A 55,456-nucleotide genomic window follows, 5' to 3' on the forward strand; every position below is an offset into this window, starting at 1 on the left:
CGGTCCCCACCATCCGACCCGAACCTTCGCCGGAGTCGGGCGCATGAGCTTGTTCGATCTTGGCGGAAAGGTTGCCGTCATCACCGGATCGTCGCGGGGCATCGGCCGGGCGATGGCCGAGGCCATGGCCGACCAAGGCGCGCGCGTCGTCATTTCCAGTCGCAAGCAGGATGCCTGCGACGCCGTTGCCGCCGCAATCAATGCGAAGCACGGGGCATGCACCGCGACCGCGATCGCCGCCAGCATTTCGTCGAAGTCGGCGCTTCAGGACCTGGTCGATCGCACCGAGGCCGAGGTCGGCCCGATCGACGTGCTGGTCTGCAACGCGGCGTCAAACCCCTATTACGGGCCGATGAGCGGGATAAGCGACGACCAGTTCCGCAAGATCCTCGACAACAACGTGCTGTCGAACCACTGGCTGATCCAGATGTGTCTGCCCGGCATGATCGCGCGGCGCGACGGTTCGATCATCGTCGTCTCCTCGATCGGCGGGCTGCGCGGATCGACGACGATCGGTGCCTACTGCATTTCGAAAGCTGCGGATCTCCAGCTTGTCCGCAACCTGGCGGTCGAGGTCGGGCAGCACAACATCAACGTCAACGCGATCGCGCCAGGGCTGATCCGCACCGATTTCGCCCGCGCGCTGTGGGACAATCCCGAGGCCGAGAAACGCTTCAACGAGAGCCACCCGATGCGCCGGATGGGCGAGCCGGAAGAACTGGCCGGCGCTGGCGTGTTCCTGGCGTCGAGGGCCGGGCGCTACGTCAATGGACAGATGATCGTCGTCGACGGGGGCAGCACGATATGAACCGCGGGGCCGACCGTTCGGGGAAGGTGGCGATCGTCACCGGTATCGACCGAGCCGCCTGAGGAGGACCGAACCATGTCGCAACCGCTGCCCGGAGCCAAGGAACACATCGAAGCAGCACGGGCCGCAGCAGGGGTGGTCGATGACATCGCACCCGGCACGGCGCTACTCCCCATCGAGCGCGTCGGTGTGCTGGGTGCCGGCACCATGGGCGGGGGGATTACGATGAACTTCCTGACCGCCGGGATCCCGGTGACCATCGTCGAGCGCGAGCAGGAAGCGCTCGACAAGGGCGTGGCGACCATGCGCCGCAATTACGCCAACGCGGTCAAGCGCGGGCGGATGAGCGAAGCCGAGGTCGACTCGGCGATGGGCCTCCTGACGCCAAGCGTCGCCTTCGGCGACCTCGCCGCCTGCGACCTCGTGATCGAAGCGGTCTATGAGAACATGGACCTCAAGAAGGACATCTTCGCCCGGCTGGACGCGATCGCCAAACCGGGGGCGATCCTGGCGTCAAACACCAGCTACCTGAATATCGACGAGATGGCCGCCGTCACCGCGCGGCCCGAGGCTGTCCTTGGCATGCACTTCTTCTCGCCTGCCAACATCATGAAGCTGCTGGAAGTTGTGCGCGGTGCCGGGACCGGCCAGGCGCAACTGGCAACGGTGATGGCGCTGGCGCCGCGGATCGGCAAGATCCCGGTGGTCTCGGGCGTCTGTCCCGGCTTCATCGGCAACCGCATGCTCAGCCTGCGTCAGGCCCAGGCCCAGGCCATGCTGATGGAAGGCGCGGCTTATGACGACATCGACGACGTGCTGCTGGATTTCGGCTTCCCGATGGGGCCGTTCCAGATGAGCGATCTCGCCGGGCTCGACATCGGCTGGCACCGCGATCCTGCCCGGATCGAAACCGTCCGCGAGGCGCTTTGCGCGGCGGGACGCTGGGGCCAGAAGACCGGGAAGGGGTATTACGACTACGACGAGAACCGCAACCGCACCCCGTCGGCCGAGGTCAAGGCGATCATCGCCGACTTTGCGGCGAAGCAGGGCACGGCCCAGCGGACGATCGGCAAGGACGAGATCCGCGAGCGGCTGCTCTACCCGATGATCAACGAGGGCGCGAAGATCCTCGACGAGAAGATGGCGCAACGCGCGGGCGACATCGATACGGTCTGGCTCAACGGCTATGGCTGGCCGGCCTGGACCGGCGGCCCGATGTTCTGGGCCGATCATGTCGGACTGAACGAGATCGTGTCGGGGCTTGAACGCCGCGGCCTCGACGTATCGCCCTATCTGAGGGCCAAGGCCCGTTCCGGAGGGACATTCAATGACTGACACCGTAGTGGATAGCGCCGAGGGCGGGCTCGGCTTCGATCCCGGAGCGCTCAAGGCCAAGTACCTCGCCGAACGCGACAAGCGCCTGCGGGCCGAGGGCAACGACCAGTACCTCGAGATGGCGGGCAAGTTCGCCCACTTCCTCGACGATCCCTATATCGAGACGCCGGTGGACCGCGCGCCGCTCAGCGACGAAGTCGACGTGGTGGTGATCGGCGGCGGGTTCGGCGGCCTTCTCGCGGGTGCGCGGCTGCGCGAGGCCGGCATCGACGATTTCCGCATCATCGAGAAGGGCGGCGAATTCGGCGGGACCTGGTACTGGAACCGCTATCCCGGCGCTGCCTGCGACATCGAGAGCTATGTCTACCTCCCGCTGCTCGAGGAAACGGGCTTCATTCCCGAGCGCAAGTATTCGCAGGGCCCCGAGATCCGCGCCTATTCGCAGCGGATTGCCGATCATTTCAGGCTTCACGATGGCGCTCTTTTGCAGACCGAGGTCACCGACATGGCCTGGGACGAGGCAGACCGCCGCTGGACCGTGTCGACCAACCGCGGCGATGCGCTGCGCGCGCGCTTCGTGATCATGGCCAACGGCCCGCTCCATCGGCCCAAGCTGCCTGGCATCCCCGGGATCGAAAGCTTCGAGGGCCACACCTTCCACACCAGCCGCTGGGACTACGCCTATACGGGCGGCGATCAGAACGGTGGGCTGGACCGGCTGGGCGACAAGGTGGTGGGCATCATCGGCACGGGCGCCACGGCGGTTCAGTGCGTCCCGCACCTTGGCGCGGCAGCCAAGCAGCTCTACGTCTTCCAGCGCACGCCGTCCTCGATCGACGTGCGCGGCGACCGGCCGACCGATCCCGACTGGGCCGCCTCGCTCAACCCCGGCTGGCACCGGCATCGGATGAGCAATTTCAACACGCTGGTTTCCGGCGGCTGGGCCGAGGAAGACCTGGTCAACGACGGGTGGACCGACATTATCCGGAACCTCGGGCTGGTGGCGCAGATGCGCGCCAGGAAGGACGGCGCTGCCGATCCGGCCGAACTGGTCCAGCTCGCCGATTTCAGGAAGATGGAATCGATCCGCGCCCGCGTCGACAGTGTGATCGCGGACAAGGACACCGCGGACCGTCTCAAGCCGTGGTACAACCAGTTCTGCAAGCGCCCCTGCTTCCACGACGACTATCTGGCCACTTTCAACCGGCCTAACGTCACCCTGGTCGACACCGACGGCAAGGGCGTCGAGCAGATTACCGCGGACGGCGTCGTCGCCAACGGCCGGGAATACAAGCTCGATTGCCTGATCTTCGCCACCGGATTCGAAGTCGGGACCAGCTATGCCCGGCGGGCGGGCTATGACATCCGCGGCGTCGGCGGGCGGACGCTGGAGGAAAAGTGGGCCGGGGGCGCCAAAACTCTCCACGGCATGACAGCCAACGGCTTTCCCAACTGCTTCATCTTCTCGGTGATCCAGTCGGGCTTCACCGCGAACTATCCCCACGCCCTTGCCGAACAGAGCAACCACGCCGTCCACATCATCGCCAAGGCGATGGGACGGCAGGCGACGCGGATCGAGCCGACCGAAGAGGCGGAAGAGGCCTGGACGCAGGAGATTCTCGGCGCCGTGCTGGACCGGCGGAAGTTTCTCGAGGAATGCACCCCGGGCTATTACAACGGCGAAGGGCAGCTCAGCCCTCTGGCGGCAAGCTTTGCGTCCTATGGCAAAGGCTCCGATGCCTTCTTCCGGGTGATCGCCGACTGGCGCGACGAGGGAAGTCTGCCGGGCATGGTGATCGAGTAGCGCGGCCCACGAAGCTAGGCTTCCGCGCGCGGCTGGTATAGGAACCGGCGATGGGGATCGAACAGGCCATCGTCGACAAGGCCGACTTGCGCAAGCCGCGTAGCCGTGCGCGGTTCGAGCAGAAGCGAGAAGCGATCCTCGATGCCGCGACCACGCTGATCAACCAGCACGGCGTGCGCGGCGCGACGCTGCAGGATGTGGCCGCCGCGGTCGGCCTCAACACGACAAGCGTGACCTACTACTTCCGCCGCAAGGAATTGCTTGCCGCCGCGGTGTTCGAACAGTCGCTCGACCGGTTGAAGGCCATGGTTACCGAAGCTGCGCGCGAACCCGACGCCCGCGCCCGCGTCGCGCGCTTCATTCGGCTTCACATCGAACTGCGTGCCAAGGTGCTGCGCGGTGCGGAAAAGCCGCTGGTCGTCCTGTCCGACATCCGCACCCTCGACGAAGACGTGCGGCAGCCACTGCTGGACCGCTATCGCGAGGTGTTCGATGCCGTCCGGTCGTTCTGGAAACCGTTCGAGGACGAAGGGCTGCGAGAACTGTGCACGGCGCGCGCCCACATGCTGCTCGAGATCGTGTTCTGGCTCCCGGTCTGGCTGGCCGACTATGCGATCAACGATTTCGGGCGCGTCGGACGACGCCTCGTTTCGATCCTGGAAGAGGGACTGGCGCCGCCGGGGGCAACGTGGAGGCCCCGCCTGATCACCGAGGACGAGGTGCGCGACGCCATGCCGCCGCGCGACCAGGCGTCAGAGAACTTCCTGCGGGTGGCGACCCGGCTGATCAACGAAAGCGGTTATCGCGGCGCCTCGGTGCTGCGCATCGTCGAACAGCTCAATGTCACCAAGGGCAGCTTTTACCACCACCTCGACGCCAAGGACGATCTCGTCCTCGAATGCTTCCGGCAGAGCTACAAGCGGGTAGCCGTGGTGCAGTGGCTCGCCCAACAGGCTGGCGGCACCGAATGGGATCGCCTGTCTCAGGGGATTGCGTCACTGCTCGACATCCAGTTCCGCGCCGACTGGCCTCTGACCCGGACTACCGCGCTGCAGGCGCTACCCGAAGATCTGCGGATTGAGGTCGTGCGCCGTTCCAACCGGATCGCACTGCGATTCAACGGAGCCTTGGTGGACGGGGCTCGCGACGGAACGATCAACGTGACCGATCCGCTGATCGCCAGCCAGTTGATCCTTTCCACGCTCAACGCGGCCTACGACCTCACGAGTTGGGCCGCGCGGCAACCGCGGGACCGGGCGATCGCGATCTATGCGTCGACTCTGGCCAACGGCCTGTTCGACGACCGGGTGCTCGACAGCTGACTGGCTGCGGCCGGGTCAATGCAACTGATGCAGTCCCTTGGGACGCGCCGCTGCCTTCCCTGATGCCAGCGCCACGGCTTCGACGATGTCCACCGGGTTGAACGGCTTGCGGATATAGCCGAGTGCCGTGGCCGGCGGGTGATTTATCTGGTCGGGATTGGCAGTCACGAAGATGATGCGCGTGCCGAACTGCTCGGCAAGCCGGCGGGCGATTTCAGGACCGGTCGGGCCGTCGCGCAGGTTCAGATCGACCAAGGCGACCGAGGGTCCCTCCTGGATGCCCTCGATCCCGCGGCGATCGGCCACCACGCCGACCAGTTGATGGCCGGCCTGCACGATGATGTCTTCAAGGTCGAGCGCGACGAGAAACTCGTCCTCGACGATAAGTACCCCTGGCATGATCGACTACCTAGCCCCTGCAATCTTTCACGCCGCCACGCGTTGGGCGCTGTTGTTGTTCGAAACACGGCGCAATTCCTCGAACATCAGATCGATGGCGTCGCCTTCCATGACGAAATCGTGTCGGGCGTCGGGTAGCTGGCCGCTTTCCAGCACCGATGCCAGCATGGCGCGCGCGCGGCAGATCCGGCTCTTCACGGTGCCGAGCGCAATGCCGCAGACTTCGGCAATCGCATCGTACGACAGGTCGCCGATCGCGACCAGGATCAGCGCGTCGCGGTGAGTGGCCGGCAAGGTCTGCAGGGCGCGTGCAACGTCCGCCAGTTCGAGCGAATCCTCCTGGTTGCCGAAGGTGCGAAGCGTGCGCTCCGCCATGTCCTGATCGTATTCACCGGTGAATCGCGCGCGGCGGGCCTCGCTGTAGAAGTGGTTGCGCAGGATGGTGAAAGTCCAGGCCTTGAAGTTCGTGCCGGCGCGGTAGCTGGCGCGCGCCGACCACGCCTTGAGCAAGGTTTCCTGCGCAAGGTCGTCAGCCCGTTCGCGGCATCCCGACAGCGTGCGAGCAAAGGCGCGTAGATGCGGCGTTACGGCGGCAAGCGACGCCTTGAAGGTCGCATCGTCAAGCGCTTCATGGTTGTCGGCGGTCGCGGTCATGTCAGATTTGTTGTCGAGCACGAATGAACACCTAGATTGCGATAAGGTTGGTGCTGGAACACCGGCCAAACGTGGTGGGTTCCCGAGAAAGTGTGCTCCGCTTCGCACATTTCTGCATTTGAACTTGGTTTACAGCGACTTCGGTCGCCAATTTTTCTGGTCTTCAAGCGGCTGTTTTTGCGTGGCAGGCCGGAACAACCCCGGCCAATGCATGTTTACGAGGACACAGTGGACAGAGGGACACGGCCTTTACCGATGAACTGCGCCTTCGATCAGCGGCCTGCCCCTGCCTGCGCGCGTCGTTCCGTCTTTCTGCGTCCCCTGCCTCCCACAAATCAGCTTGCCCGTCCGGTGGCCGCGACGGCTTACGCCGTCAGCGGTTGCTCTTTGCCTGGCGAAGCCTTACCCTTTCCCATGCCGACGGCACAGCGCCGTCCCATCTAGCGAGACATACCAATGGACTTCAGACAAGCGCTTGCTGAAAGGCTGCCCCTGCTCCGCCGCTACGCGCGCGCACTTACCGGCAGTCAGCATTCCGGTGACGCCTATGTGCGCGAACTGCTGGAGGCCGCCATTGCCGACAACGAGCTGCGCCAGGAAATCGGCGAAGGCCGCGTAGCCTTGTATCGTGCCTTCACCCGCATCTGGTCGCTCGGCCATGTCGAGCTGGCCCACCAGGGCGAGCCGAGCGACATCGGCGGCGCCGAGGCGACCGCCCAGGCGCGGCTCGACCGCATTCCGCCCGAACACCGCCAGGCCCTTCTGTTGACGACCGTGGAAGAGTTCACCGAGCGCGAAGCCGGCGAGATTCTCGGCCTCGAGGCCAGCGAAGTCGCCGCCCTCGTGGCACGGGCCGTTGCGGAAATCGACGACGAAACCGCAACAGAAGTGCTGATCATCGAGGACGAGCCACTCATCGCGATGCAGCTCGAAGCACTGGTCAGCGATCTCGGTCACGCCGTGGTGGCAACCGCCTCTACCCGCACCCAGGCGGTCGAGGCCTTCACCCGCACAGCGCCCGGCCTGGTGCTGGCCGACATCCAGCTCGCCGATCAGAGCAGCGGGATCGACGCGGTCGAGGACATTCTCAAGATGGCTTCTGTGCCGGTGGTCTTCGTAACCGCCTATCCCGAACGGCTGCTGACGGGGGAGCGCCCCGAGCCCACATACCTGGTCACCAAGCCGTTCCGCGAAGACACGCTGCGCGCAGCGATCAGTCAGGCGCTATTCTTCAACTCGACAGTTCGGATCGGCTGATCCGGCCGGCGCAGCCGGGCCCCGCCCGGCTGCACCACAGCCCACATCAGGCCTGGCCGCCACCGCGCAGCGAGAACTCGCTCAGCGTGCGGACGGGCACCTTCAGCACACAGGTCACGCCCTTTTCACCGAAGCTCAGGTCAACCGGCGAACGCAGTTCGTGGCTGACGATCTTCTCGATAAGATCGAGACCGAACCCGCGGCGGCTCGGTGTCGTCACGGGGGGGCCGCCCTCTTCGCGCCACGACAGCTCGCACAATTCGGGGCTGAGCAGCCGCCAGGTGATCGAGACGCGGCCCTGCGGCGTGCTCAACGCGCCGTACTTGGCGGCATTGGTGGCCAGTTCGTGCAAGGCAAGGCCGAGCGACATCGCATCGTTCGGACCAAGCGCCGTATCGGGTCCGGCGACTTCGACGTGGGAATCGGCGATATCGAGATAGGGTGCAAGTTCGGCGATCACCACCTCGCGCACTGGCGCGTCCTTCCAGTCTCTCTGCGAAAGCAGGTCGTGCGTAGCCGATAGGGCGCGTAATCGGCCGTTCAGGCTTTCCGCGAAATCGTCGAGGCTCTGCGAGCGCCGCCGCGTCAAAGCAACGATCGATAGGACGTTGGCCAGGGTGTTCTTGACCCGGTGATTGAGTTCGCGGGTCAGCGAATTGCGGATCGCTTCCTGCCGGGCGAGCGATTCAAGCACCTCGCGATCTTCCGAGGCGCGGCCAATGATCAGGTTGGCAATGGCCATCAGAAGCAGGCTGACCAGCGTCCCGGCAACCAGCACGCTGAACGATACCAGCGTCAGGCCCGGACGCGCGTTCGACGTAGCAACGAGGGTCCAGGTGCGATCGCCGAACATGACATTGCGTTCGATCCGCGCGCGTTCGTCGAACGGTCGATCGGTCTTCGCCATCAGGTTCTCGGGCGTCGGGGGACCGTCATAGAGCGCGATCGTCGCGGTGCCGTCATAGAGCCGCATCTCGACCGATTCGAGGAACTCCTGCACCCGGATCGGAGCATAGACGAACCCGCGCAACCGGTCGCGCAGCAGGCGACCGCGCGCGTCGCGACCGAACACCGGGACGTAGATCAGCACGCCCGAACTGTTCGGATTGTCGGCGTCCTGGATCAAATGCACCCGGCTGGTCACGGTCGGTCGTCCCGTGCCCGATGCCTTGAGCAGCGCGGCCCGGCGAACGGACTCGGACGCCATGTCGAAGCCCAGCGCGCGCTTGTTGCCGAGTGTCTGCGGTTCGATCAGCACGATGACCGCCATCATCTGCTTGATGTCGGCAGGGCGGGGGCGGACGGCGGGCTCGTCGCGCGGGTAGCTTGCCCTTAGCCGCGCGTCGAGCCGGGGCAACTGATCGGCCCTGGCCCATTCCGCCCAGCCCATGCCCAGAGTGCCCTTGGTTTCGTTCTCGGCGCTCATCGCGCTGACGAACTGCGTGAACTCGCGGTCGTCGATCTCGCCGCTGACTGACAGCACGGATGCCGCGGCGTTGAGATAGGCAATGTTCTCGTTTGCCTTGCGGCGCAATTCGCTGGCCAGCGCCGTCGTATCGCGGTCGAGTTCAAGTCGGCGCGATTCAGCATCGTTCATCTCGATGTTGAAAATCGACAGGAGGGTGATGATCATGCCCAGCGCGAACAGGGCGAAGGGCAATCCGCGAGGATAGCGGATAAACCATGCCGTTCGCTCAATCCGCTTTTCGAGCCGCTGCTCCATTCACCTGACCTAACAGAAATCGGATCGATTTCGCTGTTGCAATAAAATGTTCAGGGATGCGGGTGCGTCCCCCCTCGTTTCGGAACCATAGGTGTCGGAGATTGTTCCCCCTTAGATCATTGCGTACGCGCAATTTCCCCGCAACGGTGCTAAGGAGGCGCGACGCCTCGTGGAGTTAATGTTGACAGACCGCAAGCCTGATCCCGTTCGCAAACGCAGCGTGGGCGGAGGTTCGCAGCAGCCTGGGGCGCGTCCGCCCGGCTGGGCGCAGGGGTTGCGCAATCTTTACGACAGCGTTGTTAGCGAACCCCTGCCTGACAGCTTCGACGATCTGCTCAAGAAGCTCGATCAGGCCGGCGATGACTGATCGCACGCAGCAGCGCCGCTCCAGCGATCACGATGACCAGGACGAGTTCCGCAACGACCTGCTGGCCCTGCTTCCACACATGCGCGCCTTTGCGCGCGGCCTGTGCGGACGGCCCGAGCAGGCCGACGATCTGGTGCAGGAAACGGTCATGCGCGCATGGACGGCGCGGGACAGCTTTTCGCCCGGCACCTCGATGAAGGCCTGGACCTTCACGATCATGCGCAACCACTTTCTCAACGACCTGCGCAAGAACCGCAGGCAAACCCAGCTGGATCCCGAAGTGGCCGAAACCACTCTGGTAGCGCGGGCAACGCAGGAAGAGGGCGTGCACATGAGCGATCTGCAGCGCGCGCTCGACAAGTTGCCGGATGAGCGGCGCGAGGCGTTGTTGCTGGTCGGAGCAGGCGGCTTTTCGTATGAGGAAGCCGCATCGATCTGCGGCGTGCCGATCGGGACAATGAAGAGCCGGGTCGCTCGCGGTCGGGCACAACTCCACACGATCCTCGAACCGGCGGGGGAAAGCGTCGCCTACAGCCCGGCCTGACTGTTGCCTTCCCGGGGTGCAGCCCCGGCCGGTGGATCCAGCCGGGGGCTGCGTTGCTTAGCCGGGATAGGTCCAGGGATGCTTGCTTGCGAAATTCGCGTCGGCGAAAGCCCAGTTGAGAATGCCCAGCGCCGCGGTGAGGTATGCCTTCCGGTCGTTCTTGCGATCGAGATAGTAGGCGTGTTCCCACACGTCGATAACCAGCAGCGGACGGCCCTTCGCATCGGTCAGGGGGCAGCCAGCATCGTGGGTGGTGGCCACGCTCAGGCTCTCGCCGTCTGCCAATAGCCACGCCCAGCCCGATGCGAAATGGCCTTCTGCCTCGGCTGAAAGCTTTTCGAGCATGTCATCGTGCGACCCGAACGACTTCTCGATGGCAGCCGCCAAGTCGGCACCCGGCTTGCCGCTTTCGGGGCTCAGACTGTGCCAGTAGAATCCATGATTCCACGCCTGAGCGGCCTGGTTGAACAGCTTGGCATCGTCTTTTTCGGCGGCCGCCTTGACGATGTCGTTAAGGCCGGCATCGGTAAGGTCGGTGCCCTCGATCGCGGCATTGGTCTTGTCGACGTAACCCTTGTGGTGCTTGCCGTGGTGTAGCTCCAGCGTGGCGGCCGAAATGGCCGGAGCAAGCGCGTCCTTGGCGTAGGGCAGGGGGGTCAGTGCAATCGGCATGAATGAACTCCGGAGGGATTGAGAGAAACGACATGCGGACATGACTTGGGGGCGGCAGCCTAATGCTGACCGCCCCCAGGCCTGTTCCGGTTCCGGGCGCTGCGGGGAGCGCCCGGAAGGCTTTGAAGACTTAGCGGACCGAACCGCGACGGAAGAGATTAACGACCGCCAGCAGGATGACCGCGCCGATGAACGACGAGACCAGCGACATGACGTCGAACGAACCGCTGGTGATCGGAGCTCCGCCGATGAGCGGGGTGACGAGGAAGCCGGCAATCAGCGCGCCAACGATGCCGACGACGACGTTGAGGATGATGCCCTGCTGGCCGTCCGTGCGCATCACCATGCTGGCGAGCCAACCGATGATGCCGCCGACGATGAGGAGAATGATAAGTCCCATTTTGCGAAGTCCTTTGCCTGCTTGTTCCTGTCCATCAAAACTGGCCAGGACAACAAAGGTTCCAAACTGACGCCTTTGCCGAACAAATTGAATCGTTGAGCACCCGTTCCGGGCCTGCGCTGCTGAGCGCGTCATGCAAGGAGAAGGGAACCTGCACGTAACGCGCGCGTGCGTGCGAGGAGCCTTGCGCTGCGCGCCGCGCATGCGGGAACGCTTTCGAGGTCGCAGTGTTGTTAAGGGCAGGACCTCGCGCTGCGATGCCCATTTCCGAAACCGTCGATACCCAGGAGGTTTTCATGGCCGGACCGCTTTTTGCCCTGATCCTGCTCGGCTGCACCGATGCCGGCGACGGCTGCACGCGGCTCGAAGCGCCTGTGCAGACCTATGAGACCCGGGCCGAATGCGAAAAGCGGCAGGAAGCCGCGCTCCAGTCCGACGCATCGCTGCGCGCCGACTATCCGGTCGTAACCGCGCAGTGCCGTATCCATACGGCCGCCCGCGCCAAGACCCCAAAGCGCCTCCTCGCGCTATCCGAAACCCGCTGATCCGGAGACCCCCATGAAGTCGCTCTCGTCACTCCTGCTGTCCGGCCATATCGCCGAGACGATCGCCCGCATTACGCCCAACCCGCTGCTGCGCTCGGGCGCTTCGGCGCTGGCCGTACGCTGGGCCATGCGCTCGGTCCCCGCGGCCCTTGCCGTCGTCGCAGCCGGCGCCGCCTATCGTTATTTAACCAAGGATGGCGCCGCCACGAAGCGCAAGCCAGCATCGCGGACAACCTCGCATCGCAAGGCCCCTGCGGCCAAGCGCACGGCATCGAAATCGCGCACCGGCCGCGCCAAGGCGGCTCCGGCAGCGGCCGCAGCCTGATCCACGAGAGGAACGAGACATGGCCCAGGCCCAATTCAGTCCAGCCGACAGCATCAAGTCCGACGCCTCGGTTGATCGTGCGCCCGATCCGCGGCGCCATTATACCAGCCCAGAGGATCTGGCTGACGATGTCGAGCTTGACCGCGCGACCCGTGAATCCTTGCTGCGACAATGGAAGGACGAAGTCGACGCCCAGCTAGCGGCCGAGGCCGAGGGCATGAGCGCATCGGATCCGATCCGGGCAGAGGCTGAAGCGAGGCTGGCCAGCGAGGCTCGTCGGGTCTCCGATACGCTCATGGCATTGCAGGCTGAAAGCTCCGCCTCGCCCAACTGAGTTGCGCATAGAGTTAGGAAAACGCCCGGCCAACGGTCGGGCGTTTTTTTGTACCTTCCAGGCCGACTTCGAGGGCTGTAAAAAATTGAGGCCTCCGGCACGTTGGTGCAGGAGGCCTCGAAAAGGCACCGCCGGCTGGGTTCGGGGGGAGGGGGATCGCCAGCTGGTGTTACTAGTAGAAACCACAAGTCGGCTGCCAGTTCCCGAAAAGCGGAAAAAGTTTGCAGCATCGTGCTGATTTTTCTCTGGACCGCGCAAGGTCGCGAAATTGCACGATCTTTTGCTGCCTGGCGTTCATCGAACGGAAAGCGGAGCGACCGTAATGACCAGCGCCCATGGCCTGTGAACGCCTTTCGACGACGGTCGCGACCGCCTTGGGGCTCTGCCTCGCTCCGGTCTCGCTTGCCGATGCTCGCGCTGGGTCGGCGGCAGATCCCGGGCCCATCGTCATCGATTGCCGGATTGGACTTGGCGGAAAGCACGATCGGGCCTCTGCACGCCTTTGCGATGCTTTCGATCCCGCATTCAAGGCCGCGCTGAAGGGGCGAAACGGGATTGACCGGCTGCTAGTCACGCTCACCCGTCCGCGCGCATCCGCGATCGAGGTGGCCGTTCGCGGACTACGGGACGATCGGCAGATTGTGGTTGAGCCGTTCCTGATCGAGGTCATGGACCGGCCCCTGGCGATCGCAGACGCGGAAAAGCTTGCCCGACTTGCGGCTGAGGCTGTCCTGAAGAGCTAAAATTAACCTTTGCAAGCCAGCACAGAAGCGGCGGCACAACGATAGGGTCGTGGGTATGGGGTTGGAAATCGAGAATGCGTTGTCCGCTTCGCCTGGCGAATCGGAAGATCCGTCATACGGCGGCACCCTCTTTCAGAGCGGTTATGACCTTGCGACCTATGCGGCGACGCTCGATACCGTGACGGCAGATGTGGGCACAACCGCAACCTTGTCACCCGGCGGCAGCGTTACGGGGGTGATCGACAATGGCACTGACCACGACTGGTATCGTGTCACCCTGACGGCGGGTCAGACCTATGTCTTTTCGACCGTGCTGCTTTCCACCATGATTGACAGCTTCATGACCCTGCGCGACGCGAACGGCACCGTGCTGGTCGAAAACGACGATGCTATCTCGGGCCGGTACCACCAGACCTTCTCCGAAATCCTCTATACGCCGAGCGCCTCGGGCACGTACTTCGTCGACGTAAGCGGCTTCGATGCCGATGTCGGCGAATTCTTCGTGACCATGGTCGGCCCGACCGGCGATGCGATCGCGTCGAGCCGGGCCACCACCGCATCGATAGCGGTTGGCGGTGCGGTCAACGGCCAGATCGACAGCCAGGGGGATCACGACTGGTACGCGGTGCAGCTTGTCGCCGGGCAGTCCTATGTCTTTGCGACCGCGGCAGGAGCCGGCGCAGGGATCGACAGCACCATCATGGTGCGCGGGAGCGACGGGACGGCCATGGCGTTCAACGACAACGCTGAAGGCACCTTTTCAAGCATCCGGTTCACGCCGACCACCAGCGGAACCTATTACGTCGACGTCGGCGAAACCGCCAACAACGCAACCGGCACCTACCAGCTCAGCGCGGCCATCGCGCCGGCCCTTCCGGTCTACACCAACGACGAGATCGCGACCCAACTGACGACAACCTACTGGAACGGCTCGCCGCGGCACTTCAACGTCGCGCCGGGAGGCACGCTGACCGTCAACCTGACGGCGTTGACGGCCGATGGCCAGTTCCTCGCCCGCGAGGCCCTCGCGCTGTGGAGCGACGCAACCGGGATACGCTTCTCGGAAGTGGCGACCGGCGGCCAGATCGTGTTCGATGACAACGAGGCAGGGGCATCGTCGTCGTTCATCCTCAGCAGCACCGGGATCATTCGCAGCGCGTCGGTCAACGTGTCGACCGCTTGGCTGACGGACTACGGGACCACGCTGCGCAGCTATTCGCTGCAGACCTACGTCCACGAGATCGGCCATGCCCTCGGTCTTGGCCATGGCGGCAATTACAATGGCGATGCCAATTACGCCGTGGACGCCACTTACCAGAACGACGCCTGGGCGACCACGGTCATGAGCTACTTCAGCGAGAGCGAGAACACCTATTTCGCCAGTCTGGGTTTCACCACGCAGTATTCGGTCACGCCGATGCTGGCCGATCTGATTGCGGTTGCGCGTCTTTACGGCAGTCATGCGCTGACCCGCACCGGCGATACGGTCTATGGCGTCGGCAACAACACCGGGCGCGCGGTGTTCGACGCCGTTGCCGGGCAGACCGCGGTGTCCTTCACCATCATCGACAACGGCGGAACCGACACGGTCAATTTCTCGGGATATGCATCCAACGCCCGCATCAACCTCAATCCCGAGACGTTTTCCGACGTCGGCGGGCGGGTCGGCAACATGGCGATCGCGCGCGGCACGATCATCGAGAACGCAGTAGGCGGGGCAGGGGCCGACGTCCTGATCGGTAACGCAGCCGCCAACCGGCTCGAGGGTGGTGGCGGTATCGACCGGTTCTACGGCGGCCTGGGCAACGATACCTTCGTGGTCGACGCCCAGGCCGAACTGGTGTTCGAGAACGCGGGCGAGGGTACCGACACGGTCGAGACAAGCGCCAGTTACTACTTGTTCGCGAATATCGAGCGGCTGGTCCTGCTGGGCTCGTCCGTGATCTTCGGCGTGGGCAACGAGCTCGACAACCTGATGACCGGCAACGGCGCTGAAAACCTGATGCTCGGCGGGATCGGCAACGACGATCTGCGTGGTGGCGGGGCGCGCGATTCGCTGTTCGGCGAAGCTGGCAACGACAACCTGTTCGGCGAAACCGGGATCGATTACCTGGCCGGTGGGACCGGCAACGACACGCTCGATGGCGGCGACCAGGCCGACGAGCTCTATGGCGAGGACGGCAGCGACACGCTGATCGGCGGCGCGAGCTTCGATACCGACATTCTGGTCGGCGGCAGCGGCGACGATACGATCCGCGGCGACAGCGGACTGGGCGACTACGACCGGATGTATGGCAACCTTGGCAACGATACCTTCTACGTCGATACGCCGGCCGACCTGATCTTCGAGCAGATCGGCGAAGGCAGCGACAACGTGATCGCCGATATCACCGGCGCAGGTTTCTATCTCTATGACAACGTGGAGAATCTGGTCCTGGCTGGCGCCACACCGTTCGGGGTTGGCAATGCACTGGCCAACGGCCTGACCGGCAATTCATCGGCCAATTACCTGCTGGGCGGGGCCGGCAACGACACGATCAACGGCAAGGGCGGAAACGATGTGCTGTTCGGCGAAGCCGGTGCCGACACCTTCGTCTTCGATGGCGCGAGCGGCCAGGACGTGATCGGCGATTTCCGCCGGGGCGAGGACCGGATCCAGCTGATCGGGTCGCTGTCATCTTTCGCCCAGGCCCAGAACTCGTTCCACCAGAACGGGACGGACGGCGCGATCGATCTGGGCGGCGGCAACTTCGTGGTGCTGCAGGACGTGCAGCTCAGCACCCTTACCGCAGCCGACTTCATCTTCGGCTGAGCGCGAGAAGGGCAGGCATTGCGCCTGGCCCATGCCTTACCGCTCAGCCGCCGGGCCGGTTCTCGAGCAGATGATCGACCACGCCCGGATCGGCCAGCGTCGAGGTGTCGCCAAGATTGCCGACGTCGTTCTCGCCGATCTTCCTGAGGATGCGGCGCATGATCTTGCCCGACCGGGTCTTGGGCAGGCCGGGGGCGAACTGGATCACGTCGGGCGTGGCAATCGGGCCGATCTCCTGGCGAACCCACTGCACCAGTTCCTTGCGCAGCGCATCGTCCGGGTGGACGTCCGCGTTGGTGGTGACGAAGGCGTATATGCCCTGACCCTTGATCGCGTGCGGCATCCCGACCACGGCGGCTTCGGCCACCTTGGCGTGGGCGACCAGCGCGCTCTCGATTTCGGCGGTGCCCATGCGGTGCCCCGAGACGTTGATCACGTCGTCGATCCGGCCGGTTATCCAGTAATAGCCGTCCTCGTCGCGGCGGCAACCGTCGCCGGTGAAATAGAGCCCCTTGAATGTGCTGAAATAGGTCTGGAAGAAGCGCTCGTGATCGCCCCAGACGGTGCGCATCTGCCCGGGCCAGGAATCGGTGATGACCAGGCAGCCTTCGCCCGCGCCCTCGATCGGCACGCCTTCGCTGGTGACAAGCATCGGCTTGACCCCGAACATCGGCTTGCTCGCCGAACCGGGCTTGAGCGGGGTTGCCCCCGGCAGCGGGCTGATCAGCGTCGCGCCGGTTTCGGTCTGCCACCAGGTGTCCACGATCGGGCAGCGCCGTTCGCCGACGACGCGGTGATACCATTCCCAGGCTTCGGGGTTGATCGGTTCGCCGACCGAGCCGAGCAGGCGCAGGCTCTTGCGGCTGGTGCGGGTGACATAGTCGTCACCCTCGCGCATCAGCGCGCGCAGCGCCGTGGGCGCGGTGTAGAAGATTTCCACCTGGTGCTTGTCGATGACCTGCCAGAAGCGGCTAGGATCGGGGTAGTTGGGCACCCCTTCGAACATCAGCGTGGTCGCGCCGTTCATCAGCGGGCCGTAGACGATGTAGCTGTGCCCGGTCACCCAACCGACATCGGCGGTGCACCAGTAGATCTGGCCCGGGCGGTAATCGAAGACGTAGCGATGGGTCATCGAGGCCCACAGCCCATAGCCGCCGGTGGTGTGCAGCACCCCCTTGGGCTTCCCGGTCGAGCCCGAGGTGTAGAGGATGAACAACGGGTCTTCCGCGCCCATCTCCTCGGCCGTGCAATCGTCGCTCTGCGCGGAGACGTCCTGGTGCCAGTCGATGTCGCGGCCGTCCTGCATCGTGACCGCGCCACCGGTCCGCTTCAGTACGACGACGGTGTGCACCGAAGGCAGCTTGGCGAGCGCGACATCGACATTGGCCTTCAGCGGCACGGCCTTGCCGCCGCGCAGCCCTTCGTCAGCAGTCAGGACAACGGTGCTGTCGCAGTCCTCGATGCGGCTGGCCAGCGAATCCGGGCTGAACCCGCCGAAGACGACCGAATGGATCGCGCCGATCCGCGCGCAGGCGAGCATCGCCACCGCCGCTTCGGGCACCATCGGCAGGTAGATCGTGACCCGGTCGCCCTTCCTGACCCCGCGCGCTTTCAGAAGGTTGGCAAAGCGGCAGACATCGGCGTGCAACTCGCGATAGGTGATGCGGCGGGCGGGTTCGTCCGGGCTGTCCGGTTCCCAGATGATCGCAACGGTATCACCGCGTTCTGCCAGGTGCCGGTCGAGCGCATTGGCCGCGAGGTTGAGCGTCCCGTCGCCGAACCAGCGGATTCCGAAATCGGCCTCGTCGAAGCTCGTTTCCTGGACCGTGGTGAAGGGCTTGATCCAGTCGAGCCGCGCCGCTTCCTCGCGCCAGAAGGCGTCGCTGTCTTCGACCGATCGGCGGTACATTTCGGCATAACGAGCCTCGTCGACCAGGGCGGTCCGGGCCCATTCCTCGGGCACGGGATAGACGGCCTCGCTCATGCCGGAAACTCCTCTCGCAGCGTCGCGGCGCCGCCTATCTGACCATGCCGCGCGAATGGGCGGCGATGCGGCTCTTGCCACCACAGGTCGTCACCATGCAAGACGCATCGAGCGTTTCGCATGCCGGCCCACGATGATCCCTTCGGCCCCCTTGGCAGGGCCGGCCGCATCGGGCTAACCCTCAGCCACGACACAGGGGCAAGGGGACGGGATTTGGCCAACCAGGACGCCGCATCAACAAGCGCGAACGGTACGGGGCAGAACGAGAAGCTGGTCATCGCCGCGTCGTCGCTCGGCACCGTGTTCGAATGGTACGATTTCTACCTCTACGGCCTTCTCGCGACGTTCATTTCCAAGGTGTTCTTCGCCGGCGTGAACGAGACGACCGGCTTCATTCTCGCCCTCGGCGCCTTTGCCGCGGGGTTTGCCGTGCGGCCCTTCGGCGCAATCATCTTCGGGCGGATCGGCGACCTGGTCGGACGCAAGAACACCTTCCTCGTGACCATGGGCCTGATGGGCGTATCGACCTTCGTCGTCGGTCTCTTGCCGGGCTACGAAAGCTGGGGTGTCGCCTCGCCTATCATCCTGGTGCTGCTGCGCATTGTCCAGGGGCTGGCGCTGGGCGGCGAATATGGCGGCGCGGCCACCTATGTGGCCGAACACGCGCCCGACAACCGGCGCGGCCTCTACACCAGCTTCATCCAGATCACCGCGACCTTCGGCCTGTTCGCGGCGCTGCTGGTCGTGCTCGGCTTCCGCACCGCGATGGGCGAGGAAGCCTTTGCCGCCTGGGGCTGGCGGGTGCCGTTCCTCATCTCGATCGTGCTGCTCGCCGTATCGCTGTGGATCCGGATGCAGCTCAACGAAAGCCCGGTCTACCAACGGATGAGGGACGAAGGGACGACCAGCAAGGCCCCGCTGACCGAAGCCTTCGGGCGGTGGAGCAACCTGCGCTTCGTGCTGATCTGCCTGTTCGGCGCCGGCATGGGCCAGGCGGTGGTATGGTACGGCGGACAGTTCTACGCGCAGTTCTTCCTCGAAAAGACCATGAAGGTCGATGGCGCGACCACCAACGTGCTGATCGCCACGGCGCTGCTGCTCGGCACCCCGTTCTTCGTCTTCTGGGGCTGGCTGTCGGACCGGATCGGGCGCAAGTTCATCATCCTTGGCGGCTGCGCGCTGGCCGCGCTGACCTATTTCCCCGCCTTCCACCTGCTGTCCGAGGCGACCAACCCGGCGCTCAACGCCGCCACCCAACGCAACCCGGTGACAGTCACCGCCGCGCCGCTGGACTGCTCGTTCCAGTTCGATCCGGTCGGCCGCAACAAGTTCGACAGCACGAGCTGCGACATCGCCAAGGCCTATTTCGCGCGCAACGGCCTCAACTACGTCAACCGCGAAGCGCCGGCTGGAACCGTCGCCTCGGTCAGCGTTGGCGGCAGGGTGATTGCCGTGCCCGATCCGGCGCAGGTCAGCGGCGCCGAGCGCGACCAGGCGATCAAGGCCTTCGGCGGCGCGATGACAACGGCGCTCAAGGACGCGGGATACCCCGTCAGGCCAAACCCCGCCGCGGCCAGGGATCCCAAGGCCCCCGCACTGGTGTTCTTCGCCGACACCGCGCGGATCGACAAGCTGCGGGCGATCGCGATCCTGTTCTACCTCGTCCTGCTGGTGACCATGGTCTACGGCCCGATTGCGGCCATGCTGGTCGAGCTGTTCCCCAGCCGGATCCGCTACACCTCGATGTCGCTGCCCTACCACATCGCCAACGGCTGGTTCGGCGGGTTCCTGCCGACCACCGCCTTCGCCATGGTCGCGGCCAAGGGCGATATCTATTACGGGCTGTGGTATCCGGTGGTGATCGCGGCGGCGACGGTGGTGATCGGATTGCTGTTCCTGCCCGAAACCTTCCGCCGCCGGATCGACGACTAGAAGGTCATCGCCCGCAGCACAGGCAGCGCCTCGTCCAGCGATCTGGCGATCATCGCCACCATGTCGTCGATCTGGCTGCGCTCGATGATCAGCGGCGGGCACATGACGATGGTGTCGCGGATCCCGCGGACCATCAGGCCGTTCTCGATGCACAGGTCGCGCACCACCGGCCCGGCGTTGCCCTCGGCGCCGCCCCACCTCTTGTTGGTGCCGGGTTCAGCCACGATCTCCACTGCACCGAGGAGGCCGATCGAGCGCGTCTCGCCGACCAAAGGATGCCCGTCGAGCCGCTTGAGCGCTTCGGCCAGATAGGGGCCGACATCGTTCTTCACGCGGTCGCAGAGGCCCTCGCGCTCCATGATCTCGATATTGCGCAGGGCGACCGCGGCACAGACCGGGTGGCCCGAATAGGTGAAGCCGTGGACGAAATCGCCGCCGGTCTTGAGCACCTCGACGATGTCACCCGACACCGCGTTGGCGCTGATCGGCAGGTAGCCCGACGACAGCCCCTTGGCCATCGGCACGATATCGGGAGTGAAGCCCAGCGTCTGGTGGCCGAACCATTCGCCGGTGCGGCCAAAGCCGCAGATCACCTCGTCCGCCACCAGCAGGATGCCGTACTTGCGGCAGATCGCCTCGACCGCCTGCCAGTACCCCGGCGGCGGGATGATCACGCCGCCCGCGCCCTGGACCGGCTCGCCGATGAAGGCGGCAACGTTTTCCGGGCCGACCTCCAGGATGCGCTCTTCGATCGCGGCGGCGCAATCCTTGCCAAACTGGACCGGGTCCGTGCCGAAGCCCTCGCCGAACCAGTAGGGCTGGCGCACGTGCTCGACGCCGGGGATGGGAAGGTCGCCCTGCGCGTGCATTCCCTTCATGCCCCCCAGGCTGACCCCCGCGACGGTGCTGCCGTGATAGGCGTTCCAGCGGCTGATGAAGACCGTGCGCTTTGGCTCGCCCTTCAGCTTCCAGTAGTGCCGCACCATGCGAAACACGGTGTCGTTGGCTTCGGAGCCCGAGGCGTTGAAGAACACGTGCTGCAGCTTGCCGCCGGTCAGGCTCGCGATCTTGGCGGCGAGCATGACCGTGGGCGGCGTAACCGTCTTGAAGAAGGTGTTGTAGAACGGCAGTTCCATCATCTGCTCGTAAGCGACGTCGGCCAGTTCCTTGCGGCCATAGCCGACGTTGACGCACCACAGCCCGGCCATGCCATCCAGGATGCGGTTGCCGTCGCCATCGTGGATGTAGCAGCCTTCGGCATGGGTCACGATGCGGCTGCCGCCCATGTCCTCGATCAGCTTGTAATCCTGCTGGGCAGGCAGGTGGTGCGCCACGTCGAGGCGCTTGAGTTCGGCGATATCGTAATTGCGGGGCATGGGGTTTCTCCCTTGGTCTGACAGGTGCGGTGACGGGCGCAAGGCGCCGCGCCGCGCGTCAGGGAGAAAAGCCGATCCGGGCCAGAAAACGGTTGGTGCGGGTAACGCGCAGCGTCACCTTGTGTGACCTTGCGCGCTGGAAGTTCACAAACCTGACAGGGTGCAGGCGAAGAAAAAACGCCTGCGCCGGTGCCGGGATGGGATGCACGGAGGGGCGTCCCGGATTTGCGCATCTCAGGGCAAGGCGAAGGGGCGCGGTCACGGGCAGTACTGTGCCAACGTCTGCAGGGTTAGGAAAGGGGAAGGTTGGTGCGCGGGGTTAGTTTTGCGTGTGGCGGGATGGCTTCACCTGCGATCAGGGATGATGCCGCGTCGCGATCGAGCGCCGCCTGAAGTCCCGCGGGATTGATGGTGACTGTGCTCGTCGAACCCGACGAGCGAACGCGGAGCAGAGTGGCAATACGCACAAAGACGGTGCGTTCGTTTCCTTCGAACGCCTCTTCATCGGTTTCGACGTCGTAAGTTCCGCCAGGTTGAACGCCGTCAAGCTCGGGCAGCGCGAACGGTGCATTGAATGTTACCTGTGTGCGGGTCGTCCTGATAGCCATCACATTCACCTGATCCACGGTCCGGCCGCATGACCTAGGAATTGCGGATGGTCTCCAGCCCCTTTACGCTGCCCGGTTTCTGGCTGGGCTGCGACGCATTCGTCTTGGGCTTCTCAGCCTTGGGTTTGCGAACTTCCCTATTCGATTTTCGTTGACCCTTGGCCATGTCTTATCTCCTTGATGTCAGCCGCCGTCGGGGCGGCCGTTCAGCGTGGTGTGGTCAGATTGAGCTGGTGCAAGCCGCGCCAGCTCCACTCTCACGATCGCCTCACCAGCTTTGCTTTGAGTCGCTAGTGCGATCGGGCGTCCGCCCAGCCCGGAGTGTTCGGTGTTCAGGAAGACAATTGCCGCGTCCTTGCCAAGGATCTGAAACGCCAGGGTTGCAATGTTACCTTGCCGCGCCGCTTCGTCGGGAGGCATTCGCACGGCGTTTCTTCGCCTGCGCCAGTGGGCTGCAGGAGGCGTTTGCCTGTCTTCGCGGTCAGATGCTTCCAGAAGCAGGTTTGCGGGGGCGCTCAACTGACTAGGTACCATATCATGGTCGCCATCGCACCGAGCGGCAGAAAAAAGCCCAGGTAGTCGGGCCTCGATTTGTAGCGTGCGGTCATGACAGCTCGCGTTCCAGCTTGGTCATCCGGCGCGCCTGCGCGATCGCGTCGGTTAGGCTCGTGTAACGGAAGCCGCCAACAGAGTAGGTTTCCGTCACATGACGGATGACCCCGAGCCTTTCGGCTAACTCAGCATCCGGAATGCTGCCGCCTTCGTTCTCCCAAGACTCAGTCCTGATAATAGCGGCGGTGTCGGTAGAGGGGTGAGACATTGATTTGCTCCTGCTGCAAGCGGGAGCCCAGAGTCTCTCAGTCGCGGGCGCTCAAGAAAAGATGCCACTGCGATTAGGTCTATATAGGGATGACCGCGCCCCGTACAAGGACAGCGAAAGGACTGGCGCTAACCCGACTTGCTGTCGGCGGCCTCTTGAATGCGCTTCACCCGGGTATATTCCTCGCGATGAGTGTGCCCGCCGCTACGACCTTTGGCAGCGGTTGATGAGGTAACCGCTGATGATGCAGGTTTCAATGCGCTCCTAAGTCGAGCGCAATCCCTTACATCCGCGTTGCGTTCTATATCGCCAGTCCGATGGCCGCCCAGCAAACTAGTTGCGATAGACGCGCGAAAGTCAGCTTCCCCCGCCAAAGCAGTCATTCAGCTGTTTTGACTTCGCCGGCCTAAGCGGACGACCATTAGGATCGAAATGATCCCAGCCACCAAACGTCAACTCACTCGGCTTCCCCGCGCAATGCGCGGCCCAGCAGGTGGAAATAGGCGGCGCTGTCGGGGTTGGTGTCGGCGTCCCACTCGGGGTGCCATTGCACCGCGACAAGCGGCGCGCCGTTCGGGCGGGAGGAGTAGGCTTCGACCAGCCCGTCGGGCGCGGTGGCTTCGACCGTGAGGCCCGGAGCGAGGGTGCCGATGCCCTGGTAGTGCACCGAATTGACCACCGCGTCGCTCTTGCCCAGCGCGCGGGCAATCACGCCGCCTTGGCTCATGTGCACGGGATGGAGGTGATCGAACATGGCATCGAAGGCCGCGCCATCGGGCGCATGGTGGCGGATCAGTTCTTCGCTGGCCGAAGTGTCGCGGCGCAGTGTGCCGCCCAGCGCGACGTTGATTTCCTGAAAGCCGCGGCAGATGCCGAACACGGGCCGCGCGCGCTCGATCATCTGGCTGACAAGGCTGAGTGCGATTTCGTCTCGGCCCAAATCGAACGGGCCGTCGCCGTCGGTGTCGTCATAGCGGCCGGGCGCGACGTTGGACGGGCTGCCGGTGAGCAGGATACCGTCGAGCCGGTCGGCCACTTCGGCGGCGCTCATCAGGTCGGGCAGCGATGGCACGATCAGCGCGGCAACATCGGCGTGGCGCATCGCCGCGCGGATATAGCGTTCCATCACCGCCTGCGCAGGCTCGGTGCCGACCTGCCGCGTGCAGGCGATGACGCCAAGGACAGGGCGGGCAGCCATGCGCGTCAGTTGAGCAGCACGACCGGGCTGTCGGCGCGCCAGTGCATCGACACGCGGTCATCCCAGGTGAAATGCTCCTGATCGCGGCGCGACAGATTGGGGCGCGACACGCGGATCATCGCCCCGCCGTCCAGCTTGATTTCGTAAAGGGTGATGTCGCCCAGATAGCTCATCCCCTTGATCTGCCCGCGGGCCAGGTTGTAGCCCTCGGGCGCGTCCTGCCCGGCGGCGCGGATCGCCTTGCCCTCACCCGGAACGTGCAGGTAGATTTTCTCGGGCCGCAGCGCGACCCAGACGTCGGCGCCGTGCGGACCGGTCACCCCGTGGTTGAGGAAGATCTTGCCCATGCCCGGACAATCGACTGCGGCCCGGCCCGGTTCGTCAAGGATCAGCTTGCCTTCGAAGATATTCACCGAGCCGACGAAATCGGCGACGAAGCGGTTGGACGGAAACTCGTAGAGGTCGGACGGCGGGGCCAGCTGCGCGACTTCGCCCTTGTTCATCACCGCGACGCGGCTGGCCATCGACAGCGCCTCATCCTGGTCGTGGGTCACGGTGACGAAGGTGATCCCGACCTTGTCCTGAAGCTCGCTCAGTTCGAACTGCATCTGCGCGCGCAGCTTGGCGTCGAGCGCCGAAAGCGGCTCGTCGAGCAGCAGCACCTTGGGCCGCATGACCAGGCTGCGGGCAAGTGCCACGCGCTGGCGCTGGCCGCCCGACATCTGGTCGGGCTTGCGGTCCTCGAACCCCCCAAGGCTGACGAGGCTGAGCGCCTCGCGCACCCGCTCGTCGCGCTCGGCCCTGCCGACGCCTGCGATCTTGAGGCCGTAGCCGACGTTGTCCGCAACGCTCATGTGCGGGAACACGGCATAGGACTGGAACACCATGTTGACCGGGCGGCGGTTGGGCGGAATGCCGGCCATGTCCTGTCCGTCGATCAGGATCTGCCCTTCGGTCGGCAGTTCGAACCCGGCGATCATGCGCAGCAGCGTGGTCTTGCCGCAGCCCGAGGGGCCGAGCAGGCAGAAGAACTCGCCCGCCAGGATATCCAGACTGACGTTGTCGACCGCGGCGACCTTGCCGAAGCGCTTGGTGACGTTGCGGATCTGGATGATCGGCTGGGCAGTATCGGGCATCAATGGGCGTCCGCGATGGCCTTCACGCCCTGCAGTTTCAAGGCAAGGGCGGTTAGGGCGATGGTCAGGATGATGAGAATGGTCGAGGCGGCGTTGACCTCGGGCGTGACCGAGAAGCGCACCATCGAATAGACCTTGACCGGGAAGGTCACGGTATCGGGTCCGCTGGTGAAGAAGGTGATCACGAAATCGTCGAGGCTCAGGGTGAAGGCCAGCAGCGCGCCTGCCACCAGACCCGGCTTCATGTGCGGCAGGAGGACGTCGCGGAAGGTCTGCCATTCACCGGCGCCAAGGTCCTTGGCGGCTTCTTCCTGCTCGCGGTTGAAGCTGGCCATGCGGCTGCGCACCACAAGCGCGACGAAGGGGAAGCAGAAGGTGATGTGGGCGATGGTGATCGCCGACAGGTTGAGCGGCCAGGGCAGGCCGACCGGCCAGTCGATCTTGGCAAAGAAGATCAGCATGGCGACGCCCATGCAGATTTCGGGCACGATGATCGGCAGCGACAGCGCCCCCTCGACCGAGCCCTTGAAGGGAAAGCGGAAGCGCCACAGCATCAGCCCGGCCATCGCGCCAAGGATCACGCTGAACACTGTCGCCAAAGCGGCGATGGTCAGCGAATTGACCAGCGCCTCGATCAGGCCTTCGTTGTTGAGCGCCTTCTCGTAGTACTTGAGCGTGAAGCCCTTCCACACGACGTTGCGCTTGGAATCGTTGAAGCTGAACACCATCAGCACGATCAGCGGGGCGTAGAGAAACAGCATCACGCCCGCGATCCACAGCCGCATCCAGGTCTTGCGCGTATACTCAAGCGGGGCGACAGGGCGCCGCCTTCCGAGCAGGGCCATCGTCACGCCTCCGCCGGCTTGCGGCCGCGCAGCGATTGCAGCGCGATCAGGATGAACATGGCGTAGATCAGCAGGAACGACAGCGCCGCGCCGAAGGGCCAGTCGTTGGCGCGCTTGAACTGGCGTTCGATGACGTTGGCGATCATCTGGCTTTCGGTGCCGCCCATCAGGTCGGGGGTCAGATAGGCGCCCAAGGCGGGGATCAGGGTGATCATGATCCCGGCGAAGATCCCCGGCGCGGCCAGCGGCATGACGATCGTCCACAGCGTCCGCAGATGCCCCGCGCCAAGGTCAAGGCTGGCTTCGATCAGCGAGCGGTCGAGCCGGTCGAGCGCGGAATAGAGCGGCAGGACCATGAAGGGCAGGTGGACATAGACCAGCCCCAGCACCACCGCGAAGTTGTTGTAGAGCAGCTGCACCGGGCTCCACGCATCGAGCAGCTGGAGCCCGACCAGGGTCCGGAGCCAGCTTGCCCCGCCCCACAATGCGCCGAGCGCCTTGTTGGCATAGCCGTTGCCGCCCAGCACCATCATCAGCGCATAGGTGCGGATCAAGAGGTTGGTCCAGAACGGCAGCATGACGCCGAGCAGCAGCCACGGTCGCCACTTGTCGCTCGCAAAGGTGATCGCCATCGCGACCGGAAATCCGACGATCAGGCAGATCAGGGTGACCAGCGCAGCGACGGCCAGGCTCTTGAAGAAGATCGACAGGTACAGCCACTCGGTCGCGCGCTTGTAGTTGTCGAGCGTGCCGGTGATCGCGATATCGGCCGGCCCGGCGTTCTGGCCGAAGCTGTAGAGCCAGACGATTGCCATCGGCACGAGAAAGAAGACCAGCAGCCAGGTGAGCGGCGCCCCCGCGATGGCCGCGAAGGGGCGCTTGTGCTCCTGCCAGTTCTCCAGCGACACGAAGTTGCGATCAGCTCGCGCGGACGCGGGTGAAGGCTTCTTCGTACAGCGGCTGCATGTCGGGCCGGTAGGTGGCGTATTCGCACTTGGCGAGTTGGTCTGCCGGCGGGAAGATCACCGGGTTGTTCTTGTAATCGTCCGGCATCAGCGCCTTCGCTGCCGCATTGGGGGTGGGATAGAGGATCGTTTCGGTGATCTTCTTGTCCACTTCGGCGTCGAGCAAGTAGTTGATGAAGGCGTGCGCGTTCTTGGGGTGCGGCGCGCCTTTCGGGATGCACAGCGTGTCGGAGTTCAGCTGGCTGCCTTCCTTGGGCAGGACGAAGTCGATGTCGTCGTCCTCGGCCATGATCTGGGCGATGTCGCCGTTGTATTCGAGCACCAGGTCGACTTCGCCCTTCAATAGCAGGTCCTGGCCGTTGTCTTCGTGGAAGGCTTTGATGAAGGGCTTCTGCTTCACCATCATCGCCTCGATCGACTTGACGTCGGCCGGGGTCAGCGAGTTGACCGACTTGCCCAGGTACTTGCCGTAGAGGCGGAACATGTCGCCCGCTTCGGACAGCACGGCGATGCGGCCCTTGTATTCGTCGCTGTCGAACAGGACCTTCCAGCTGTCGGGCTTGGCCTTCACCTTGGACTTGCGATAACCGATGCCCAGCGTCAGCCAGGTGTAGGGCATCGAATACTTGCGGCCTGGATCGTAGGCGACGTCCATGAAGCTGGCGTCGATGTTCTTCACGTTGGGGATCGCTGCCTGGTCGAGCGCGACCAGCATGTCGGCGGCGACCATGCGTTCGACGAAGTCGTTCGACGGGACGATCACGTCATAGCCGGGATTGCCTGCGCGCAGTTTGGCGAACAGTTCGTCGTTGGATGCAAACAGCGTCATGTTGACGTCGATCCCGCTGGCGCCCTTGAAGTCGCCTAGCGTGGTTTCGCCGATATAGGTGTCCCAGTTGTAGAAGTTCAGCTTGGGCTCTTCACCCGTAGGTGCGATCTTGCCGCCGCCCGCGCTTTCCTCCTTTTTCCCGCAACCGGCGAGGCCCGCGAAACTGATCCCGACCGCAGCGGCGCCGAGCGACTGGAGCAGCGAACGCCGCCCCATGCGAAGGTTGCTGCTGTTGCTTCTGATCACGGTCATGACTCACCCCTTCGCCATGTTGCACTGCGACATGATGCTACGCGCGTTTGATCGCGCCGCAAGTGTGTATTTTGGCGCAGAAGGCGGTCAAGCGTTGCGCAGGTACCAGGTGAAGTCGAGTTCGGTCACCTCGGCCATGAAGCGAGCCATCTCGACGCCCTTGACCACGGCATAATTGCTGACGAACCGTTCTCCGAGATAGCGCTTCATCAGGTCCGACTTTTCGAAGGCCTCGATCGCCGATCCCCAGTGGTTGGGCAGGCGGGTCTTGGCTTCTTCCGCCTCGTAGCCGTTGCCGACCACCGCCGGGCCGGGGCTGGTCTCCTCGCGCATGCCGTCGCACATCGCGGCCAGCACGGCGGCAACCGCGAGATAGGGGTTGGCGTCCGCCCCGCAGACCCGGTGCTCGACATGGCGCGATGCGGGCGATCCCGCCGGCACACGCAGCGATACCGTGCGATTGTTGACTCCCCAGGTCGGCGCAACCGGGGCATAGGAATTGGCCTTGAAGCGGCGGTATGAATTGGCGTTGGGGGCAAAGATCGCCATCGAATCCGCAAGGGCCGCCTTCATCCCCCCGATCGCGTGGCGCAGCAGCGGGGTGCCTTCGGGGTCTTCGCTGGCAAAGGCGTTCTTGCCCTCTGCGTCGTTCATCGAGACGTGCAGGTGCATGCCCGAACCGGCGGTCTCGGCAAAGGGCTTGGCCATGAAGGTCGCTTCGAGGCCGTGCTTCACCGCCACGCCCTTGACCACGCGCTTGTACATCACCGCATCATCGCAGGCGCGCAGGGCGTCGGCCTTGTGGCGCAGGGTGAACTCGAATTGTCCCGGCGCATATTCGGATATCCCGCTTTCCAGCGGCAATCCTTGCGCGTCGCAAGCGGCGTAGAGATCGTCGAAGAAGGGCTTGAAGTCCTCCATCTCGCGCAGGCCATAGACCTGGATGTCGCTCGAACGGTGGCCGGTTACCGGACCCCGCGCGGGGATCGGGCGGCCGTGGGAAATATCGACAAGGTAGAACTCCAGCTCGACCGCGACGACCGGTGTCAGCCCGTCCTTGGCCAGTTCGTCGATTACGCTGCCCAGCACGTGGCGCGGGTCGAGGTCGTTGGGCGTGCCGTCCAGTTCGTAGAAGCTGGTCAGGAACTGCGCGGCGTGTTCACCCAGCCACGGCGCGCGGACCAGCGTGCCGGGGACCGGATAAACGTAGCGGTCGGCATCACCGTCTTCCCAGACCAGGCCGGTTTCCTCGGTATCCCGGCCGACGATGTCGACCACCAGCACCGATCCCGGCAGGAAGCGCCCGGCTTCGTAGACCGCGATAACCTCGTGCTGGCGTAGCCGCTTGCCGCGCGGGACGCCGCACATGTTGGTGAAGATGATGTCGATCGCGTCGATATCGGGATTGGCGGCGAAAAAGGCCTTGGCCTCGTCCACCGTGGCGCGGTGGTTCGAACTGAAGGGCGGCTTGGTCATCGCGTGGCTCCGGTCAGGGTCTTGAGACAGAGGTCGAGCACCTCGGCCAGCCGGTCAACCTGCGTCCGTGTGGTCGCCGGGCTGACAAGCGTCATGTTGTGGAACGGCGCGATCAGCACGCCGCGGTTGATCAGGAACAGGTGCAGCGCGTGTTCGAGCGGCCCCTGCATCACGGCGCGCGCCTGGGTGCCGTTGCGCGGCGGGGTGTCGGTGCACAGGAATTCGCCCCGCGCGCCGATGTGGATCACGTGCCAAGAAAGACCGTTTCCCGCGATCACCGCGCGCAGCTGGTCCGCGAGCACTTCGGCCAGCGGCAGCATGTGGGCATAGGCCTCTACCGTCATGACCTCGGTCAGGCAGGCGCGCATCGCGGCCAGCGCCAGCGCGTTGGCCGACAGCGTGGTGCCGATGCCCGAATGACCGGTCTCGCCCTCGGTCCGCACGCGTTCCATCCGTTCGGCGACCTCGGCGGAAAAGCCGTAGACGGCACAGGGGACCCCGCCCGCCACCGGCTTGCCCAGCACGAACATGTCGGGCAGCGGGCCGTGGGTGGCGCTGTGTCCGCCGTAGCCCGTGGAAATGGTGTGCGTCTCGTCGAACACCAGCAGCGTATCGTGCCGCGCGGTCAACTGGCGCAGCGCGGTAAGATAGCCCGCATCAGGCAGGACCATCCCGACATTGGTCATCGCCGGTTCGGCAAGAACGCAGGCCACGTCGCCCTTGTTGAGCGCGGCTTCGAGCGCTGCCAGATCGTTGAATTCGATCACCACCGTGTGGTCGCGCAGGTCATAGACCTGGCCGACCAGGCTGCGGCGAAGTTCTGGTACGCCATCGCGCAGGTCGACGAACGCATCGTCGACCGCGCCGTGGTAGCAGCCGTTGAACACCAGCACCTTGTCGCGCCGGGTGATTGCCCGCGCCCACCGGATCACCGCGCGGTTCGCCTCGCTGGCGCTGCTGGTGACTTGCCAGAACGGCAGCTTGAACCGGGCGGCCAGCTCGTCAGCCACCACCACCGCATCTTCGGTCGGCAGCATGTAGGTCAGGCCGTGGGCGACCTGCTTCGCCAGTGCGCGGGCCACGGGCTCGGGCGAGTGGCCGAACATCGACCCCGTGTCGCCAAGGCAGAAATCGTCGTAGCGGTGCCCGTCGACATCCCACAGCTCGGCGCCCTTGGCCCGGGCAGCGAACAGGGGAAACGGCGTTCCCCAGTCGAGCATCCAGTGGAACGGCACGCCGCGGTGCCAGTGGCGCGCAGCCTCGCTGGCCAGCGCGGCCGATCGCGGATTGGCCGCGGCAAAGCGGGCACGCTCGGCCTCCAGCATGGCGTCGATGGCATCCCGGGCGATCATAGCCGGTCCCTTAGCGCATACCACAGCATCCCCGCCACATAGAGCGGATGGCGCAGCAGCGGCCCGCCGGGGAAGGGCCGTCCGGGGAGTTTGGCAAACAGGTCGAAGCGTTCGGCTGTGCCCTGCATGGCCTCGGCGATCAGGCTGCCGGCCAGCGTGGTCAGCAGCGCGCCGTGGCCCGAATAGCCGTGGGCATAGAACGTATCGCCGATGCGCCCGAAATGCGGCAGGCGGTTCAATGTCACGCCGACCAGCCCGCCCCAGGCATGGTCGATATGCACCCCGGCCAGCTGCGGGAAGACCCGCTCCAGATGGGGCCGCACGAAGCCCGCGACGTCGGCCGGCGGGCGCGGCGAGTATTTTTCGCCGCCGCCGAAGATCAAGCGATTGTCCGCGCTCAGCCGGTAGTAGTTGAGCACGAACTTGCTGTCGGACACTGCCGCGCCCGACGGGATCAGGGCGCGGGCCGTAGCTTCGCCCAGCGGTGCCGTCGCGATGTTGTAATTGGCGACCGGCATGGTCCAGCGGCCAAGGTTCGGCTCGATCTCGCCGATGAAGGCATCGCACGCGAGCACGCCGTATCGCGCGGTGACCGCTCCGTTCGCGGTCCTCGCCACAACGGGCGCGGCCTGGTGCAGATCCATGACCGGGCTGTCCTCGAAAATCCGCACCCCCGCCGCCACAGCGGCCCGCGCCAGCCCCAGCGCGTAGTTGAGCGGATGGAAATGCCCGCCCGCGGCATCGAACATCCCGCCATGGTAGAGCGGGCTGGCCACCTGATCGCCTAGGTCCGCCTTTTCGATCATCCGCAGGCTGTCATAACCCAGCAGGCGGTGCAGCAGTTCGGCCTCGCGGCGCATGGCGTCCATGTGGCCGGGCCTTGCCGCCGCCTGAAAGTGGCCCGCGCGCAGATCGCAGGCGAGGGCGTGACGCGCGATACGCCCCTTCACCATGCCCGTCGCTTCGAGCGACAGTGCGATCAGCCGCGCCGCCTGCGCCTCGCCGAAGGTGTCGACCAAATCGGTAGCGCCCCAGCGCATTCCCGGGATCAGCTGCCCGCCATTGCGCCCCGAAGCACCCCATCCGATGCGCTTTCCTTCCAGCAGCACGACCGTAAATCCGGCCTCCGCCGCATGCAGCGCCGCCGACAGCCCTGTGAAACCGCCCCCGATGACGACCACGTCCGCGCGTTCGTCCCCGGCCAGTGTCGACTGCGAGGGGAAGGGGTTGGCCGTGGCCGCATAGTAGGACGGCGCGTGCGGCGTCACGCCTACACCTTCAGCAGCAGGTGTTCGCGTTCCCACGAGCTGATCACCGACTGGTAGGCGTACAGCTCGGCATCCTTGATCGCCCAGAAGATCTCGAAGAATGCCTCGCCCAGTTCGCGCTTCACCGGCTTGCAGTTGTAGAACCGGTCAAGCGCGGCCTCGAGCGTGCGGGGCAGGGTGCGCGCACGATTGTAGGCGTTGCCTTCCATGATCTTGGGCGGGATCATCCGTTCGACCATGCCGATGTAACCGCAGATCAGCGAGGCGGCGATTGCCAGATAGGGGTTGGCGTCGGCGCCGGGCAGGCGGTTCTCGACGCGGCGATCCTTGGCTTCGGACACGGGCACGCGGAACCCGCAGCTGCGGTTGTCGCTGCCCCAGTGGACGTTGATCGGCGCGGCGGTATCGGGCCGCATCCGCCGGAACGAGTTCACGTTGGGCGCCACGAGCGGCAGGATCTGCGGCATCAGCCGGACCAGCCCCGCGATGTGGCTGCGGAACAGCGCGGAATCGCGCCCGTTCCCGGTCGAGAACACGTTCTTGCCGGTTTCGGCGTTGAGCACCGACTGGTGGATGTGCATCGCACTGCCCGGCTGGTCGGACATCGGCTTGGCCATGAAGGTCGCATAGACGCCGTGATCCAGCGCAACCTGACGGACGATGCGCTTGAACAGCAGGACCTGGTCGGCCAGGGCCAGGGCATCGCCATGGATGAAGTTCACTTCCAGCTGCGCGGCGCCGGCCTCGTGGATCATCGTGTCGATGTTTAGATCGGCCTTCTCGCACCAGTCGTAGATCTGCTCGATGATGTCCTCGAACTCGCTCAACGCCTCAAGCCCGAAGGCCTCGCTGGCGGTCTCGGCGCGGCCCGAACGGCCAGGCGGGGGGACCAGCGGGAAGTCGGAATCGAGATTCTTGGAAACGAGGTAGAACTCTGCCTCCGGCGCGATCACCGGCTGCCACCCCTTTGCCTCGTACAGGCTCAGCACCTTCTTCAGGATCTGGCGCGGGGCGATCTCCACCGGCTTGCCGTTGCCGTAGAAGCTGTCGCAGATGACATAGGCGGTCGGCGTCTTGTATCCCGGCGCCTCGCGGATGGTCGCAAGGTCAGGCGCAAGAACCAGGTCGGGATCGAAGTCGGGCACGATGTGCTCGACGTCCTCGGGATAACCGCCGGTCGCGGTGACGATATAGACGCTGCCGGGGATGCGCAGCGTACCGTCCTTGATCGATTTCAGGAACTTGGCCGCGGGCAGCACCTTGCCGCGCTGGATGCCGTTCATGTCGGGCACGATGCATTCGACCTCGCTGATCCTCTTCTCGCGGATCCAGGCGGCTATGTCGGCTGTCATGATGCGTGCTCTGCTGCCTGTTGCCCCGGGGACCGCACCGGCGGCGCGTTTACCCCTTGGCGCAGCCTAGAGAGCCAAATCAAGGCCGCCAACCCCCCAAATCGGCGCTTGGCCGCGGCGCGATCGGGGCGCTATCGTCGCACCGCGATGAACATGGGGACCATGATGAACAGAGGCGAGCCCAACGATCTTGCGGCGTTCTGGATGCCGTTCACCGACAACCGCGGGTTCAAGGCCAACCCGCGGATGTTCGTGGCGGCCGACGGGATGCACTATACCGCCGCGGCAGGGCACAAGGTGCTCGATGCGACGGGCGGGCTGTGGTGCGTCAACGCGGGGCACAACCGTGCGCCGATCGTCGAGGCGGTGCGCAAGGCGGCGGGCGAGCTGGATTTCGCGCCGACCTTCCAGCTGGCCCATCCGCGCGCGTTCGAGACCGCCTCGCGCCTCGCCATGCTGATGCCCGAGGGGCTGGACCGCATCTTCTTCACCAATTCGGGATCGGAGAGCGTCGACACTGCGCTGAAGATCGCGCTCGCCTATCAGCGGTCCATCGGCCAGGGCAGCCGCACCCGCCTGATCGGCCGCGAGCGCGGCTATCACGGCGTCGGCTTCGGCGGCATTTCGGTGGGCGGCATCGTCGGCAACCGGCGCCAGTTCGGCACCTTGCTGACCGGCGTCGACCATCTGCGCCACACCCATGACCCGGCCCGCAATGCCTACAGCCGCGGCCAGCCTGCCCACGGCGCTGACCTCGCGGAAGACCTCGAACGCCTCGTCGCGCTGCACGGCGCGGAGACGATCGCCGCGGTGATCGTCGAACCCGTCGCCGGATCCACCGGGGTGCTGGTGCCGCCACAGGGCTACCTGCAGCGGCTGCGCCAGATCTGCGATGCGCACGGCATCCTCCTGATCTTCGACGAGGTGATCACCGCCTTCGGCCGCGTCGGCAAGGCGACGGCGGCCGAACGCTTCGGCGTCACTCCTGATCTCATCACCATGGCCAAGGGGTTGACCAACGCCGCCGTGCCGATGGGCGCGGTCGCCGCGCGGCGCGAAGTGCACGACGCCATCGTCGACAACGCCGCGCCGGGGATCGAGCTGTTCCACGGCTACACCTATTCCGGTCACCCGCTGGCCTGCGCTGCGGCACTCGCCACGTTCGATCTCTACGCCGCAGAGGACCTGTTCGAGAGGGCGATCGCGCTGGAAGACTATTGGGCCGATGCGGTCCATTCGCTGAAGGGCGCCCCCCACGTCATCGATTGCCGCTCCATCGGCCTTATTGGCGGGATCGAGCTCGAACCGCGTCCGGCCGCCCCGACCAAGCGGGCGATGGAGGTGTTCCACAAGGCCTTCGACGCCGGCCTGCTGGTCCGCGTGACGGGCGACATCATTGCCCTGTCGCCGCCGCTGATCCTCGAAAAGACGCACATCGACGAGATTTTCGGCAAGCTGTCCGATTTGCTTCGCACGGTTAGCTGATCCGGCCGTCCCGACCGGTTAACCCAATCCGTCGGGCAAATATTGACCACGGGTGGCCTATCCGAGTCGCCATGACAGGGGCAAAGGCATGACCGACGCGGAACTGGCCGCCGCCGTGGCCGAGCAGGCCGGGCGCCTGCTGCTCGACCTGCGCGAGCACGGGACGCCCGATGGCGAGGAACTTGGCGCCGCCGGCGATCGCATCGCCAACCGTTTCGTGCGTGACGCGCTGCGCCGGGCGCGGCCGAACGACGCCTTCCTGTCCGAGGAAGATCCGGACAGCCTGTGCCGGCTCGACAACGCGCGCTGCTGGATCATCGATCCGCTGGACGGCACGCGCGAATATGCCGAAGGGCGCGATGACTGGGCGGTGCATGTTGCCCTGACGCTGGACCGGACCCCGGCGATCGGCGCGGTCAGCCTGCCGGCGCAAGACCTGGTCCTGCGCTCCGACAGGCCGCGACGGATCGACGGGATGCGCTCGCCGCCGCGCATCGTCGTCAGCCGCACCCGGCCCCCGCGTGCGGCGGCGGCGGTGGCCCAGGCGCTCGGCGCCGAGGTGGCGGCCATGGGCAGCGCGGGGGCCAAGGCCATGGCCGTCGTGCGCGGGCAGGCCGACATCTACCTGCACAGCGGCGGACAGCACGAATGGGACAATTGCGCCCCCGTCGCCGTGGCGCTCGCCGCCGGGCTTCACGCCACCCGACTCGACGGCACGCGGCTGCTTTACAATGGCAAGGACACGGCTGTGCCGGATCTGCTTATCTGCCGGAATGAATGGGCAAAACCGGTGATGGCCTGCCTCGCCGCCCTCGATTGCGGACGCAGCGCCCGCGTGGCATAGCCGCGGGGATGGACGACAAGGACGCACTCGACATCTCATCGCCGAAGCGGGTCAAGCTTGGGGTGGCGGTGGGCGTCCTCGCGCTGCAGGTGGTGGTCGTGCTGGGCCTGATCCGCGCCTTCGCGCCCGACTTCGCGGCTCAGGCGGTCGAATCGGTCATGTCGACGTTTTCGGTCACCGTCACCACGCCGCCTCCGCCCAAGCCGCCCGAACCCAAGGTCGCAGACAAGCCCGCTGGGGCGTCGGGCGCGGAAGGCAAGAAGGCGGTGCCGCGCGAAGCCAGGGCGCCCGAACCCAAGATCCCGATCGCCAAGGCGCCGGCGCCCAAGGCGTCGAGCAGCGGAAGCGCCGATACCTCGGGCGCGAAGGATCGCGGCACGGGCACAGGCGCAGGCGGTCCAGGCACCGGCACGGGTAGCGGAGCGGGCGGAAGTGGTCAGGGCGCGGGCGGCGGCATTGCTGAACGTCCCTCGGTCCGGTCGGGCGAAATCAACGATTCGCGCGATTTTCCGGTTCCCCCCGGCGGGCGTCAGACCCGCTTCGGGAAGTCGGTTACCGTCACCTTCACCGTAACCACCGATGGGCGCGCGCGCGATTGTTCGGTCGCGCGCAGCTCGGTCGATGCCGACACGACCGCGCGGGTCTGCCCGCTGGTGCTGCAGCGCATCCGCTTCAACCCGGCGCGCCGCGCAGACGGTACCCCGGTCGAAACGCGTTATGGCTACCGGGTCGATTTCACCGCCCGCTAGAGCGCCGGCGATGCGGCTTGATCGGACCGGCGCGCAGGCGGTAAGGGCAAGGCAATGATCGCCCAGACCATCCAGCTTGCGCTCGCTCCGGTCTTCGTGCTGGTCGCCATGGGCAACATCCTCAACCTCCTCTCCAGCCGGCTCGGCCGCGTGGTCGATCGGGCGCGCAAGCTGCAGGACCGCCACGTTGCCACCGAAGGTCCCGATCACGACGAGGTCGTGGCCGAGATCCGCATGATCGACAAGCGGATCACCCTGATTACAAGGGCGATCCGCATCATGGTGGTCAGCGGGCTGATGGTCGGCCTGACCGTCGCCGTGCTGTTTCTCGAGGAACTGGTCGATCTGAAACTGCAGCGCGTGGCCGCCTCGACCTTCCTGACGGCGATCCTGCTGCTGATGTGGGCGCTGGTCCTGTTCCTGCGCGAAACGCAGGTCTCGGCGCAGCAGCTGCGCATACCGCGCAGCTACCTGGAGCTAGAGCGCGACCTCTAGCCTAATTGAGCAGCTTGCGGCCCTTGGCTTCGATCTGGCCGCGCACCATGCCTTCGACGAAGGACAGCGCCGGCGGGAAATCGACGGTGAAGACCACCTGCCCGTCCTCGATCTCGATCCTGCCGTCGATGGTCTTGCCCATCGCGCTGACCGAAAGCGCCATCGTGTCCTCGTCGGGCCAGTCGGCCGACACGTCCGCCATCCCGCCGGGAATGAAGCTCGCAATTTCGCCGGTGCGGGCGCGCAGGCGGCGGCGCACCTCCTCCTTGTCGAGGCTGTGGGAAATGGGCACGCGCATCAGCTCGCCTTTTCGCTATCGTCGAGCCCGCCGCCGTACTTGTAGTCGAGGTAGCGGGTCTGGATCGCCAGGTTGTCGATCGCACCGGCGGCAAGCTGGCGGGTTACGCTGTCGATTTCCGCGCTGACCTTGCCAAGGCTTTCCGTCAGTTGCTGGTCGGGACTCTGTCCTGCCTGCGGTTCGCCGCGCAGGTGGCGCGGGATCGAGGTGTAGGTCGATACCAGGTTGGGCAGCGTTTCGCCGACCAGCTTGCGCACATCGCGGGCAGCCGGCGTGTTCGCGTCCAGCCCGTCGAGCTGGTGGCCCAGCGCGTCGAGCTGGCCGCCAATCTGATCGACGATGCGCACCGCCGGGGCGGGAAGGGCCGGGCGCTGGCGTTCCAGCCACAGTTCGGTCCGTCCGACGAGTGTCCTGGTGTCGCCGGTGCCGAGCGATTCGATCGTCGGCACCTTGATCCGCGGGAAGGTCGAAAAGAACGCGACCGCGCCGACCATCGCCAGCAGCGCGACGATGATCCCGGTCCAGCCGATTCCGTCGAGCACCAGGCCCGCGATCATGGCCGCCACAACCACGCCGCCGAGCGCGAGCAGCACGCGGACCAGCTTCTTGAACAGGTGGTCGCGCTTGAGCGCGGCCGATCGCCGCCCGATCGAGCCGGCGCGGCGTCCGCCGAAATCGCGGTTGTTGACCAGCGACGTGCCGGCCGCGCGCATGATCTCCTGATGCTGGTGCGCTTCACCCGGCATGGCGGCTCACTCGGCCGTCAGCAGGCTGGGCGCGTCGTGGGCAGACTGGGCCTGCGCAGCGCCTTCGGCGCGGGCAATGTAGCCGCGCGACTTCTCGACCTCGGCGGTGAGGGTGGTGACCGTCTGCTTCATGCTGTCCAGCGCCTTCACCTTGAAAGTGTCGATGTTGTCCATCGTGTCGTAGATGTTCTGAAATGCGCGCTGAAGCGTTTCGATCGGGATCGTGCTCGATGCAGCCTGTTCGTGGATGCGGCCGGTCTGGTCGCGCAGCAGCGCGCCGGTCGAATCGATCAGGTTGGCGGTGGTGGTGTTCAATGCGGTGATCTGCTGCAGCACCAGCCGCTGGTTGGTCATCGCCTGAGCGACGGTAACCGCCGTGCGCAGCGCGCCGACCGTGGTCGTGCTGGCGCGGTCGACGCCCTTGACCAGTTCGACATTGTTCTTCTTGACCAGATCCAGCGCGAGATAACCCTGCACCGATACCGCCATTTGCGTCAGCAGGTCCTGGGTGCGCTGGCGCACGTAGAACAGCGCGCTCTCGCGGATCGCCTTGGCCTTGGCCGGGTCGGTCGCGTCGAGATCGGCGGCGGTCTCCTCAAGCTTGGCGTCGAGCGTGTTGCTGATGTGGACCATCTGCTCGAGGTTGCCCATCGCTTCCCACAGCTTGGCGCGTTCGACGTCGATCGCCGCGTTGTCCATCAGCAACTCGTCCTTGCCCGAGGCAAGGTGGTTGAGGATCGACTGGATATGACCCTGCGCCGACTGGTAGCTGGTAAAATACCTCTTCAGCGAGTTGCCGAAGGGGATGATGCCCAGGATCTTGCGCCCGGTGGACAGCTTGCCCGCCTTGCCCGGGTCGAGTTCCTCTACCGTGCGGCGCAGTTCTGCGAGGTTCGCCCCGACGCCGTTTTCCTTGTCCATTGCGCGGACCGGGCGGTCGAGAAAGCGGTTCGACATGGCTGCAGCGGCCATGATTTCCTTGCGGCCCATGTTGGTCAGCTGGTCGACCTTCTTGCCGAACTCGGGCGAATTGGCGTCCGATGCAATCAGGTCGGTGACGAAGGCCTCTACCTTGGCGTCAAGCTTCGACTTCTTTTCGTCGGCAACGGGGACCAGTCCGACAGCCTTTTCGGGCGCGACCACCGGCACGGGATCGGGCGGGGTCAGCGTCAGCGTGGGCGCGGCGGTATCGGCAGTAGTCGGCGTGGTGGCCATGGACCTGTTCCGTGTGGTTATTCGTCCCGGCAAGATGGGGCGAAGACCGCGACGACGCAAGCTGTATTAGACAAATAAAACGCCGCCTCGGACAAGCGGTATCAGGCGAACCAGCGCGCCAGTCGGCCGCGCTGGCGGGGCGCGGACTGGCCGCTCACCTTGAACAGGTAGTTGGCGAGCACCGCCGCCTGTTCGCGCGTCATCACGATATGGTGATCGTCGACCCCGCGCTTGTCGGCGCAGCGGGTCGAATGGGTGCATTGCAGGGTGAGGTCCAGTTTGGGCCCGACCGTGTGGTGTGCCCAGCCGACCAGCACGCCAAAACTTTCCTTCTGAGGCTTTACCATCGAATGCTCCCCCTGGGCGTTTGTTGCCTGCCCTTGCGCGCATACTTATCGCGCCGCGCGCGCGACGCAATGCGCAAAAATGCACAAATGTGGGACGCTTCGAGATGATGGCAGTGCCGGCAGCCGCGCTGCCGGGATCAGGCTGCCAGCTTGAAGGGTTCGATCTCGCCCGAAAGGTAGAGTTTCTTGGCCTTGGCGCGGCTGAGTTTGCCCGAGCTGGTGCGCGGCAGGGTGCGCGGCGGGACCAGTTCGACCACGCAGTTCATGCCGGTGATCGAGCGAACCTTGTCTCGAATCTGATCGTGCAGCTTCATCCGCTCGGCCGGATCGGAAACGCGGCAGTGAACCAGCACGGCGGGCACTTCCTCGCCGCTTTCGGTTTCGACCGAGAAGGCGGCGATATCGCCCTGATGGAAGCCCGGGAGCTGTTCCACTGCCCATTCGATGTCCTGCGGCCAGTGATTCTTGCCGTTTATGATGATCATGTCCTTGGCGCGGCCGACGATGAACAGATAGCCATCGACGAGATAGCCCATGTCGCCAGTGTCGAGCCAGCCGTCGACCAGGCACGCCGCGGTCGATTCCGGGTCGCGGAAGTAGCTGTGCATGACGCTGGGGCCCTTGCACCACACCTTGCCGATGTGGTGATCGGCCAGCGGCTTGCCGCTTTCGCCGCGGATCTCGATCGCCATGTCCTTGACGGCCTTGCCGCAGTTGACGATCGCGCGGTATCGCGCCGGACGCGACAAGTCGCGCGGAGTTCCGGAAAGGCGCTCTTCCTCGACCAGTTCGACGCGGATCCCTTCGCCCGGCGGCATGATCGTGACGGCCAGCGTCGCTTCGGCAAGGCCATAGCTCGGCAGGAAGGCGCTGGCCTTGAAGCCGGCGTCGGCAAAGGCGTTGACGAAGCCCTGCATCACATCGGGGCGGATCATGTCGGCGCCGTTGCCGGCAATCCGCCAGCGCGACAGGTCGAAGCGCTCGGCGACGTGTGTCTGGCTGGAAATGCGTCGCGCGCATATGTCATAGCCGAAGGTCGGCGAATAGCTGGCCGTGGTGCCCGGATTGCGGCTGATCATGTCGAGCCAGGCCAGCGGGCGACGGGCGAAATCCTCGGTCTTGATGTAGTCGGCCGAGACCTGGTTCGAAATCAGCGACAGGAAGCAGCCGACCAGGCCCATGTCGTGATACCACGGCAGCCAACTGACGCAGCGGTCGCTTTCGATCAGCTTCATCGCCTCGCCATGGCCGGCCAGGTTGTTGAGCAGGCTGGCGTGGGTCACGGCGACGCCGTGGGGGAAGCGGGTCGATCCGCTCGAATACTGGAGGTAGCAGATGTCGTCGCCCTGGGCGGTCGGCAGATCGCCTTCGGCCTGCGACTGCATGGCGAAGGCCTGCCAGGCGATCCCCTGGCAATCCTGCCGCTCGGCGGCGGCGCCGGCCATCTCGGCGATTTCCTCGGGGTAGAACAGCACCAGCGGGTCGCTCGAGGCGAGCTGCACGGCGAGCTGGTCGATGTAGCTTTCCTTGCCGCCGAAGCTGGTCGGCAGCGGCAGCGGCACCGGCCAGGCGCCAGCGTAGATGGTGCCGCAGAACAGCGCGGCAAACTCCGGTCCGGTCTCGGCAACAAGGGCGACGCGATCGCCCTTGTTGACCCCGTGGGCCATCAGGCGGCGGGCCATGGCCAGGGCATCGTCGCGCAGTTCGCTGTAGGGATAGACCCGCTGCAAGTTGCCCCGCGGATCGTGGAAATTCATCCCCCGCTTGCCCGATGCGGCATAGTCGAGCGCTTCGCCGAAAGTGGCAAAGTCCGACAGACGCCGCGGCAGCGTGTCTTCATTGGGGGTGGGCACCAGAGCAGCGGTGTCAGGCGTCACCATCGAGGCGGCGTCGGTCATGTGCGAAAACCCGTTGTTAACCAGTGCGATGCGCCGCTTTGCAACGTCATGCCCGGCGTTGAATCCTTCTCGCGGGCGCCTCATACGCCCGCAGACTGGCCTCCCCATTTGCCGCAATGTGTGGCACGAATAAGGCCGATGACTGGCGGCAGGATGAACAGGGAGAACGCGCGCAAGGCGCCAAGACCGCTCGACAGGGCCCGGATGGAGGAGCTTGCCCTGGCCTATGTCGCGCGCTTTTCGACCAGCGCGGCCAAACTGGAGGACTACCTGAAGCGCAAGCTGCGCGAACGAGGCTGGGACGGAGACGGCCCCGCGCCGGTCAGGGCCACGGTGGAGCGTTATGTCGAACTCGGCTATATCGACGATGCCGCCTTTGCCGCATCGCGCACCGGCAGCCTGCTGCGGCGCGGCTATGGCGCGCGGCGGATCGGACAGGCGCTTCACGCAGCGGGAATCGACGAAGAAACGCGCGAACAGGTGAGAGCCGGGCTCGCCGAGCAGCGACAGGCCGCGCTGGCCTGCGCGCGCAAGCGTCGGCTGGGCCCGTTCGGTGCACCGGTGGGCGACCGTTCAGCCAGGGAAAAGCAGGTCGCGGCGATGCTGCGTGCCGGCCATCCACTGGACAGCGCCCGCTTTCTGGTCGATGCACCCAGTGTCGAAGCGGCTGAAATATGGGCCGAATGCACCGAGGAAGATTGATGTCGCGCGCGTTTGTCACCGCCCTGGTCCTGACCGCTGCCGCCTGTTCGCCGAGCAGCGGCGATGCCGCCCCCCAATCGACCCAGGCCGCGGTCGCCGTTCACCCGGTATCCGGCTTGCCCGTAATCGCGCTAACCGTGACGCACGCCGGCACAGTCCGCGGATTCCGGGTCGAAGTGGCATCGACGTCGCAGGAGCAGGCGCGCGGCCTGATGTTCCGCACCGAAATGGGCGCGGATGAAGGCATGATCTTCCCGATGAATCCGCCGCGCACCGCCAGCTTCTGGATGCGCAACACGGTGATCCCGCTTGACATGATCTTCGTCGGTACAGACGGGCGCATTCTCAACATTCGGACTGCACAGCCCTATGACGAAACCCCGCAGCCTAGCGCCGGGGTGGTCAAGGCGGTGCTCGAACTCAACGGCGGCCGTGCGAGGCAGCTGGGGATCGAACCCGGCGACAGGGTCGACTGGTGAGGCGCGCGTCCCCCTTGCCCAAGTGCCCCCGGTTCCGCTAGGCGCGACCCATGGGAATCCTCGGCAAGATCTTCACCTGGTGGAACGGCGCAACCGTGGGCACCGCCTTCAATTCGGCGCTGAACGGCGAAAAGGTTGGCACCGACGTGTTCGGGAACGCCTATTACCGCGCGAAGAAGGCCTATCCCAAGGGGCACCCCTTTGCCGGCAAGGAGCGCCGCTGGGTGATCTACTCGGGCGCCAACGATGCCAGCAACGTGCCGGCCGAATGGCATGGCTGGCTGCACGGCAGCCTTTCGGGCGTTCCCGAGTCGAACCTGCCGCCGGCGCGGATATGGGAGACGGATTACACACCCAACGCCACCGGCACGGTCGGCGCCTATCGTCCGGCCGGCGCGCTGGAGCGGGGCGGCAAACGCGCCGCCGCCACCGGCGATTACGAAGCCTGGTCGCCCGATGGCGGCACGGTGGCAGCTTCCCCGGACGCCTGATGCCGTGATGCGGGCTCTCGCCCTTGCCTTGCCGCTGTTCGCGCTGACCGCCTGCAAGGGAGGCGACGACAGTGCCGAGCCATTGGCGACCGAGGTGCCTTCGGACATGGTCGGCCAGGCTTCAGGCGGGCCGGCGGTGGAAAGCGAATACGGCACGCCGGTGAAGGACCGCGTCGCCACGATCGGTCTTCTCAACAAGCGCAACAACCTGCAGCAGGATCTGACGCTCAAGCCCGGCGAGGCGCGCCGCGTCGGCAATGTTGTCGTGAAGCTGCTCAGCTGCGAACGCACGCTGCCGTGGGAAAGCCCCGAGGAAACCGGCGCCTTCGTCCAGGTTTTCGTGGAAGAGCGGTTGACTGCGGATCAACCCTTGAAATGGCGCACGGTGTTTTCGGGCTGGCTGTTCAAGAACTCCCCCAGCCTCAACGTCGTCGAACACCCGGTCTACGATGTCTGGGTGAAGGCCTGCGCAATGAAGTTCCCGGGCGAGGAAGATAGCCCGTCGGCCGCAGCGAGCAGCGCGGCAAAACCGTCTGGCAGGGCCAGCCCCAAGCCATCGACGTCGCCCTCACCGACGCCGAGCGCCGCACCCTCGGCCAGTCCGACGCCGACCGCGTCGCCCGCCGCCGCTGAAGCCTGAGCTGCGCGCAGCAGCTCCAGGTAATCCGCCTCGTCGATTTCGCGCGCGCCCATCGTGGCGAGGTGCGGGGTCATGAACTGGCAGTCGAGCAGGGAGGCGCGGGCAAAGCGCAGCGCCGCGACGAGGAACGCCAGCGCGACCTTCGATGCGTCGGGCATCCGGCTGAACATCGATTCGCCGCAGAACACGCGGTCGAAACCCACCCCGTAAAGCCCTCCGACGAGCTGGCCGTGGTGCCAGCATTCGATCGAATGGGCGTGCCCTTCGTGGTGCAGCGCCAGATAGCTGCGTTCGATCCGGTCGGAAATCCAGGTATCTCCGCCATCGCGGCGCGGTCCGGCGCAGGCTTCGATGACCGCGGCAAAGGCCTGGTTGCAGGTGACCTCGAATGTGCCGCGGCGCAGCACCTTGGCCAGGCTGCGCGAACAGTGGAAGCTGTCGAGCGGCAGGATCGCGCGGTGGCGCGGCTCGACCCAGAAGATGTCGGGATCGCCGCGTGCATCGGCCATCGGGAAGATGCCGCTGCGATAGGCCAGCAGCAGCAGGTCCGGGTCGATCGGCGGAGGCGATGCGGGGGCATGCATGGCGACCGACTGTTGCACGAAAGCGGCGCACCTGTCATGGCGCTTGTCTTCGCCGCCGTGCTTGTCTAAGGGCACCGGCGCCTGCAGGAGTGTAGCTCAGTTGGTAGAGCATCGGTCTCCAAAACCGAGGGCCGCGGGTTCGAATCCTGCCACTCCTGCCACTTTTCCAGAACCCGCGCCGATTGCCCACGCCATCCATGCCTGACGAACCTCGTTCCGACCGATTCGTGAGGCGCAGGCTTGCGCCGCTGGCCTGGCTCGCGCGCGAGCCGGGTGCGCGCGAAAGCCTGGTTTTCGGGCTGCTTCTGGCGTTCGCCTCGATCGCCCCGGTGCTGGTCGCGGTCTATCCGCAGATGGTCGATTACCCTGCCCACCTGGCGCGCTTCCACATCATGCTGGAACGCGACAATTCGGCCTTCCTGCAGCAGTATTACGGCTTCAAGTGGCGCTGGATGGGCAACCTTGGCGCCGATCTGCTGATCCAGCCGCTCGCGCACTTCTTCCCCTTGGAAACGGCGGGGCGGATCATCGTCGCTCTGATCCCGCCGCTCACCGGCCTTGGCATCGTCGCGGTCGAATGGGCGCTGCGTCGCCGCGTCGGGCTGGGCGCCATCATGGCCATGATGTTCATCTGGTCGCCCGCGCTGCTGCTCGGCTTCCTCAACTTCGGCCTGTCGCTGGCCGCCGCGTTGTTCGTCTTCGCTGCCTGGGTCCTGCTGGAAGGCAAGCGCTGGCGCTGGATCGTGATGATACCGGCGGGTTTCCTCGTCTGGGTCTGCCACGTGTCGGGCTGGGGCGCGCTGGGGCTGATGGTGTTCGGCTACGAATGGAGCCGGGACAAGAGCTGGCGCGCCTGCCTTGCGCCGTGGCCACTGGCCTTCCCGCTGATCGCGCTGGTCTTCGGCGCGGGAACCAAGGGGCTCGCCTCCTACGGCTACGGGGAATCGGTTGCGGTCTACAAATGGTCGATCTGGCGCCAGGCGATGCGCGATTCGATCAAGTGGCTCGACTATGCGAGCATGATCGGCGTGCTGGCGACACTCGCGCTGTCGGCGGCGCTGCGGCGGATCGACCCGCGGCTTGGCTGGGGCACCGTGCTGCTGCTGCTCAGTTCGCTGGCCCTGCCGCGCCACATCTTTGCCGGCGACCTGGTCGACGCGCGGATGATCTCGACCGGGCTGATGGTCGGCTGTCTGGCGCTGGCCTGGCGCGCGCCGCGCTGGGTCCTGCTGGTTGCGGCGGCCTTCTTCCTTGGGAGGCTGACCCTGACCACGCAGGACTGGCAGCGCGATTCGCGCGAAACCGCGCATCTTCTCGAAACGATCGACCGCCTGCCGATGGGCGCGAGGCTGGCCACCGTGGTGATCACCGAACGCAGCTGGTGGCAGCACAACCCGCAGGAACACATCTGCGGCTATGCGCTGGTGCGGCGCGACGCGCTGGTGAACTGCAACTTCGCCCTGCCGATGGTCCACATGATGACGATCAACGAGGGCGGCCGCTATTTCCGCGATCCCTATCACCGCCTCTACCACCGCACCGGCGCGACGATAAACCTGCTCAGCTACGATCCCGCCAAGCACGCCGACTGGTTCTGGTACGTGGGCGTCAACCGTCCGGACAAGCTGCCGCTGCGCGCCAAGGTGATCGAGGCCGACCGCCACACGCTGCTGGCACGGCTTGCAAAACGTCCGGACGGTAGCTAAGTGCGGCGGTGTCTTCCGACATCGGGAACACGGATCGCCCCCGGACGCGCTGCCAGCCAGCCGCCGGGAGCGGACCTGTACCCGCAAGACGGCGGGCGTCAGTAGTTTCAACCGTTCAGGCAGCAAAGGCTAGGCAGCCATGGCCAAGATTTCTCCCGGCGAGTTCATGCGCCAGGTCCAGGCAGAAGCGCGCAAGGTCGTCTGGCCGAGCCGTCAGGAAACCGTGACCACCGCGATTTTCGTCGGCATCATGATGGTCATCCTCGCGCTGTTCTTCCTCGGCATCGACACGCTGTTCGGCAAGGCCGTGCAGTGGCTCCTGTCGCTCGTCTGATCCGGCCCCAACCCTAAGGTAACATCATGGCCCGCTGGTACATCATCCACGCCTATTCCGGTTTCGAGAACAAAGTCCGCGAATCGATCCTGTCCGAAGCCGAACGCATGGGCCTCGAAGCCCTGGTCGAAGCGGTCGAAGTGCCGCACGAAACCGTCACCGAGGTGAAGCGCGGCAAGAAGGTCCAGGTCGAGCGCAAGACCATGCCGGGCTACGTGCTGGCCAAGCTGACGCTCAACGACGACGTCTACCACCTGGTCAAGAACACCTCGAAGGTCACCGGATTCCTTGGCCCCAACGGCAAGCCGCAGCCGATCTCCGACCGCGAGGCCGCCCGCTATTTCGGCGCGCGCGATGCCGCCGCGGCCGAGCCCAAGAAGCACATCAGCGTCGATTACGAGATCGGCGATTCGGTGAAGGTGCTGGACGGCCCGTTCAACTCGTTCACCGGCATCGTCGAGGAACTCGACTTCGACAAGAACCGGGTCAAGGTCTCGGTCTCGATCTTCGGCCGCGCCACGCCGGTCGAACTCGACTTCGAACACGTCGAACTGGTCAAGTAGGCTTCCCACAAAAGCTTGCATTTGCGCGCGTCTTGACCTAGGCGCGCGCCTTCTCCCGGCCTCGGCCGGGTGATTCCGTGCGGGAGAAGGGCATCGCCGCCCTTTGTCTGACCGCTAACTCTGCGGCCCTTCCAGGGCCAACAGGAAGAAAGGAGGCCCATCGTGGCCAAGAAGATTGAAGGCTATATCAAGCTGCAGGTGCCGGCCGGCAAGGCCACGCCGTCGCCGCCGATCGGTCCGGCGCTGGGTCAGCGCGGCGTCAACATCATGGAATTCTGCAAGGCGTTCAACGCCGCCACGCAGGAACTTGAAAACGGCATGCCGATCCCGACCATCATCACGGTCTACGCCGATCGCAGCTTCACGTTCATCACCAAGACTCCGCCCGCCACCTTCCTGATCAAGAAGGCCGCCAACCTCAAGTCGGGCTCGAAGGAGCCGGGCAAGGTTTCGGCCGGAACGATCAAGCGCTCGGCGCTCGCCGAAATCGCGCAGGCCAAGATGAAGGACCTGAACGCGAACGACATCGAACAGGCGACGAAGATCATCGAGGGCTCGGCCCGCTCGATGGGTCTCCAGGTCGTGGAGGGCTAAGGACATGGCAAAGCAGACCAAGAAGCAGAAGACCCTCGTCGAGAAGCTGGGCGACAACCAGAAGCTCTACGGCGTCGATGAAGCCATCGCCCTTATCAAGGACCTCAAGTCCGCCAAGTTCGACGAAACCCTCGAAGTGTCGCTGAACCTCGGCGTCGACCCGCGCCACGCCGACCAGATGGTCCGCGGCATGGTCGTGCTGCCCTCGGGCACCGGCAAGGACGTCAAGGTCGCGGTCTTCGCCCGCGGCGACAACGCGCAGAAGGCGATTGACGCCGGCGCGGACAAGGTCGGCGCCGAAGACCTGCTGGAAGACATGCAGGCTGGCAACCTCGACTACGGCCGCGTCATCGCGACGCCCGACATGATGGGCATCGTCGGCCGCCTCGGCAAGGTGCTGGGCCCCAAGGGCCTGATGCCGAACCCGAAGCTGGGCACCGTGACCCCGAACGTCGCCGAGGCCGTCAAGGCGGCCAAGGGCGGCCAGGTCGAATACCGCGTCGAAAAGGCCGGCATCATCCATGGTGGGATCGGCAAGCTGTCGTTCTCGAACGAGGCGCTGCGCGCCAACTTCGACGCCTTCGTCGATGCCGTGGTCAAGGCCAAGCCCGCCGGCGCCAAGGGCAAGTACGTCCGCAAGATCGGCCTGTCCTCGTCGATGGGCCCGGGCATCAAGGTCGACGTGGCCGAAGTCCACAACGGCTGATCCAGCCTGATCGAACACCGAAAGGGCCGGGGGGAAACCTCCGGCCCTTTTCGCATGCTGGCTCAAGGGCTTGACCCCGCGATGTGGGCGGGCGGCCGTTTGCAGGTAGTATGATCGCACATAGGGGCCGCCACATGGCATCCGATCGCCGTGCAATCTCGTTGTGGAAGGCTACCGGTGACAATTCGCCGTATCGCGCCAGCCCTGTGTGCCGCGACCGTGACGGTACGCCCGACATCATCGGCGTGCGTTAGGATCTCGCCAGCGCGGCCGCAGTGTAGCACTCGGTCACCAGCGCCAGAGGTTCTCCGGTTTCGGCGCGCAGCAGCGCGACTTGCGAAAGGATCGTATCGGTTGGACAGGTCGGCTCGGGACCATGGCGGCTGGCGATGGTTTCCCGGGTGAAGCGCAGCGGTCCGACCACCTTGCCGAAGGGCACTTCGCTCGACTCCAGCGCCGCGTTCATCTCTTCGGTCAGACGCTCGCGTACGTACCAGTTGTGGGCAACCGACAGGACCCGGTCGCCGCAGACCAGCTCGACGTTGCGGTAGCCCAGCGCAGTAGCGGCAGATACAGCCAGCCGATCGCGCAGATCGGATGGATCGGGCGCCCGCTCACCCTTGATCTGACGGGCAATGACCTTCGGCTGTTCGGCGATGCCGCGCGCGGCGCACCACTGTTCCAGCGCGCGCGTGGCCGACGGAGTCGCCGCAAGCGCCGCTTCAAGCGCGGTGACGGTTTCGTCATGGGTCGTGCAGGCCGAAAGCAGGGCGGCGCTGGCGGCAAGGTTCATGACCGCGATCCTAGATCCCACCCGGAAAGGCCTCGCGCCCCGTTGCGCGAAGGCCCGTCAGAAGGGCCTCGGCGCATTCGGCCAGCACGGCGGGATCGGTTGCCCGGATGACGAAGTTTGCGCCGGTGCGGCCTTCGCGGAAGAAGGGATAGGAGCCGATAGCGCTGCCCTCGTGCGCTTTTTCGGTCTGGCGCAGCAGATCGGCGATCTCGCTTTCGGGCACCCAGCAGCCGATCGTTTCGCTGAGCACAGGCAGCCCGCCTTCGAGCGTACCCGTCAGCGCATCGAGCATCCCGGCGGTGATCGAAGGCACGCCGGCCATGAGGAACACGTTATCCACGCGGATGCCTGGCGCGCCCGACATGCGGTTGGGGATGAGATCGGCCCCGTGGGGCACGCGGGCCATGCGCAGCCGCCCTTCGTTGAGACCGCCGCGCGTCGCGTAGTAGCGTTCGAGGATCGCGCGCGCCTCGGGGTGGATCACAACACCCACGCCCAGCGCCGCGGCCACCGCATCGACGGTGATGTCGTCGTGCGTCGGGCCGATCCCGCCAGTGGTGAACAGGTAGTCGTTGCGCGCGCGCAGCGCGTTGACCGCCTCGACGATTGCGGCTTCCTCGTCGCCGACCACGCGCACTTCGGCGAGGCGGATGCCCTGGACGTTGAGCCACGTGGCGACCTGCGCGACATTCTTATCCTGGGTCCGGCCCGACAGGATCTCGTCCCCGATGACCAGCAGCGCGGCGGTCCAGACTTTGGGCGTTTCGCTCATGGCAGCAGCGTTAGGACGCCGCGACGGTCAGGGCAAGATCAGGCCGGAACCTTTGCCTCGACGCGGCGGAACTGCAGCACGCCATCGTCGATCGGCGCCTGGCGCATGTCGGTCCGGTCGCGACGATAATCCTGGTTGAGCCGCCACGGCAGCACGGCCGCGTTGCGCGGCATCAGGTGCTTGCCGCGCTGGATGTAGCCCGAGGAGAAATCGAAGATGTCGTCCTCTTCCGGTTCCTCGCCCGCGGGCATGGCCGGCACCGCCACCTGCATGCGGTAGGCGTCCATCTGGTTGAGCAGCCGGGTGATGTACTGCGCGACGATATCGACCCGCAGCGTCCAGCTGGCGTTGAGATAGCCGAACACGCCGGCCATGTTCGGCACGTTCGAGAACATGCAGTTGCGATAGAAGAAAGTCTTGCCGAAATCGACCGGCTGGCCATCGACGCTGACCGCGATCTTGCCGGCGAACGACAGCGAAAGGCCGGTGGCGGTGACGATGATATCGGCGTCGATGTGCTTGCCCGACTTGAGCTGGATGCCGGTTTCGTCGAAGCGCTCGATCTGGTCGGTGACGACATCGGCCTTGCCGGCCTTGATCGCGTTGAACAGGTCCGCGTCGGGCACGAAGCACAGCCGCTGCTCCCACGGTTTGTAAGGCGGAGTGAAGGCTTCCCGATCGTAATCGGGGCCGAGATTTTCGCGCAGGCCCTTTTCGAGGAACTCGATGACCTTGTCAGGCTGGTTGCGCGAGCGCTTGAACATCAGGTCGCCCAGCAGGATGTTCTTGGCCCGTGTAATCGAATAGGCAACCTTGTCGGGCAGGAATTTGCGCAGGCGGTTGGCGATCGCGTCCTTGGCCGGGCGCGACATGATCCAGGTCGGCGTGCGCTGGAGCATGGTGACGTGCCCGGCGCCGCCATCGACCATGGCGGGAACGATGGTCACGGCAGTTGCCCCCGATCCGATAACCACCACTTTCTTGCCGGCATAATCGAGGTCGCCCGGCCAGAATTGTGGGTGGACGATCGTGCCCCTGAAGGTGTCGCGACCGGGGAACTGCGCGTCGTAAGGGCTGTCGTAATCGTAGTAGCCCGACCCCAGGAACAGGAAGCGGCACTTGATGCGCGAGCATTCGCCTGCTGCATTTTCGGCGGTGACCGTCCACAGCCCCGTTTGGCTGTCCCAGTCCGCGGCGACGACCTTCTGGCCCATCCGCATCTTCGGCGGCAGGTCGTACTTGGAGACGATCCGGTCGAGGTATTCGAGGATCGCCGGCCCGTCGGCGATCGCCTTTTCGTGGGTCCACGGCTCAAACGAAAAGCCCAGGGTATGCATGTCGCTGTCCGACCGGATCCCCGGATAGCGGAACAGGTCCCAGGTTCCGCCGAGATTGTCGCGCCGGTCGAGGATCGCGTAGGTCTTGCCGGGGCAATCGCGGGTCAGGTGAACGGCCATGCCGATACCCGACAGGCCCGCGCCGACAATCAGCACGTCCAGGACTTCCTCGATCGGGGTAACGGCGTTCATCTCGTCTCTCTCCTGACCGTTATAGGTCTTGATCGACAACCTAACAGGCCGCGTGCGGGATTGCCAGCGGCTTGCCGCTTTGGCACGGGAGCGCAATGCCGATCATCGCCTCACGCCGTTATGAACACGGCAAGTGCCTGCACCAGGACCTGCCGCTCGACGGAATCCGGCGCGATCCCCTGCCGCCGCATGTGTTCGACTGGGTCGGCCTGTCGGAGCCGACTGTGGCGGAGATGGAACTCGTGCGCAGCCAGTTCGGGCTGCATCCGCTGGCGGTGGAAGATGCGCTCAACGCAACGCAGATGCCAAAGGTCGACCTCTATGGGCAGCAGCTGTTCATCGTCGCGCGAACCGTCGCCATGCCCGAAGGCGACAACCTGACCTATGGCCAGACCGCGATCTTCTTGGGGCGTGATTTCATCGTCACGGTGCGGCAGGGGTCGACCCGCAAGCACGACTCCTTGCGCCAGCGGCTGGAAAACGACGACGAGCGGTTGACCGAAGGCCCCGACTACGTCGCCCATGCGATTCTCGATTTCATCGTCGATGGTTACCAACCGGTGCTCGAGAAGCTCGAGGATGCGGTGGTGACGATGGAGGAGCAGGCGATCCACCGCTTCCCCGAAAGCTCGACGATCCGTCGCATTTTCCGCCTGCGCCGCCAGTTTCGCCGCTTCATCCGGGTGATCGGACCGATGCAGGAGATGTGCGAGCGGCTGGCCACGACCGACTTGCCGGTGATCGATCCGGGGGCGCGGATCTGGTTCCGCGACGTGCTCGACCACGTTCGCCGCACCATCAGCCGCATGGACGGCCTGCGCGAAACGCTTGCCAGCGTGGTCGAAACCGCTTCGCTGCTCGAGCAGCACCGCCAGGGCGCGATGACCCGGCAACTGGCCGCCTGGGCCGCGATCCTGGCCGTGCCGACGGCAATTGCCGGGATCTATGGGATGAACTTCGACTACATGCCCGAACTGCACCAGAAATGGGGCTATCCGGCGGTCTGGGGCGTAATCCTGACGATCTGCGGCGGGCTGTGGCTGCGCTTCCGCCGGATCGGCTGGCTGTAGCGCCGGACGAGAAAAGGCCGTGCCGCGATGAGCGCGGGCACGGCCCTTCCTGGATCAGAGCCGGCTCAGCCCCAGCGGCGCTGGCCGTTGCCGTTCGGCTTCTTGCGGTTGCCGTTGCCGCGCTTGGCCGGAGCATCGCCGCGCGGTGAGCCCGCAGCCGGACGCACGGCGTCGCGGTGGACCTTGACCGGGCGTTCGGCGCGTTCGCCGCGCTCACCGTGAGGCTGGCGCGAACGATCGTCGCGGCGATCGCGGCGGTCGCGCTGATCATGGTTGCCTCCCTGCGGCGCGTACTGGCGCGCTTCGCGATCCTCGGCGGCCAGGGGGCTGAAACCGGGGCTGCGCGGAGCGGTGGCGCGGCGATTGTCGGCCATGCGTTCGTTGCGGATGTACTGGTCGCGCGACTGGCCGTCGCGGCTCTGCCCGCCGTTGGAGCGGTTGTTGTTCCGGGCGGGGCGAGCGCCGCCGCGTCCGCGCGCATCGCGCGCCTCCCGCCGGGCATCCTGTTCGGCTTCGGCCGGCTTGCGGCTCGGGGCGGGAAGACCGGCAGCTTCCTTCTGGAAGTTGTCGGGCAGTGGCACGCTGGCCAGCTTGACGCCGGTCAACTTTTCGATGTCGCGCAAATAGGCCTTTTCGTCGGGCGCGCAGAAGCTCAGCGCGACGCCATCGGCGCCGGCGCGGGCCGTGCGGCCGATGCGGTGGACGTATTGTTCCGCCACGTTGGGCAGTTCGAAGTTGAACACGTGGCTGACGCCCGACACGTCGATCCCGCGCGCGGCGATATCGGTCGCCACCAGCACCGGCATGGTGCCCTTGCGGAAGGCGAGCAGCGCGGCGGTGCGCTGCGCCTGGCTCTTGTTGCCATGGATCGCGGCGGCGCTGATGCCGGCTGCGGTCAGGTGGCGCACCACGCGGTCGGCGCCGTGCTTGGTCCGGGTGAAGACGAGCGCGCGATCGATCTCGCTGGTGCCATCGTCCTTGGGCGCCAGGCCCTTGCGCAGCGACAGCGTCAGCAGCGCCTGCTTCTCGGCCTGGTTGATGAACACCGCATACTGTTCGACGCGTTCGGCCGTGGTCGCCTGCGGGGTCACCTCGACGCGCACCGGATTATGGATGAACTGCTTGCCCAGATCGGCAATCGCCTTGGGCATGGTGGCCGAGAAGAACAGGCTCTGCCGGTCCTTGGGCAGCATGGCGGCCACGCGCTTCAGTGGCACGATGAAGCCCAGGTCCATCATCTGGTCGGCTTCGTCGAGCACAAAGATCTCGACGTTGCGCAGGGTCAGCGCGCGTTGGTCGATCAGGTCCAGCAGGCGACCGGGTGTGGCGACCAGGATGTCGCAGCCCGGAACGAGCGCGCGGGCCTGCTTGCCCACCGGGATGCCACCGAACACGCACTGGACCGACAGGTTCAGGAACTTGGCATAGCCGCGCATGTTTTCGGCGATCTGGGCGGCCAGTTCGCGCGTGGGGGACAGCACCAGCATGCGGCACGAGGCGCTGCTGCGCGCCTTGGGATTGGCGGCGAGGCGGTGCAGAGAGGGAAGCGAGAAGGCCGCGGTCTTGCCGGTGCCGGTCTGGGCGATACCCAGAAGGTCGCGCCCTTCGAGCAGCGCGGGGATCGACTGGCGCTGGATCGGGGTGGGGTCGTTGTAGCCCTTGGCTTCAAGCGCACGAACAAGCGGCTCGGCCAGGCCAAGGTCGGAAAAATAGGTCATGAAAAACTCTCAAAATTGAAGCGGCGCGCGCGCAGACACAGGTTGTCCGCTCGACACGAAGCAAGGTTCGTTTCGATGCGACCCTGCGTGAAGAAGGTGGCTTCAGGTTCGGATCGACCGGGCATTCGGGGCGGCCATCCCTTGAAAGGGGGCCTCACGCTGCGCCGATATTCCCTGCGTTTTCGTGCGCGGGGCCGGTCGTGTTGGCGCCCATCTATGTTGCGTTGCGCCAAAAAGCAAGGAAATTACGCAATCAAGGGAATCGGAACCGACTCGGACCGCCCTGCGTTGGCTGTCGCTGGAGGTGTTTGTCATGGCGGCACGCGCATATTGGCAGGGGCAGATCCGCCTCGCCCTCGTCTCGATTCCGGTCGAGGTCTATTCGGCCACACGCTCGGGCGCGAAGATCAGCTTCCGGCAGATCCATGAAGGCACCGGCCAGCCGATCAGCTATGAAAAGGTCGCGCCGGGCGTCGGGCCGGTCGACAAGGACGACATCATTTCGGGCTACGAAATCTCGAAGGGCAACTACGTGCTGCTCGAAGATCGCGAGATCGCGGCGGTTAAGGTCGAAAGCAAGCGCACGCTCGAACTGGTTCAGTTTGTCGACGCGGCGGAAATCGATCCGCTCTATTTCGAGAAGCCCTATTATGTCGCGCCGACCGACGACCTGGCCGAAGAAGCTTTCGTCGTGCTGCGCGAGGCGATGCGGAAAGCGAACAAGATCGGCCTTGGCCAGTTGTCAGTGCGCGGGCAGGAAAAGCTCGTCGCGCTCAAACCGTGCGGCAAGGGGATGCTGCTCGAAACGCTGCGCTACGCCGACGAGGTGCGCAGGGGCCAGTCGTTCTTTGCCGATATCGGCGCCGAGAAGCCCGACAAGAGCCTGTTGGACCTCGCCACGAGCCTGATCGAGAGCCGCAGCGCGCCGTTCGCGCCCGAAGAGTTCCACGATCGCTACGCCGACGCGCTGCGCAAGCTGATCGACAAGAAGGCCAAGTCCAGATCCAAGAAGGCGATCATCGAGGAGGACGATGAACCGGCGGCCCGGCGCGGTGGCAACGTGGTCGACCTGATGGCCGCGCTCAAGAAATCGCTGGGCGAGGAAAAGTCCGCGGCGGCGAAAAGGGCACCGGCCAAAAAGCCTGCCGTGCGCAAGCGGGCCTGATCGGTGGCGCGCAGATCCAGCCTTTCGGCCTACAACGCCAAGCGCGATTTCAAGACCACGACGGAACCGGCGGGCAAGATCGAATCGAGCGAGGGC

Annotated in this window: 58 protein-coding genes, 1 tRNA gene and 1 pseudogene (1 of these 60 only partly in view); 30 read left to right on the plus strand and 30 right to left on the minus strand. The window is 65.3% G+C overall.

The annotated features are described in order from the left end of the window. The first annotated feature begins 43 nt into the window (after positions 1–43). From B0I00_RS07930 to B0I00_RS07945, 4 genes are all read left to right on the plus strand, one after another. A complete protein-coding gene (locus B0I00_RS07930; RefSeq protein ID WP_100866842.1) occupies positions 44–808 on the plus strand; it encodes an SDR family NAD(P)-dependent oxidoreductase in 765 nt (254 codons plus the stop codon). A 75-nt stretch (positions 809–883) separates the two neighbouring features. Then, positions 884–2,143 carry a 3-hydroxyacyl-CoA dehydrogenase gene (locus tag B0I00_RS07935; RefSeq protein ID WP_100866843.1) on the plus strand — a complete coding sequence of 420 codons (1,260 nt, stop codon included), beginning with the start codon at positions 884–886 and terminating at the stop codon, positions 2,141–2,143. Further along, positions 2,136–3,947 carry a flavin-containing monooxygenase gene (locus tag B0I00_RS07940; protein ID WP_100866844.1) on the plus strand — a complete coding sequence of 604 codons (1,812 nt, stop codon included), beginning with the start codon at positions 2,136–2,138 and terminating at the stop codon, positions 3,945–3,947. The genes B0I00_RS07935 and B0I00_RS07940 overlap by 8 nt, the downstream gene beginning before the upstream one ends. Before the next feature lie 50 nt (positions 3,948–3,997). Beyond that, positions 3,998–5,269 carry a TetR/AcrR family transcriptional regulator gene (locus tag B0I00_RS07945; protein WP_100866845.1) on the plus strand — a complete coding sequence of 424 codons (1,272 nt, stop codon included), beginning with the start codon at positions 3,998–4,000 and terminating at the stop codon, positions 5,267–5,269. Between the two features lie 15 nt (positions 5,270–5,284). Here B0I00_RS07945 and B0I00_RS07950 read toward each other — a convergent pair whose 3' ends face one another. Then, positions 5,285–5,668: a response regulator gene (locus tag B0I00_RS07950; protein WP_100866846.1), complete on the minus strand. Its 384-nt coding sequence runs from the start codon at positions 5,666–5,668 to the stop codon at positions 5,285–5,287. Between the two features lie 27 nt (positions 5,669–5,695). Further along, a complete protein-coding gene (locus B0I00_RS07955; RefSeq protein WP_100867159.1) occupies positions 5,696–6,322 on the minus strand; it encodes a sigma-70 family RNA polymerase sigma factor in 627 nt (208 codons plus the stop codon). Between the two features lie 456 nt (positions 6,323–6,778). On the opposite strand from B0I00_RS07955, the gene B0I00_RS07960 reads away from it, so the two are divergent. After that, positions 6,779–7,579, plus strand: a complete 801-nt coding sequence (locus tag B0I00_RS07960; RefSeq protein ID WP_100866847.1) for a response regulator — start codon at positions 6,779–6,781, stop codon at positions 7,577–7,579. A 46-nt stretch (positions 7,580–7,625) separates the two neighbouring features. Here the strand turns inward: B0I00_RS07960 and B0I00_RS07965 are convergent, their stop codons facing one another. Beyond that, on the minus strand, positions 7,626–9,302 hold the full coding sequence (locus tag B0I00_RS07965) for a CHASE domain-containing protein (protein ID WP_100866848.1): 1,677 nt from the start codon (positions 9,300–9,302) through the stop codon (positions 7,626–7,628). A 220-nt stretch (positions 9,303–9,522) separates the two neighbouring features. Here B0I00_RS07965 and B0I00_RS07970 point away from each other — a divergent pair, with 220 nt between their 5' ends. Further along, positions 9,523–9,669, plus strand: a complete 147-nt coding sequence (locus B0I00_RS07970) for a NepR family anti-sigma factor (RefSeq protein ID WP_232730165.1) — start codon at positions 9,523–9,525, stop codon at positions 9,667–9,669. Beyond that, complete coding sequence (locus B0I00_RS07975) at positions 9,662–10,213, plus strand: sigma-70 family RNA polymerase sigma factor (protein WP_100866850.1); 552 nt, start codon at positions 9,662–9,664, stop codon at positions 10,211–10,213. The genes B0I00_RS07970 and B0I00_RS07975 overlap by 8 nt, the downstream gene beginning before the upstream one ends. A 57-nt stretch (positions 10,214–10,270) precedes the next feature. Here the strand turns inward: B0I00_RS07975 and B0I00_RS07980 are convergent, their stop codons facing one another. Further along, on the minus strand, positions 10,271–10,885 hold the full coding sequence (locus tag B0I00_RS07980; RefSeq protein ID WP_100866851.1) for a superoxide dismutase: 615 nt from the start codon (positions 10,883–10,885) through the stop codon (positions 10,271–10,273). 130 nt (positions 10,886–11,015) lie between these two features. Continuing rightward, positions 11,016–11,285, minus strand: coding sequence for a GlsB/YeaQ/YmgE family stress response membrane protein (locus B0I00_RS07985; RefSeq protein ID WP_100866852.1), 270 nt, complete (start codon positions 11,283–11,285; stop codon positions 11,016–11,018). Between the two features lie 296 nt (positions 11,286–11,581). On the opposite strand from B0I00_RS07985, the gene B0I00_RS07990 reads away from it, so the two are divergent. From B0I00_RS07990 to B0I00_RS08010, 5 genes are all read left to right on the plus strand, one after another. Beyond that, the gene (locus tag B0I00_RS07990) at positions 11,582–11,830 is read left to right on the plus strand and encodes a hypothetical protein (protein WP_157812500.1); all 249 of its coding nucleotides are present in this window, start codon (positions 11,582–11,584) and stop codon (positions 11,828–11,830) included. Between the two features lie 13 nt (positions 11,831–11,843). Further along, positions 11,844–12,155, plus strand: coding sequence for a hypothetical protein (locus tag B0I00_RS07995; RefSeq protein ID WP_100866854.1), 312 nt, complete (start codon positions 11,844–11,846; stop codon positions 12,153–12,155). Between the two features lie 19 nt (positions 12,156–12,174). Next, entirely contained in the window at positions 12,175–12,489 is a 315-nt protein-coding gene (locus B0I00_RS08000) for a hypothetical protein (protein ID WP_100866855.1), read from the plus strand. A gap of 335 nt (positions 12,490–12,824) precedes the next feature. Beyond that, positions 12,825–13,232, plus strand: coding sequence for a hypothetical protein (locus tag B0I00_RS08005; RefSeq protein ID WP_100866856.1), 408 nt, complete (start codon positions 12,825–12,827; stop codon positions 13,230–13,232). Positions 13,233–13,287: 55 nt separating this feature from the next. Further along, complete coding sequence (locus tag B0I00_RS08010; RefSeq protein WP_100866857.1) at positions 13,288–16,044, plus strand: M10 family metallopeptidase C-terminal domain-containing protein; 2,757 nt, start codon at positions 13,288–13,290, stop codon at positions 16,042–16,044. A 43-nt stretch (positions 16,045–16,087) separates the two neighbouring features. On the opposite strand, the gene acs is transcribed toward B0I00_RS08010, so the two are convergent. Next, positions 16,088–18,028 carry an acetate--CoA ligase gene (gene acs, locus B0I00_RS08015; protein ID WP_100866858.1) on the minus strand — a complete coding sequence of 647 codons (1,941 nt, stop codon included), beginning with the start codon at positions 18,026–18,028 and terminating at the stop codon, positions 16,088–16,090. A gap of 120 nt (positions 18,029–18,148) precedes the next feature. Here acs and B0I00_RS08020 point away from each other — a divergent pair, with 120 nt between their 5' ends. Then, positions 18,149–19,960: an MFS transporter gene (locus B0I00_RS08020; RefSeq protein WP_100866859.1), complete on the plus strand. Its 1,812-nt coding sequence runs from the start codon at positions 18,149–18,151 to the stop codon at positions 19,958–19,960. Here B0I00_RS08020 and B0I00_RS08025 read toward each other — a convergent pair. The 14 genes from B0I00_RS08025 to B0I00_RS08080 form a co-directional block, all read right to left on the minus strand. After that, positions 19,957–21,336, minus strand: coding sequence for an aspartate aminotransferase family protein (locus B0I00_RS08025; protein WP_100866860.1), 1,380 nt, complete (start codon positions 21,334–21,336; stop codon positions 19,957–19,959). The genes B0I00_RS08020 and B0I00_RS08025 overlap by 4 nt on opposite strands. 58 nt (positions 21,337–21,394) lie before the next feature. Next, positions 21,395–21,544, minus strand: coding sequence for a hypothetical protein (locus tag B0I00_RS17170; RefSeq protein WP_198519175.1), 150 nt, complete (start codon positions 21,542–21,544; stop codon positions 21,395–21,397). 82 nt (positions 21,545–21,626) lie between these two features. Then, positions 21,627–21,944, minus strand: a complete 318-nt coding sequence (locus B0I00_RS08030) for a hypothetical protein (protein WP_198519176.1) — start codon at positions 21,942–21,944, stop codon at positions 21,627–21,629. A gap of 183 nt (positions 21,945–22,127) precedes the next feature. Continuing rightward, positions 22,128–22,364 carry a DUF2384 domain-containing protein gene (locus B0I00_RS17020; protein ID WP_157812502.1) on the minus strand — a complete coding sequence of 79 codons (237 nt, stop codon included), beginning with the start codon at positions 22,362–22,364 and terminating at the stop codon, positions 22,128–22,130. A 184-nt stretch (positions 22,365–22,548) separates the two neighbouring features. Continuing rightward, on the minus strand, positions 22,549–22,764 hold the full coding sequence (locus B0I00_RS08035) for a hypothetical protein (protein WP_100866862.1): 216 nt from the start codon (positions 22,762–22,764) through the stop codon (positions 22,549–22,551). Positions 22,765–23,221: 457 nt separating this feature from the next. Beyond that, positions 23,222–23,962: a gamma-glutamyl-gamma-aminobutyrate hydrolase family protein gene (locus B0I00_RS08040; RefSeq protein ID WP_100866863.1), complete on the minus strand. Its 741-nt coding sequence runs from the start codon at positions 23,960–23,962 to the stop codon at positions 23,222–23,224. Between the two features lie 5 nt (positions 23,963–23,967). Continuing rightward, positions 23,968–25,098: an ABC transporter ATP-binding protein gene (locus tag B0I00_RS08045; protein WP_100867160.1), complete on the minus strand. Its 1,131-nt coding sequence runs from the start codon at positions 25,096–25,098 to the stop codon at positions 23,968–23,970. Continuing rightward, positions 25,098–25,943 carry an ABC transporter permease gene (locus tag B0I00_RS08050; protein ID WP_100866864.1) on the minus strand — a complete coding sequence of 282 codons (846 nt, stop codon included), beginning with the start codon at positions 25,941–25,943 and terminating at the stop codon, positions 25,098–25,100. Before B0I00_RS08050 ends, B0I00_RS08045 begins: the two co-directional genes overlap by 1 nt. Before the next feature lie 2 nt (positions 25,944–25,945). Continuing rightward, positions 25,946–26,851, minus strand: a complete 906-nt coding sequence (locus tag B0I00_RS08055) for an ABC transporter permease (protein WP_100866865.1) — start codon at positions 26,849–26,851, stop codon at positions 25,946–25,948. A 10-nt stretch (positions 26,852–26,861) separates the two neighbouring features. Continuing rightward, positions 26,862–27,989, minus strand: coding sequence for an ABC transporter substrate-binding protein (locus tag B0I00_RS08060; RefSeq protein WP_100866866.1), 1,128 nt, complete (start codon positions 27,987–27,989; stop codon positions 26,862–26,864). 87 nt (positions 27,990–28,076) lie between these two features. Next, a complete protein-coding gene (locus B0I00_RS08065; protein ID WP_100866867.1) occupies positions 28,077–29,465 on the minus strand; it encodes a glutamine synthetase family protein in 1,389 nt (462 codons plus the stop codon). Next, entirely contained in the window at positions 29,462–30,817 is a 1,356-nt protein-coding gene (locus tag B0I00_RS08070) for an aspartate aminotransferase family protein (RefSeq protein WP_100866868.1), read from the minus strand. The genes B0I00_RS08065 and B0I00_RS08070 overlap by 4 nt, the downstream gene beginning before the upstream one ends. Next, on the minus strand, positions 30,814–32,085 hold the full coding sequence (locus tag B0I00_RS08075) for an NAD(P)/FAD-dependent oxidoreductase (protein WP_100866869.1): 1,272 nt from the start codon (positions 32,083–32,085) through the stop codon (positions 30,814–30,816). Before B0I00_RS08075 ends, B0I00_RS08070 begins: the two co-directional genes overlap by 4 nt. A 2-nt stretch (positions 32,086–32,087) precedes the next feature. Beyond that, the gene (locus B0I00_RS08080; protein WP_100866870.1) at positions 32,088–33,437 is read right to left on the minus strand and encodes a glutamine synthetase family protein; all 1,350 of its coding nucleotides are present in this window, start codon (positions 33,435–33,437) and stop codon (positions 32,088–32,090) included. A 147-nt stretch (positions 33,438–33,584) separates the two neighbouring features. Here B0I00_RS08080 and B0I00_RS08085 point away from each other — a divergent pair, with 147 nt between their 5' ends. The 4 genes from B0I00_RS08085 to B0I00_RS08100 all read left to right on the plus strand — a co-directional run bounded on the left by B0I00_RS08085 (position 33,585) and on the right by B0I00_RS08100 (position 37,010). Continuing rightward, on the plus strand, positions 33,585–34,922 hold the full coding sequence (locus B0I00_RS08085) for an aspartate aminotransferase family protein (protein ID WP_232730167.1): 1,338 nt from the start codon (positions 33,585–33,587) through the stop codon (positions 34,920–34,922). An 88-nt stretch (positions 34,923–35,010) separates the two neighbouring features. Beyond that, entirely contained in the window at positions 35,011–35,766 is a 756-nt protein-coding gene (locus tag B0I00_RS08090) for a 3'(2'),5'-bisphosphate nucleotidase CysQ (RefSeq protein WP_100866871.1), read from the plus strand. An 8-nt stretch (positions 35,767–35,774) separates the two neighbouring features. Continuing rightward, positions 35,775–36,515, plus strand: coding sequence for a TonB family protein (locus tag B0I00_RS08095; RefSeq protein ID WP_100866872.1), 741 nt, complete (start codon positions 35,775–35,777; stop codon positions 36,513–36,515). 54 nt (positions 36,516–36,569) lie between these two features. Then, positions 36,570–37,010 (plus strand): DUF2721 domain-containing protein, encoded by a 441-nt coding sequence (locus tag B0I00_RS08100; RefSeq protein WP_100866873.1) that lies wholly within the window; start codon positions 36,570–36,572, stop codon positions 37,008–37,010. Between the two features lies 1 nt (position 37,011). Here B0I00_RS08100 and B0I00_RS08105 read toward each other — a convergent pair whose 3' ends face one another. The 5 genes from B0I00_RS08105 to B0I00_RS08125 all read right to left on the minus strand — a co-directional run bounded on the left by B0I00_RS08105 (position 37,012) and on the right by B0I00_RS08125 (position 41,514). Further along, a complete protein-coding gene (locus B0I00_RS08105) occupies positions 37,012–37,308 on the minus strand; it encodes a polyhydroxyalkanoic acid system family protein (RefSeq protein WP_100866874.1) in 297 nt (98 codons plus the stop codon). Further along, positions 37,308–38,054 (minus strand): hypothetical protein, encoded by a 747-nt coding sequence (locus B0I00_RS08110; RefSeq protein ID WP_100866875.1) that lies wholly within the window; start codon positions 38,052–38,054, stop codon positions 37,308–37,310. Before B0I00_RS08110 ends, B0I00_RS08105 begins: the two co-directional genes overlap by 1 nt. 6 nt (positions 38,055–38,060) lie before the next feature. Continuing rightward, on the minus strand, positions 38,061–39,269 hold the full coding sequence (locus B0I00_RS08115; RefSeq protein ID WP_100866876.1) for a toxic anion resistance protein: 1,209 nt from the start codon (positions 39,267–39,269) through the stop codon (positions 38,061–38,063). 101 nt (positions 39,270–39,370) lie between these two features. Further along, complete coding sequence (locus tag B0I00_RS08120) at positions 39,371–39,616, minus strand: hypothetical protein (protein WP_100866877.1); 246 nt, start codon at positions 39,614–39,616, stop codon at positions 39,371–39,373. A 137-nt stretch (positions 39,617–39,753) separates the two neighbouring features. After that, a complete protein-coding gene (locus B0I00_RS08125; protein WP_100867162.1) occupies positions 39,754–41,514 on the minus strand; it encodes a fatty acyl-AMP ligase in 1,761 nt (586 codons plus the stop codon). Between the two features lie 153 nt (positions 41,515–41,667). Here B0I00_RS08125 and B0I00_RS08130 point away from each other — a divergent pair, with 153 nt between their 5' ends. From B0I00_RS08130 to B0I00_RS17245, 4 genes and pseudogenes are all read left to right on the plus strand, one after another. After that, complete coding sequence (locus B0I00_RS08130) at positions 41,668–42,216, plus strand: regulatory protein RecX (RefSeq protein ID WP_100867163.1); 549 nt, start codon at positions 41,668–41,670, stop codon at positions 42,214–42,216. After that, complete coding sequence (locus tag B0I00_RS08135) at positions 42,216–42,695, plus strand: DUF192 domain-containing protein (RefSeq protein WP_100866878.1); 480 nt, start codon at positions 42,216–42,218, stop codon at positions 42,693–42,695. The genes B0I00_RS08130 and B0I00_RS08135 overlap by 1 nt, the downstream gene beginning before the upstream one ends. 50 nt (positions 42,696–42,745) lie before the next feature. After that, entirely contained in the window at positions 42,746–43,186 is a 441-nt protein-coding gene (locus B0I00_RS08140; RefSeq protein WP_100866879.1) for an NADH:ubiquinone oxidoreductase subunit NDUFA12, read from the plus strand. 106 nt (positions 43,187–43,292) lie between these two features. Then, positions 43,293–43,595, plus strand: a pseudogene (locus B0I00_RS17245) (DUF2155 domain-containing protein); the annotation flags it as partial. A gap of 35 nt (positions 43,596–43,630) precedes the next feature. On the opposite strand, the gene aat reads toward B0I00_RS17245, so the two are convergent. Further along, positions 43,631–44,410 (minus strand): leucyl/phenylalanyl-tRNA--protein transferase, encoded by a 780-nt coding sequence (gene aat, locus B0I00_RS08150; protein ID WP_100866880.1) that lies wholly within the window; start codon positions 44,408–44,410, stop codon positions 43,631–43,633. An 85-nt stretch (positions 44,411–44,495) separates the two neighbouring features. Between aat and B0I00_RS08155 the strand changes: the two genes are divergently transcribed. The 6 genes from B0I00_RS08155 (at position 44,496) to rplA (ending at position 48,313) form a co-directional block, all read left to right on the plus strand. Further along, positions 44,496–44,571, plus strand: a tRNA-Trp gene (locus B0I00_RS08155). A gap of 36 nt (positions 44,572–44,607) precedes the next feature. Then, a complete protein-coding gene (locus B0I00_RS08160; RefSeq protein WP_100866881.1) occupies positions 44,608–46,116 on the plus strand; it encodes a hypothetical protein in 1,509 nt (502 codons plus the stop codon). 139 nt (positions 46,117–46,255) lie between these two features. Next, entirely contained in the window at positions 46,256–46,450 is a 195-nt protein-coding gene (gene secE, locus B0I00_RS08165) for a preprotein translocase subunit SecE (protein WP_100866882.1), read from the plus strand. A gap of 26 nt (positions 46,451–46,476) precedes the next feature. Further along, the gene (gene nusG / locus B0I00_RS08170) at positions 46,477–47,013 is read left to right on the plus strand and encodes a transcription termination/antitermination protein NusG (protein ID WP_100866883.1); all 537 of its coding nucleotides are present in this window, start codon (positions 46,477–46,479) and stop codon (positions 47,011–47,013) included. 162 nt (positions 47,014–47,175) lie between these two features. Next, the gene (gene rplK / locus B0I00_RS08175) at positions 47,176–47,607 is read left to right on the plus strand and encodes a 50S ribosomal protein L11 (RefSeq protein WP_100866884.1); all 432 of its coding nucleotides are present in this window, start codon (positions 47,176–47,178) and stop codon (positions 47,605–47,607) included. 4 nt (positions 47,608–47,611) lie between these two features. Beyond that, on the plus strand, positions 47,612–48,313 hold the full coding sequence (rplA, locus tag B0I00_RS08180) for a 50S ribosomal protein L1 (protein WP_100866885.1): 702 nt from the start codon (positions 47,612–47,614) through the stop codon (positions 48,311–48,313). Between the two features lie 250 nt (positions 48,314–48,563). Here rplA and B0I00_RS08185 read toward each other — a convergent pair whose 3' ends face one another. Genes B0I00_RS08185 through B0I00_RS08195 form a run of 3 tightly spaced genes read right to left on the minus strand, consistent with a single transcriptional unit; the run spans position 48,564 to position 51,407 of the window. Beyond that, positions 48,564–49,106, minus strand: coding sequence for a hypothetical protein (locus B0I00_RS08185; protein ID WP_100866886.1), 543 nt, complete (start codon positions 49,104–49,106; stop codon positions 48,564–48,566). 10 nt (positions 49,107–49,116) lie between these two features. Continuing rightward, positions 49,117–49,878, minus strand: coding sequence for a competence/damage-inducible protein A (locus B0I00_RS08190; RefSeq protein WP_100866887.1), 762 nt, complete (start codon positions 49,876–49,878; stop codon positions 49,117–49,119). Between the two features lie 38 nt (positions 49,879–49,916). Beyond that, positions 49,917–51,407 (minus strand): flavin-containing monooxygenase, encoded by a 1,491-nt coding sequence (locus B0I00_RS08195; RefSeq protein WP_100866888.1) that lies wholly within the window; start codon positions 51,405–51,407, stop codon positions 49,917–49,919. Between the two features lie 95 nt (positions 51,408–51,502). On the opposite strand from B0I00_RS08195, the gene B0I00_RS08200 reads away from it, so the two are divergent. Next, positions 51,503–52,477: a magnesium and cobalt transport protein CorA gene (locus B0I00_RS08200; RefSeq protein WP_100866889.1), complete on the plus strand. Its 975-nt coding sequence runs from the start codon at positions 51,503–51,505 to the stop codon at positions 52,475–52,477. A gap of 65 nt (positions 52,478–52,542) precedes the next feature. Here B0I00_RS08200 and B0I00_RS08205 read toward each other — a convergent pair whose 3' ends face one another. Beyond that, positions 52,543–54,195, minus strand: a complete 1,653-nt coding sequence (locus tag B0I00_RS08205) for a DEAD/DEAH box helicase (RefSeq protein WP_100866890.1) — start codon at positions 54,193–54,195, stop codon at positions 52,543–52,545. Positions 54,196–54,508: 313 nt separating this feature from the next. Here B0I00_RS08205 and ku point away from each other — a divergent pair, with 313 nt between their 5' ends. Both ku and ligD read left to right on the plus strand, forming a co-directional pair. Then, positions 54,509–55,360, plus strand: a complete 852-nt coding sequence (ku, locus tag B0I00_RS08210) for a non-homologous end joining protein Ku (protein ID WP_100866891.1) — start codon at positions 54,509–54,511, stop codon at positions 55,358–55,360. A 3-nt stretch (positions 55,361–55,363) separates the two neighbouring features. Then, positions 55,364–55,456, plus strand: partial view of a DNA ligase D gene (gene ligD, locus B0I00_RS08215; protein ID WP_100866892.1) — the 5' end (the start) only. Its footprint extends 2,421 nt past the window's final position; only the first 93 of its 2,514 coding nucleotides appear in the window; the start codon lies at positions 55,364–55,366; the stop codon falls past the right edge of the window.

The organism is Novosphingobium kunmingense (genome assembly GCF_002813245.1).
Taxonomy (GTDB): Bacteria; Pseudomonadota; Alphaproteobacteria; order Sphingomonadales; family Sphingomonadaceae; genus Novosphingobium; species Novosphingobium kunmingense.

Coding starts and splice junctions, on each gene's coding strand:
- B0I00_RS07930 (WP_100866842.1), top strand. CDS start 44: ATGAGCTTGTTCGATCTTGGCGGAAAGGTTGCCGTCATCACCGGATCG.
- B0I00_RS07935 (WP_100866843.1), top strand. CDS start 884: ATGTCGCAACCGCTGCCCGGAGCCAAGGAACACATCGAAGCAGCACGG.
- B0I00_RS07940 (WP_100866844.1), top strand. CDS start 2,136: ATGACTGACACCGTAGTGGATAGCGCCGAGGGCGGGCTCGGCTTCGAT.
- B0I00_RS07945 (WP_100866845.1), top strand. CDS start 3,998: ATGGGGATCGAACAGGCCATCGTCGACAAGGCCGACTTGCGCAAGCCG.
- B0I00_RS07950 (WP_100866846.1), bottom strand. CDS start 5,668: ATGCCAGGGGTACTTATCGTCGAGGACGAGTTTCTCGTCGCGCTCGAC.
- B0I00_RS07955 (WP_100867159.1), bottom strand. CDS start 6,322: ATGACCGCGACCGCCGACAACCATGAAGCGCTTGACGATGCGACCTTC.
- B0I00_RS07960 (WP_100866847.1), top strand. CDS start 6,779: ATGGACTTCAGACAAGCGCTTGCTGAAAGGCTGCCCCTGCTCCGCCGC.
- B0I00_RS07965 (WP_100866848.1), bottom strand. CDS start 9,302: ATGGAGCAGCGGCTCGAAAAGCGGATTGAGCGAACGGCATGGTTTATC.
- B0I00_RS07975 (WP_100866850.1), top strand. CDS start 9,662: ATGACTGATCGCACGCAGCAGCGCCGCTCCAGCGATCACGATGACCAG.
- B0I00_RS07980 (WP_100866851.1), bottom strand. CDS start 10,885: ATGCCGATTGCACTGACCCCCCTGCCCTACGCCAAGGACGCGCTTGCT.
- B0I00_RS07985 (WP_100866852.1), bottom strand. CDS start 11,285: ATGGGACTTATCATTCTCCTCATCGTCGGCGGCATCATCGGTTGGCTC.
- B0I00_RS07990 (WP_157812500.1), top strand. CDS start 11,582: ATGGCCGGACCGCTTTTTGCCCTGATCCTGCTCGGCTGCACCGATGCC.
- B0I00_RS07995 (WP_100866854.1), top strand. CDS start 11,844: ATGAAGTCGCTCTCGTCACTCCTGCTGTCCGGCCATATCGCCGAGACG.
- B0I00_RS08000 (WP_100866855.1), top strand. CDS start 12,175: ATGGCCCAGGCCCAATTCAGTCCAGCCGACAGCATCAAGTCCGACGCC.
- B0I00_RS08005 (WP_100866856.1), top strand. CDS start 12,825: ATGGCCTGTGAACGCCTTTCGACGACGGTCGCGACCGCCTTGGGGCTC.
- B0I00_RS08010 (WP_100866857.1), top strand. CDS start 13,288: ATGGGGTTGGAAATCGAGAATGCGTTGTCCGCTTCGCCTGGCGAATCG.
- acs (WP_100866858.1), bottom strand. CDS start 18,028: ATGAGCGAGGCCGTCTATCCCGTGCCCGAGGAATGGGCCCGGACCGCC.
- B0I00_RS08020 (WP_100866859.1), top strand. CDS start 18,149: ATGCCGGCCCACGATGATCCCTTCGGCCCCCTTGGCAGGGCCGGCCGC.
- B0I00_RS08025 (WP_100866860.1), bottom strand. CDS start 21,336: ATGCCCCGCAATTACGATATCGCCGAACTCAAGCGCCTCGACGTGGCG.
- B0I00_RS08030 (WP_198519176.1), bottom strand. CDS start 21,944: ATGGCTATCAGGACGACCCGCACACAGGTAACATTCAATGCACCGTTC.
- B0I00_RS17020 (WP_157812502.1), bottom strand. CDS start 22,364: ATGCCTCCCGACGAAGCGGCGCGGCAAGGTAACATTGCAACCCTGGCG.
- B0I00_RS08035 (WP_100866862.1), bottom strand. CDS start 22,764: ATGTCTCACCCCTCTACCGACACCGCCGCTATTATCAGGACTGAGTCT.
- B0I00_RS08040 (WP_100866863.1), bottom strand. CDS start 23,962: ATGGCTGCCCGCCCTGTCCTTGGCGTCATCGCCTGCACGCGGCAGGTC.
- B0I00_RS08045 (WP_100867160.1), bottom strand. CDS start 25,098: ATGCCCGATACTGCCCAGCCGATCATCCAGATCCGCAACGTCACCAAG.
- B0I00_RS08050 (WP_100866864.1), bottom strand. CDS start 25,943: ATGGCCCTGCTCGGAAGGCGGCGCCCTGTCGCCCCGCTTGAGTATACG.
- B0I00_RS08060 (WP_100866866.1), bottom strand. CDS start 27,989: ATGACCGTGATCAGAAGCAACAGCAGCAACCTTCGCATGGGGCGGCGT.
- B0I00_RS08065 (WP_100866867.1), bottom strand. CDS start 29,465: ATGACCAAGCCGCCCTTCAGTTCGAACCACCGCGCCACGGTGGACGAG.
- B0I00_RS08070 (WP_100866868.1), bottom strand. CDS start 30,817: ATGATCGCCCGGGATGCCATCGACGCCATGCTGGAGGCCGAGCGTGCC.
- B0I00_RS08080 (WP_100866870.1), bottom strand. CDS start 33,437: ATGACAGCCGACATAGCCGCCTGGATCCGCGAGAAGAGGATCAGCGAG.
- B0I00_RS08085 (WP_232730167.1), top strand. CDS start 33,585: ATGAACATGGGGACCATGATGAACAGAGGCGAGCCCAACGATCTTGCG.
- B0I00_RS08090 (WP_100866871.1), top strand. CDS start 35,011: ATGACCGACGCGGAACTGGCCGCCGCCGTGGCCGAGCAGGCCGGGCGC.
- B0I00_RS08095 (WP_100866872.1), top strand. CDS start 35,775: ATGGACGACAAGGACGCACTCGACATCTCATCGCCGAAGCGGGTCAAG.
- B0I00_RS08100 (WP_100866873.1), top strand. CDS start 36,570: ATGATCGCCCAGACCATCCAGCTTGCGCTCGCTCCGGTCTTCGTGCTG.
- B0I00_RS08105 (WP_100866874.1), bottom strand. CDS start 37,308: ATGCGCGTGCCCATTTCCCACAGCCTCGACAAGGAGGAGGTGCGCCGC.
- B0I00_RS08110 (WP_100866875.1), bottom strand. CDS start 38,054: ATGCCGGGTGAAGCGCACCAGCATCAGGAGATCATGCGCGCGGCCGGC.
- B0I00_RS08115 (WP_100866876.1), bottom strand. CDS start 39,269: ATGGCCACCACGCCGACTACTGCCGATACCGCCGCGCCCACGCTGACG.
- B0I00_RS08120 (WP_100866877.1), bottom strand. CDS start 39,616: ATGGTAAAGCCTCAGAAGGAAAGTTTTGGCGTGCTGGTCGGCTGGGCA.
- B0I00_RS08125 (WP_100867162.1), bottom strand. CDS start 41,514: ATGACCGACGCCGCCTCGATGGTGACGCCTGACACCGCTGCTCTGGTG.
- B0I00_RS08130 (WP_100867163.1), top strand. CDS start 41,668: ATGAACAGGGAGAACGCGCGCAAGGCGCCAAGACCGCTCGACAGGGCC.
- B0I00_RS08135 (WP_100866878.1), top strand. CDS start 42,216: ATGTCGCGCGCGTTTGTCACCGCCCTGGTCCTGACCGCTGCCGCCTGT.
- B0I00_RS08140 (WP_100866879.1), top strand. CDS start 42,746: ATGGGAATCCTCGGCAAGATCTTCACCTGGTGGAACGGCGCAACCGTG.
- aat (WP_100866880.1), bottom strand. CDS start 44,410: ATGCATGCCCCCGCATCGCCTCCGCCGATCGACCCGGACCTGCTGCTG.
- B0I00_RS08160 (WP_100866881.1), top strand. CDS start 44,608: ATGCCTGACGAACCTCGTTCCGACCGATTCGTGAGGCGCAGGCTTGCG.
- secE (WP_100866882.1), top strand. CDS start 46,256: ATGGCCAAGATTTCTCCCGGCGAGTTCATGCGCCAGGTCCAGGCAGAA.
- nusG (WP_100866883.1), top strand. CDS start 46,477: ATGGCCCGCTGGTACATCATCCACGCCTATTCCGGTTTCGAGAACAAA.
- rplA (WP_100866885.1), top strand. CDS start 47,612: ATGGCAAAGCAGACCAAGAAGCAGAAGACCCTCGTCGAGAAGCTGGGC.
- B0I00_RS08185 (WP_100866886.1), bottom strand. CDS start 49,106: ATGAACCTTGCCGCCAGCGCCGCCCTGCTTTCGGCCTGCACGACCCAT.
- B0I00_RS08190 (WP_100866887.1), bottom strand. CDS start 49,878: ATGAGCGAAACGCCCAAAGTCTGGACCGCCGCGCTGCTGGTCATCGGG.
- B0I00_RS08195 (WP_100866888.1), bottom strand. CDS start 51,407: ATGAACGCCGTTACCCCGATCGAGGAAGTCCTGGACGTGCTGATTGTC.
- B0I00_RS08200 (WP_100866889.1), top strand. CDS start 51,503: ATGCCGATCATCGCCTCACGCCGTTATGAACACGGCAAGTGCCTGCAC.
- B0I00_RS08205 (WP_100866890.1), bottom strand. CDS start 54,195: ATGACCTATTTTTCCGACCTTGGCCTGGCCGAGCCGCTTGTTCGTGCG.
- ku (WP_100866891.1), top strand. CDS start 54,509: ATGGCGGCACGCGCATATTGGCAGGGGCAGATCCGCCTCGCCCTCGTC.